A 55585-nucleotide genomic window follows, 5' to 3' on the forward strand; every position below is an offset into this window, starting at 1 on the left:
GAACGTCCGAGCGTGGACTGCGATGTTCTGGTGGTGGGCTCCGGGGCCGGCGGCCTGTCCGCCGCCGTCACGGCCGCCTATCACGGGCTGAAGGTCGTCGTCGTTGAAAAGGCCGAGGTCTGCGGCGGGGCCACCTCCTGGTCCGGCGGCTGGGCCTGGACGCCGGGCAATCCGCTGGCCAAGGCCGACGGCGTCAACGAGGACCGCGACCTTTTCCGCACCTACCTGCGCCACCGCCTGGGCAAGAACTACCACGAGGACAGGGTGGACGCGTTCCTTGAGGCGGTCCCGCACATGGTCGGCTTCTTCCAGGACAAGACCAGCCTCCAGTTCGTTCCCGGGGCCAAGATCAAGGACATCTACGGCAGCACGCCGGGTGCCGGCACTGGGCACCGCTCGGTGGGGCCGAAGCCGTTCAACGCCCGGCGCATCAAGCCGGAGCTGCGCGCCAAGATGCGCCACCAGCTCTACGAGACCTCGTTCCTGGGCATGGGCATCATGGCGGGACCGGATCTCACCAAGTTCCTCTCCGCCTCGCAGGGCAACGTCCAGGGACTGTTCCACGCCGCCTGGCGGGTGGGCTTCCACCTGCTGGATCTGATCACGCACCGGCGCAACATGCAGCTGGTCAACGGGACCGCGCTGACCGGACGGCTGATGAAGTCGGCCGACGACCTGGGGGTGGACATCCGGGTGTCCACGCCCGCCAAACGCCTGGTCACCGACGCGTCCGGACGCGTCACCGGCGCCGTCGTCGACTCCGCCGACGGCAGCTACACGATCCACGCCACCCGCGGCGTCGTCCTGGCCGCCGGCGGCTTCCCGAACGACGCCGCACGCCGCAGGGAGCTGTTCCCCAAGACCCCGACCGGCCGCGAGCACTGGACGCTGGCCCCGAAGGAAACCACCGGCGACGGCATCACCATGGCCCAGGTCGTCGGAGCCCGCTTCGACACCGACGTCGAGTCCCCGGCCGCGTGGTGCCCGGTCTCCCTGGTCCCGTACCGGAACGGGCGCACCGGCACCTTCCCGCACATCATGGACCGGGCCAAGCCCGGCAGCATCGGCGTGCGGGCGGACGGCCAGCGCTTCGTCAACGAGGCCAACGGCTACTACGACTACGTCGACGGACTGCTGAAGGCGACCCCCGACGGCGAGCCCGTCCAGGCCTGGCAGATCGCCGACGCGGCGTTCGTGCGCAAGTTCCCCCTCGGCATGGCCAAGCCGCTGCCCGTCCCGCTCTTTCCCTACCTGCGCTCGGGATACCTGAAGAAGGGCAACACCATCGAAGAGCTGGCCGCGGCCTGCGGCATCGACCCGAAGGCCCTCGCCGAAACCGTCGCGGAGTTCAACCGGAACGCCCGCAACGGCGTGGATCCGGACTTCGGCCGCGGCTCCAGCGAATTCAACCGCTACGGGGGAGATCCCAAGAACACCCCGAATCCGTCGCTGCGGCCGCTGGACAAGGGGCCGTTCTATGCGGTCAGGATCGTCCCCGGGTCCTTCGGGACGTTTGCCGGTTTGGCTTCGGATTCACGCGCGCGGGTCCTGGACGAGGCCGGGCAGCCAATCGGCGGACTCTACGTCGCCGGAAACGACCAGGCGTCCGTCATGGGAGGGCACTACCCGGCCGGCGGCATCAACCTCGGCCCGGCCCTGACGTTCGGCTACATCGCCGGCCGCGACCTCGCCAACGCCACCCGCTACGAGGACGACGGCACCCCGACGCCGGAGGACGCCGCGGGCAAGCAGCCAGCCACGTCTTAACCGGCGCTGGGGGTGCGTCCGCCGCGGACACGGCAAACGCTGCCTGAGTTGTGCACCCTATTCGGCGCTCATGAGGTGCACAACTCAGACAGCGTTTCGGGCCGTCGCCTACAGCCGGACCACCATCTTGCCGGTGTTGCCGCCGGCCAGCATGGACAGGAACGCGTCCACGGTGTGGTCCAGGCCGTCGACCACCGTTTCGTCGAAGACAACGTCCCCCGCGGCCAGCCAGTCGCCCATCTGGGTCGCGAACGCGGGGAAGTGCTGGGCGTAGTTGCCCACGGTGAAGCCCTGCAGCGTGAGGCTGCGGGTAATGAGGTTGGCCATGTTCCGCGGCCCGGCGGCGGGCTCCGTGGCGTTGTACTGGGAGATCGCCCCGCACAGCGCCGCGCGGCCGCCCCTGTTGAACGCGGCCAGCGCGGCCTCAAGGTGTTCCCCGCCCACGTTGTCGAAGTAGACGTCGATGCCCCCGGGAGCCGCCGCGGCCAGCTGGCCCTTTACGTCGCCGTCCTTGTAGTTGAAGGCGGCGTCGAAGCCGTACTTGTCGGTGAGCAGCTGCACCTTCTCCGCGCTGCCGGCCGAACCCACCACGCGCCCGGCGCCCTTGAGCCGGGCAATCTGCCCGACCATGGACCCGACGGCTCCGGCCGCGCCGGAGACGAAGACGGTTTCGCCCTTCTTCAGGTGCGCGATCTCCAGCAGGCCGACCCACGCGGTCAGGGCGGTCATGCCCAGCACACCCAGGTAGGCGGACAGCGGAACTCCCGGCAGTTCAGCGACCTTCCGGAACCCGGCCGCCGGACCCTGGGCGATGTCCCGCCAGCCCAGCTGGTGGACCACCACGTCGCCGGCCGCCAGCCCGTCGGCGGCGGACTCGAGCACCCGCCCGACGGCGCCCCCGGTCATCGCCTCGCCCAGGGCATACGGCGGCACGTAGGACTTCACGTCGTTCATCCGCCCGCGCATGTACGGGTCCACGGAGAGGAACTCGTTGGCGACGCGGACCTCGCCGGGCGCCAGGGGCGGCAGTTCGACGACGGCGGTGCGGAAGTTCTCGGGGACCGGCCAGCCGGCGGGACGGCTGGCGAGCTGGATCTGGGTGCTGGAAGTCATTCGGGCTCCTGTTGGTTTGGACCCACGCGGCGCTTGGGGAGCGGGGGCCGAATCGTTTTGTGAACCGACCGGTACAGTATGATGCTGGAACAGTACAATACTGGAACGTCCGGTACAAAATAAACCGGTCGCTGACCACAACGATGCACGGAGGCCGCATGGGGCGCACCCAGACGTTCGACACCGCCACCGCCGTGGGCGCCGCCCGCGACGTCTTCTGGCGCCTGGGCTACGACGCCACCTCGCTGGGCGACCTGGAGCGCGCCACCGGCCTGGGGCGCTCCAGCCTCTACCACGCCTTCGGCAGCAAGCGCGGACTGTTCGACGCCGCAGTGGAGAGCTATCTGGACGAGATCGTCCGCCCGCGCCTCGCCGCCCTGACCGCGCAGGCGGACGACGGCGGCCGGCTCGCCGCGGGCGGTGCGGCGCCAACGGGTACGGCGGCGGGGGATCCCGCCGCGGCGCGGGAGGCGCTGGCGGGGTACTTCGCCGAGATGGCCGGGGCCGTGGCCGCCGTGGAGCATGACGACGAGCGCGCCGGCTGTCTGCTGCTGGTCAGCACCGCGGGCCTTGCCGGGCACGACGCGACGGTGCGCGCCGCCGTCGACGCCTACCGGGCCGAACTGTCCTCCGCGTTCTCCGCCGCGCTCGGGCGCGCGCTGCCGGGCGCCTCCGCGGCCGACCTCGAGGGCCGGGCCCGGCTGTTCACCTCGCTGGTGGTCGGCGCGCTCACGCTGGCCCGGGTGAACCGGGACGAGGCCGTCGAGACGCTGCGCCTGGGGGAGGGGATGTCGAGGGGCCTGGCCGGCTGAGGGGCTCCGGCGGAAGGAGGCCCGCCGCGGCCAGAGGAGGCGCGGACGCTCCGGCCGCACGCAAAGCCACAATTCGGTATCCCGCAAAGATTGCGCGCGGCAGGAATCCGTTATATTTGGAGCGAAGGGCCAGGACCCCCTGGGCCGGACACGGGAGGTGGCTATGGGCAGGGACCAAGGTTCGGAGCGGGGTCCGGGCGCGTCGATCGAACGGGTCGTCGAATGGGCCGACACCGACGCTTCAGGGCACCACCACAATTCGGCGATCGTGCGCTGGGTCGAGGCCGCCGAGGCGGAACTGGTCCGCCAGTTGGGACTTCAGGACTACTTCCCCGTGGCGCCCCGCGTCCAGCAGATCCTGAACTTCCGGGGGAAGCTCTGGTTCGGCCAGCGGGTCGTCGCAACCGTCTGGGTCGACCGGGTCGGTACGTCCTCGCTCACCCTGGGCTTTGAAGTCATTTCGCAGCCGCACGGGCGATCCGCCGGCGGCCTGGCCGCGGACGGCACCGTGACCACCGTCCACGTCCCTGGCGGGGCTGAGGGTTCCGCGCCCTGGCCCGAGGCCATGCGCAACGCGTTCGCCGGAGTCCTGCGTTGAGCGCCGGGCTTGCAACGGGAACGGCCGGGGCGGCGAGCCCCGTTCCGGCAACCGGCGCCGTGCGCCACCAGCAACTCCTCGTGACGCTCTACGGCCTCTACAGCCGGGAGCCGGGCAGCGCCCTGCCGGTCGCCACCCTGATCGGCCTGCTGGGCGACCTCGGGTACGACGCGCCCGGGGTGCGATCGGCCGTCTCCCGGCTCAAGTCCAAGGGGATCCTGCGCAGCACCAAGCGCGGAGGGGCCGCGGCCTACGAACTGTCCGAGGACCTGCAGCGGGTCTTCGCCGAGGGCGACCAGCGGATCTTTTCCGAGCGCCGCGGGGACGGCGCCAACGAGTGGGTCCTGGCGCTGTTTTCCGTCCCGGAGACGCAACGCCACCTGCGCCACCAGCTGAGGTCGCTGTTGGGGGACCTCGGGTTCGGGACCGTCGCGGCCGGCGTCTGGATCGCCTCCGCCGCCGTCGTCGGGCGGACCCGCGAACTCCTGGCCGAACGCGGGCTGGACGGATTCGTCGAATTCTTCCGCGGCGACTACCTCTTCGCCGATGCCACCGAGATCCGGGCCAAGGTCGCCACCTGGTGGGACCTGGACGCCATCGACGCCCTCATGGCCGAGTTCCTCGCCGACTTCGGCGACGCGGAGGACCTCTGGACCCGCCTGGTGGGGGACGATCCCGCCACCGCGCTGCGCGAGGCGACGCCGGAGATCTGCCGGGACGCGTTCCGGTACTACATCCCCATGCTGACCCTCTGGCGGCGCCTGCCCTACCGCGACCCGAACCTGCCGCTGGAGTACCTCCCCGAGGGGTGGAAGGAGCCGCAGGCCCGGCGCGCGTTCGTGCACACCCACCGCCTGATCGCCCCCCTTGCGGCCCGCCATGCCCAGCGGATCATCGGCGAGCACCGCGTCCCCTAGCGACCTGCGTCCAGAAGTCCCGGCCCGGGCATGCGGCGGCGCATTTCGGCGCAGGTTGATGTCCGCGGAATACGTTTGGGCAAAGGCAGGTGCTGGATTTCGGGGTCGGAACCCGCATCGACCTTTGGCGAAACGCGAAGGGGTCGCGTTTTCCTGCGGCGAAAAGGGTGCGGGCCAGACGCAGGACGCTGGCCGAGCCCGGCACGCAGCGAGGGCGGTCCCGGACCACGTTGGTCCGGGACCGCCCTCGCGTCGCTAATGGAGCCGAAGCGCCTTGGCGGCTGATTTCTCAGCGGCCGCCTTGTCAGCCTTCGGGGATGACGGCGATGCCCTGGATCTCGATCAGGGCCTCCTTCTGCCACAGGCGCGAGACGCCGATGCCCGCCATCGCGGGATAGTCGGTTCCCGCCATGTCCCGCCAAAGGCGGCCGATCTCTCGGCCGTTGGCCATGTAGTCGTCCACGTCCGTGAGGTAGATGGTCACGCTGACCAGGTCCTGCGGGCGGCCGCCGGCCTCCGCGAGGGTGGTGAGGACGTTGGAGAAGGCCTGCCGGAACTGCTCCACGATGCCGCCGGGAACGATGTTCATGTCCTGGTCCAGCGCGGTCTGGCCGCCGAGGTAGACCGTGTTGCCCGCGAGCACGCCATGGGCATAACCGGAGGGCTTGGGCAGCGACTGCGGGTTGACGATCGTGTGGGCCGTGGGGGTGTGAGTGGTCATCTCGTTCTCCTGGTGGAAAGTTTCCGATAGGGGCTTCCGTGCATCGATTTGGTCGTGCTACGTTGATCGTATGTGACGGCCGTAAAAAAGTCGACATAGAACTTTCGAAGGAGAACCGATGAAACTGGCCACTTTGCGGATCGACGGCGGCACCGTCGCCGCGGCCGCCGTCGAGGGCGGATTCGCCCCGCTTCCGGCGACGGACGTGGGGGAACTGATCGCGCAGGACGGCTGGCGGGAAATCGTCGCCGCCACGCTCGCGGGCCGCACCGAAGGGGCCGGTCCGGCGCTTATCGACGAGGCCACCGCCGACTTCGCCCCCGTGGTCCCGCGCCCGGCCAAGGTCGTGTGCTGCGGCCTCAACTACTCGGACCACATCCTGGAAATGGGCCGCGAGCTGCCCGCGCACCCCACGCTCTTCGCGAAGTTCGCCGACACCCTCGCCGGCGCGCAGGACCGCATCGACGTCGTCGGCAGCGAGCGCGTCGACTGGGAGGCCGAGCTGGCCGTCGTCGTGGGCGCGGAACTGCGCAACGCCAGCGAGCAGGAGGCCGCCCGGGCGATCGCCGGATACACCGTCGCCAACGATGTTTCCATGCGCGACTGGCAGCACCGCACGCTGCAGTGGTTCCAGGGCAAGGCCTTCGACGCGAGCACGCCGATCGGCCCGGTCCTGGTCACCGCCGACGAGTTCGGCGCCGCCCCGACCTTCCGGGTCCGCGGCTACGTCAACGGCCAACTCGTCCAGGAGGGGGACACCGCGACGCTGGTCTTCGGGCCCGCGCGCCTGCTCGCGTACGTTTCCGGCTTCACCACCCTTCGCCCCGGCGACGTCGTCCTGACCGGCACTCCGGGAGGCGTCGGCGCCGGCATGAAGCCGCCGCGCTACCTGGCCGACGGCGACGCGCTGGCCACCGAGATCGACGGCATCGGCCGGCTCGAGAACATCATCAACCTGAATTCCGCATCGGTGCCCGCCGCCGCGGTCCACGCATAATTGAGAAGGAGCACACCATGACCACCACCAGCGAGTACCTCCTCGAAGGCGACAACAGCCTGTACGCGTCCGAAGGCGGCAAGGTTGTCCCGGTCGTCACCCGCGGCGGCCAGGAGGACACCAACACCGCCCAGTCCGGCGACTGCATCCGCGTCTCCGGCGTGTCGATCCAGCACACCCCGGCCACCAAGATCTGGTTCGGCCAGGTCTCCAACGTCCCCGGCTACCGGTCCCTGCCGCACCACCACGGCGAGGCCGAGACCGGCGGCTACGTCCTGCGCGGGCACGGGCGCATCTACTTCGGCGAAAACTACTCCGAGTTCATCGACATGAAGGCCGGCGACTGGGTCTTCGTGCCCCCGTTCATGCCCCACGTCGAGGCCAACATGTCCGTCACCGAGGAACTGGTCTGGCTGACCGCCCGCACCCCGGAGAACCTCGTCGTCAACCTCGAAGACGTCGCCGACGAGACCCTCGCCGACTACCGGAGGGCCTAGTCATGGAAGCCACCGCCCTGGATACGGGATCCCCGATCGCCGGGCCGGACACCTCCGGGACGTTCCTCAAGGCCATCGAGCTCACCGAGGTCGACGGACCGGCGGACCGCTCCTTCGAGGCCACGACCCAGTACGTCCCGTGGCCCAAGGCCTACGGCGGGGACATGGTCGCCCAGGCCGCGGCCGCGATGATCCGGTCCACGGGCACCGACCGGGCGCTGCACTCGATGCACAGCTACTTCATGCGTCCGGTCGACATCGGCGCACCGGTCCGTTACGACGTCGAAATCCTGCGCGACGGGCGTGGCTACTCGACCCGCTCGGTGCGCGCGGTCCAGGGCGGCAAGACCGCCTTCGCCGCCATGGCATCCTTCCAGGTCCCGGAGGAGGGGCCGGACTTCCAGCAGCCGGCCCCGGCCGCCGTCGAGCCCGGATCGCTGGAGACGGCCGCGGCGGTCCTGGCCGGAACCGCGGGCCCGGCCGCCGAATACTGGGCGCACGGGCGCAGCTTCGACATGCGCCACGTGCCCGGTCCGGTGTACGTGGAGACCGACGGCGGCGCGGTGCCGGCGCAGGCGGTATGGGTCAAGGCGTTCGACGCCCTGCCGGACGCCGCGGACCCGAAGGCGACGGCGGACCTGCACCGCACCGCGCTGGCCTACGTCTGCGACTACACCATCCTCGAGACGCTGCTGCGCGTGCGCGGCCTGCACTGGTCCAGCCCAAACCTGGCCACCGCCAGCCTGGACCACGCCATGTGGTTCCACCGCGAGGCGCGCGCCGACGAGTGGGTCCTGTACGCGCAGGACGCCGTCTCCGGCCAGTCGAACCGGGGCCTGGCCATGGGACGCTTCTTCGACCGTTCCGGACGCCTGCTCGCCACCGTCGCCCAAGAAGGCATGATCCGCGGCTAGCGCCTACCGGGCTCCCACGCCTCGCTTCGCTCGCCGCGGGTCCCTCGCCCGCTAGACAGCCCCCACCCACCACGAAAGGAACGGCCATGCACCTGACGCCATCGGCCCACGTGGACACGTTCACCCGGGACAACCTTCCGCCCGCCGAGCTGTGGCCGACGCTGGAATTCACCCTCCCGGAGCTGCAGTACCCGGACCGTCTCAACGCCGCCACGGCGCTCATCGACGAGCCCACGGCCCGCCACGGCGCCGACCGCCCCGCCCTGCGCACCCCGGACGGCACCATCTGGACCTACGGGCAGCTGCTCGAGCGCTCCAACCAGGTCGCCCGCGTCCTGACCGAGGACCACGGGATCGTGCCCGGCAACCGGGTGCTGCTGCGCGGCCCGAACAACCCGTGGCTGGTCGCGGCGTGGCTGGGCGTGCTCAAGGCCGGCGGCGTCGTCGTCACCACCATGCCGATGCTCCGCTCCCCGGAGGTCGCCACCCTGATCGGGCTCACCCGGCCCGTCCTGGCGATCACCGACCACCGCTTCGCCGGCGAGATGGACGCCGCCGCGGCCCCCGCTGGCCTGCCGGTGCTGCGCTACGGCTCCGCCGACGCGGCCGACCTGGTGCAGGTGGCCGCCGCGAAGGACGGCACGTTCGAAAACGTCGCGACCGCGGCGGACGACGTCGCACTGCTCGGCCCCACTTCCGGGACCACCGGCGCGCCGAAGGTGACCATGCACTTCCACCGCGACCTGCTCGCCAACGCGGACACCTTCGCCCGGCACATCCTCCAGCCCACCCCCGAGGACGTCTTCGCCGGCTCGCCGCCGCTGGCGTTCACCTTCGGCCTGGGCGGACTGGTGGTCTTCCCGCTCTACTTCGGCGCCTCCGTGCTGCTCACCGAGCGCGCCGCGCCGGTGGAGCTGGCCGAGCTGGCCGCCGAGGCCGGCGTGACGGTGCTCCTCACCGCCCCGACCGCCTACCGCGCCATCATCAAGGAGGGCCGCGCCGACCTGCTCTCGCGGCTGCGGATCGGCGTCTCGGCCGGCGAGCACCTGCCGAAGGACACCTGGGAGGCCATCGAGGCCGCCTCCGGCCTGCGGCTGGTCAACGGCATCGGCGCCACCGAGCTGCTGCACGTGTTCATCTCCGCGTCGGGCGAGGACATCCGGCCCGGCGCCGTCGGCCTCCCGGTCCCCGGGTTCCGCGCCAAGGTGGTGGACGAGGACGGCAACGAGGCGCCCGCGGGGGTGCCGGGCCGCCTGGCCGTGATCGGCCCGACCGGCTGCCGCTACCTCAGCGACGAGCGCCAGCGCAGCTACGTGCAGGACGGGTGGAACCTCACCGGGGACACGTTCCTGCGCGACGAGGACGGCTACTTCGTCTACCAGGCGCGCTCGGACAGCATGATCGTCTCCTCCGGGTACAACATCGGGGCGCCGGAGGTGGAGGCGGCCATCGACCAGCACCCCGACGTGGTGGAGAACGCCGTGGTGGCCCGCCCGGACGAGGAGCGCGGCAGCGTCGTCTGCGCCTTCGTGGTCCTCCGCGAGGGCGTCGTCGGTGACGCGGCCAAGCGCAAGGAGATCCAGGACTTCGTCAAGGCGACCATCGCCCCCTACAAGTACCCGCGGGACGTCCGCTTCGTGACGGAACTGCCCCGCAACCCCAGCGGCAAGCTGCAGCACTTCCAGCTGCGCGAGGCGCTCAAGCAGGACAACGACTCAAATCTCGCCGGCGCGGGCCGGGCCTAGGAAGGAACACAGCCATGAAGATCGCAATTGTTGGCGGCGGCCCCGGCGGGCTCTACTTCGCCGCACTGATGAAGCAGCTGGACCCCGCCCACCAGATCACCCTGTGGGAGCGCAACGCCGCCTCCGACACCTTCGGCTTCGGCGTCGTCTTCTCCGACGAGACGCTCGGCGGGATCGGCAACGCCGACCCGGTGGTCGCCGACTACATGTCCCGCCGCTTCGCCCGCTGGGCGGACATCGACATCCACTTCAAGGGCGAGCAGCTGACCGTCGGCGGCCAGGGCTTCGCGGCCATGAGCCGCAAGGAGCTGCTGGAACTGCTCCAGCGCCGCACCCTGGAACTGGGCGTGGACGTGCGCTTCTCCACCCCGGCCCCGCCGATCGAGGAGCTGGAGGCCGGCTACGACCTGGTCCTCGCCGCGGACGGCGTGAACTCCCAGATCCGCGCCAAGTACGCCGAGGACTTCCGCCCGAACCTGGACGTGCGCTCGAACAAGTACATGTGGCTGGGCACCGACCAGGTGTTCGAGGCGTTCAAGTTCTTCGTCAAGGAGACCGACGCCGGCACCATGCAGATCCACGGGTACCCGTTCTCCGACGCGGGCTCCACCTTCATCGTGGAGATGCATGAGGACGTCTGGCGCCGGGCCGGCTTCGACGCGACCGAAAACACCGCCTTCCCTCCCGGCGTCTCCGACGAGGCGGCGGTGGCGAAGATCCGCGAGATCTTCGCCGCGGAACTGGGCGACTCCGAGCTGCTGACCAACAACTCCAAGTGGCTGAACTTCACCACCGTCCGCAACGGCAGCTGGCGCCGCGGCAACGTGGTGCTGCTCGGCGACGCCGCCCACACCGCGCACTTCTCCATCGGCTCCGGCACCAAGCTGGCCATGGAGGACTCGCTGGCGCTGGCCGCCTGCCTGCACGAGCACGCGGACCTGGACACGGCCCTGGAGGCCTACGAGACCGAACGCCGTCCCGTCGTCGAGTCCACCCAGCGCGCCGCGCAGGCGTCGCTGGAGTGGTTCGAGTCGATCGGGCAGTACAGCGACCAGGACCCGGTCCAGTTCGCGTTCAACCTGCTGACCCGTTCGCGGCGCATCACCCAGGAGAACCTGCGCCTGCGCGACCCCGAGTTCGCCCGCCGCGTCGAGGAGCGCTTCGCGCACAGCCAGGGCCTGGGCGACGTCGTCCCGGCCATGTTCCAGCCGCACGCCATCGGCGGCCTGACGCTGAAGAACCGCATCGTCGTCTCCCCGATGGACATGTACTCCTCGGTCGAGGGCGTGCCCACCGACTTCCACCTGGTCCACCTGGGCTCCAAGGCCATGGGCGGCGCCGGGCTGGTCATGACCGAGATGGTCTGCGTCTCCGAGGAGGGACGGATCACCCCGGGCTGCAGCGGCCTCTACACCGACGAGCAGCGCGACGCCTGGTCCCGGGTGACCGAGTTCGTGCACAGCCGCTCCACCGCCAAGATCGGCGCGCAGATCGGCCACTCCGGGCGCAAGGGCTCCACCCGGCTGATGTGGGAGGGCATCGACCGGCCGCTGGAGGAGGGCAACTGGGAGACCGTCGCCCCGTCGGCCCTGCCCTACGGCGAGGAGAACGCGGTGCCGCGGGAGATCGACCGGGCCGGCATGGACCGCGTGGTCGCCGACTTCGTCGCCGCCACCCGCCGCGCCGAGGACGCCGGCTTCGACCTGCTCGAGGTCCACGCCGCGCACGGGTACCTGCTCTCCTCCTTCCTGTCCCCGGTCACCAACCTGCGCACCGACGAGTACGGCGGCAGCCTTCAGAACCGGCTGCGCTTCCCGCTGGAGATCTTCGACGCGGTGCGCGCCGCCTGGCCGGCGGACAAGCCGCTGACCGTGCGCATCTCGGCGACCGACTGGGTCGAGGGCGGCAACACGGCCGACGACGCCGTGGAGATCGCCCGGGCGTTCGTTGCCCACGGCGCCGACGGCATCGACGTCTCCAGCGGCCAGGTCACCCCGGAGGAGCGGCCGCAGTTCGGCCGCAGCTACCAGACTCCGTTCGCTGACCGGATCCGGCAGGAGGTCGCGGCTCCCGCGGGCGTGACGGTGATCGCGGTGGGCGCGATCTCCTCCTACGACGACGCGAACTCCGTCCTCCTGGCCGGCCGCGCGGACCTGGTGGCCCTGGGCCGCACCCACCTGTACGACCCGCAGTGGACGCTGCACGCGGCGGCGGAGCAGGAGTACCGTGGCGAGGGCGCCGAATGGAGCGAGCAGTTCCGCGCCGGCCGCCGCAAGCCGCCGAGCGCGCGCACCGACGCGGTCCGCCCGCGCCTGTCGCTGCTGCGCGAACCCGACGTCGCGGAGAACCCGCACCTGCGGTGGCGCCCGCAGGTCTCGGCCGGGGTTCTGTAGGCCGGCGTCCTGTAGGACGACGACGGCAGGCCGGCAAGGCTCTCCGGAACGACTGCGGTGGCCCGCACGCGTGCAGCGTGCGGGCCACCGCAGTCTGTGCCGCGCGTGGCGATACCATGGGCGGATGCCCAACGCCGGGCCGCGAGAGGGAGGTTCGATGCAGTCCAAGCCGCTCCACCAGGAACTGGTCGTGACGCTGTACGGGCTGTACGCGCGCGAAACCGGCAGCCTGCCCGTCGCCTCCCTGGTGGCCCTGCTGGCGGACCTGGGGGTGGAGAACGGGGCCGCGCGGTCCACGGTCTCGCGCCTGAAATCCAAGGGTGTGCTCGAACGCCGGGCGGACCCCGGCCCGGCCAGCTACAGCCTCTCGGCGTCCGTGATGGACGTGTTCCGCGCGGACGATGCCCGCATCTTCGCTCCCGAACGCTCCCGGCGCGGGGATCCCTGGGCGCTGGTCGTGTTTTCCGTCCCGGAGGCCGAGCGCAACCGCCGCTACGAACTGCGCAGCGAGCTGGCCAGCCTCGGGTTCGGGTTCGTCGCCGGAGGGGTCGCCATCGCGCCCTCGACCGTGCTGGACCAGGCCATCCAGCGGCTGCGCGAGCGCGGCCTGCTGGGCTACATCGAATACTTCACGGCGCAATATGGTTCCGTGCCGTTCGGCTCGGCGCCGAACGGCGAGGGGGATGCCCTGCGGGAACGCGTCCGGCAGTGGTGGGACCTGGAGGGGCTCGACGCCCAGTATGCGGAGTTCATCGACGACTACGCCGGGGAGCTGGAGCGCTGGAAGGCCCGGCCGGAGCAGGCGGAGACGCAGCAGTCTGGGACACAGCCAGCCGGGACAAAGCAGGCCCGGACAACGGAAGTGGCCCGCCTCGACGAGACGGGCCACAGTGATGCGTTTTCCACCTATGTGCCCCTGCTGACGCGGTGGCGGCGCTTCCCCTACCGCGACCCCAACATCCCGCTGGAGCTGCTGCCGGTCGGCTGGAAGGCGCCGCGCGCCAAGGCGCTGTTCCTCGAGCTGCACGGCATGCTGGCCGCGCCGGCGGAGCATCACGCGCGAAGCGTGCTGGCCTCGCTCGCCTGAACCCGCGCCATCCACTCCAGAACCCCTTGCCAGGCACCGTGTCCGGGGTCGATCGCGTCGCGGTGCCCCAGCCGGTGGAGGAGCACCGCGTCCACGGGGTCGTCGGCCTCCAGCGCGGCGGCCAGGAAGTCGAGCGTGTGCCGCACGGGCACGCGGTCGTCGTCGCTGCCGTGGACCAGTAGGGCGGGCCGCCCCACGGGCAGACGGGCGATCGGCGAGGCGTCGGCGTAGCGCGCCGGATCGACGGCGGGGCCGCCGCCGAAGTACTCCGCGGCGGCGGCCTCCCCGAGCGCTTCGGCGTGGGTCCGTGCCGTGTCGGTGACCGGCGCCAGCGCCACCACCGCGTCGAGCGGACCGCCCGACAGCAGCGCGAGCTGGCCGCCGACCGAATGCCCGATGCCCACCATGGGACCCACGGGTCCCCTCTGCGGATCCCGCCGCGCGGCGTCGGCGAGCGCGCAGGCGGCGCGCACGTCGTCGAGGGGGAGCGGCCACACCGCACCCGGCCCCCGGCGATACTCGACGTTCGCGACCTCCCAACCGGCCGCGGCCAGGCTCCGGGAGAGCGGACGCATGAGCTCCAGGGTGTGGCGTTCCCGCCAGAAGCCGCCATGGACCAGCACGGCCATGCCCCGCCGGGGCCCCTCCGCCGGGACGAACTCCACGAACTGGTCCGGGTGCTCGCCGTAGCGGACGATCTTCTGGGAATCCGCGGCCACGCCTAGGCTCCCGGGACGGCGCCCGGCGGCAGGAAGTCGACGTCGTGCAGCGCCGAGCGGCGAACCACCTCGTCGGGGTCGGCGAGGTTGTGCAGCTGGTCGAAGAGCTGGCTGAGCTTGCCGGAGGGGCTGACCCAGAACAGCGCCTTGCCCGCGCCCCCGGCCCGGTTGTAGTAGGCGTGGGGCAGGCCCATGGGCATGCGGACCGTATCGCCGGGTCCGGCGGTGGTCCACTCGCCGTCGAGGTACAGGGTGTAGACACCCTCAAGCACATGGATGTGCTCGTCCTGGGTGGGGTGCACATGCGGGGGCACGCCGGTCCCGGTGGGATCCAGCGAGAGCCACGCGAAGCTCGTCGAGCTCTCCGCCTTGGCCAGGTAGGTGTGGCCCAGCACGTTCCACGTCTTGTTGCCCATGGCCTCGCTCGCCAGGGTGATGCCCTTGGGCAGGTCGCCCAGAACGATCTCTTGCTCTTGCCTGATTTCCACGACGGATCCTTTCTCGCTTCGGTGGCGGCCCACGCCGCCGGAGACGAGAGCCAGCATGGCAGGAGAAATCCGAATATGCAATGACTATTGCGATCGCCAAATCTAGTACATATGATGGGCGTCACACTCGGGTCGATGCCGATCCGCCGGCCGCACGCCCCGTTCCGGGGCCGCCATTTCCAGCTTTCTCCACAGACTGAAGGGCCACTATGAGCACTCAGCAACAGCACACCGGCATGTCCGTCCACACCCTGGGGACGGGAGGGGGGCCGATTGTTTCCGGCTCGCGGGCCGGCACCAGCACGGCCATCCGCGTCGACGGCGCCACCTACGTGATCGACTGCGGCATGGGCAGCATCAGGAACTACAGGACCTCCAGCGCGTGGGAGGACCTCCGCGCCGTCTTCCTCACCCACCACCACTCGGACCACGTGTACGACCTCGGCGCGTTCCTGGTCACGGGGTGGCAGGTCCCGGGGGAGTCCTTCAGCCGGCCCGTCCGGGTCTACGGCCCCGGCCGGCCGGCGCGGATCCCGGCCGAGAGCCCGGAGCATGCCCGGGAGATCGACGAACGCGTCGCCGGGCGGACGATGGCCGGAACGGCCGAGATGGTCGACGCCCTCCTGGACCGGGTGTTCGCCTCCGACATCGCGATCCGCATGGCCGACGAGGGGCGCGACGAGCCGCACGGCTGGGTCAGCGGGCACGACATCGAGATCCCCGCCTCGGCGCAGGCGGACCCGGTCCTGGCCCGACACCCGCGCATGGAGCCGTTCGAGGTGTACCGCGACGAGCTGGTTACGATCAGCGCCATCCTGGTCGACCACCGTCTCTGCTACCCGGCGTTCGGCTTCCGGGTGGACTCCGCCTACGGGTCCGTGATGGTCTCCGGCGACACCGCGGTGTCCGAGAACTGCATCCGCCTGGCCCAGGGGGCGGACCTGCTGCTGCACGAGGTCATGGACCTGGACGCGATCCTGGCGACCCTGCCCGAAGGGCCCAAGCGCTCCGGGATCGAGGTCCACCTGCGCGAATCCCACACCTCGTTCGACGACGTCGGCAAGGTGGCGCGGGCCGCCGGCGTCGGGCGGCTGGTGCTCCACCACATCGTGCCCAACACGCCGGGCGCGGCCGACACCGCGAAGATGGCCGCGGCGGCGGCCCGCGACTTCGGCGGTTCCGTCACCGTGGCCGAGGACAACGACGTGTTCCTCGTCGGCGAGCGCGGCATGTCTGGCGGCCCGTCCCGCGGGCTGGACCTGACCGGGGCGGTGTCCGCATGACCGCCGCGAAGGACCTGCAGGAGCAGGTTCCCGCGCACACGCTCCGGGCCGCGATCGCGCACGGCCGCATGAACCGGAGGGCGTGGATCGTCACCGGCATGCTGGTGGTGTTCCAGATCATCAACTTCGCGGACAAGGCGGTCCTGGGCCTGGTGGCCGGCCCCGCCATGCGCGAACTCCAGCTCTCGGCCGGCGAGTTCGGATTCATCGGCAGCGCGTTCTTCTTCCTGTTCGCCATCGCGGCCGTCGGCGTCGGATTCCTGGCCGGCCGCGTGCCGACCCGCTGGATCCTGCTCACCATGGGCGTCTCCTGGGCCGTGCTGCAGTTCCCGATGCTGTTCGGTGGCGGCGCCGCGGTCCTGCTGGTCACCCGCATCCTGCTCGGCGGGGCGGAGGGGCCGGCCACCCCCATCACGTTGCAGCACGTCCACGGGTGGTTCCCCGCACGGGAGCGCGGCCTGCCCAGCAGCATGGTGGCCATCGGCTCGACGCTGGGACCGATCATCGCGGCGCCCGTGCTCGCCGGGATCATCGCCCACCCGGAGCTGGGATGGCGCTGGGCGTTCGGCTTCCTGGGCATCGTCGGCTTGGTGTGGTCCGCAGTGTGGTTCCTTGTCGGCCGGGACGGCCCCTACAGCCACAGCCGGGCCCGGACGGGAGCTTCCGGAGCCGCGGGTTTGGGGGCCGCGGATTCCGGTTCCGCGGTTTCCGGGCAGGCGCCTTCCGAGGCCGCGCTGTCCGGGGCCGACGACGGCGCGCCCGGAACCGTCGCGGCGGGGGAGGACCCGGCGTCGTACGCCGGGGGAGAAGGCGCGGAAGCCGACCCGGCCGACCGGGTGCGGAGCACCCTGCGCGGGGGCCGCGGCAGCGTCGCCGACGTCGCCGACCTGCTGGGCGTGGTGCCCATCCTGCGCGTGATCGGGAGCAGGATGTTCGTCATCGCCGTCCTGGCCGGCGCGGGGTGCTTCTGGGCCCAGGGCTTCCTGACCACGTGGGCGCCGCAGTACCTGGCCGCGGCCGTGGAACTGCCGCCGGGGGCCATCGGGCTGGTCTCGACCTTCCCCTGGGTGCTGGGCGCACTGGCCCTGCTCGCCCTCGGCTACGCCTCCCGGTTCCTCATGCGGCGCGGCGTGACGGTCCGCTGGGCCCTGGGCGCGCTGTTCGGGGCCACCCTGCTGGCCTCCGGCGTCTGCTTCCTGGTCCTGCCCGCCGTCGACGGCGTGGTGGCGGTGGGCGTGATGACGGTCGGGGCGGGACTGGCGATGATCTACCCGCTGGCCCCGACGGCCGTGGCCTTCACCGTCTGCTCCCGGCAGCGGGCGGCGGTCATGGCGACCCTGACCGGGCTCGCCTCGATCGGGGGCGTCGTCTCCCCGGCGATGGTCGGCCTGCTCATGGATTCGGCCGGCTACGTCCCGGCCCCCAAGGGCCAGCCCGTCCCGGTGGAGATGGTCATGGCGCTGATCGACGGCATGAACAGCGCCTTCTGGATGATCGGCCTCTACCTGCTGGTGGTCGGCGCCGCCAGCATCCTGATGCTGAACCCGGACCGGACCGCGCACCGCCTGCAGCGCTTCGCGTACAACGGATAGCCTCACGCCACGGGGCCCGCCGTTTTGGCGGGCCCCGTGGCGTGCATGGGCTGTTAGTCCTCCACCCACTCCAGCAGGTCGCCGGGCTGGCACTCCAGGACCCGGCAGATGTTCTCCAGGGTGCTGAAGCGGATGGCCTTGGCGCGGCCGTTCTTCAGCACCGCCACGTTGGCCGGGGTCAGGCCGACCTTTTCGGCGAAATCGCCCACGCTCATCTTCCGCTTGGCGAGTTCGACGTCGATGCGCACCACGATGCCCATCAGATCACCGCTTCCATGTCGCTGCGCAGGGTGGTGGCCTGGCGCAGCAGTTCGCGCAGCACCAGCATCAACAGCACGATGACGGCCCCGCCGACCACGAACACGAAGAGCAGGAGCGGCGCGCCGGGATCGTCCGCCGTGAAGCCGACGACCAGGAACAGCGCGCACAGCAGGGTCCAGGCCACCAGGACCGCCCACACGATCGCGTTCACCCAGGCCGTGGCGGCCCCGCTGAAGATGCGGTCCCGCCTGACCAGCGTGAGGAGCTTCCACGTGCTCACGATGACCACCTGGGCGCAGAGCAGTTCCACCACCGCGAACGCGGTGAGCGGCCACTGCAGGTAGGCCCGCTCGGGCGACTCCTGGGCCATGTGGGCGAACTGCCCAGGGAAGGACATCGTCTGGAGCAACAGGAGGAGGGCGAAGGCGACCACCAGCAGGATGCGCAGGGAGGTGACCGCGAATTGCGTCATTTTCATGCATTGAGTTTCGTTTGAAATCTATCGAAAGTCAATTGATCGCAGGGTGACCTTCGTTTCTTGCGCACTACGGAGCACGACGGCGGGGCAGTAGAGTCCGCTCATGGAAAACGCCTTGGGGGAGTGGACGGATTTCAACCTCGCCATCGCCGGCGCCGGGGCAGCGCTGGCCGGTCTGCTGATTGTGGCCATGTCAGTCAACATCGCCGAGATCCTGAAGACGGCCACGCTGCCCGCCCGTGCCGGCGCCTCGATCGGCGCGCTGACGCTCGGCCTGGCCGCTTCCTGCCTGGGGCTGATCCCGGGCCAGCCGCCGTGGCTGCTGGGTCTGGAGATCCTGGCCGGAGTGGCGCTCCTGTGGCTGCTTGAGGTGTTCGCCGTCCGGGCGATCCTGCGCGAGGAGGGACAGCGAGCCGACACCCGCGTGATGAAGGCAGTGGTGGGGATCCTGCCCCCGGTGGCGTTCACCGTGGGCGCGGTGATGCTGGTGGCGGGTGCGGACACCGGATACGTGTGGGTGGGTATCGGCAGCGTCCTGGCCATCGTGGGCGCGGTGCTGTTTTCCTGGATCGCCTTGGTGGAGATCCTGCGCTGAGCGTGTTGTTAAACCCTTGGTGGGTTTTGCCGACCGGTTGAACGGCTGCTTTGACGCGGTTTTTGTGTCCCTTTGGGCGTTCCGGAGCGGAGTGCGCGGGTTCCGGACATTGCACGCTCGGTAATCGCCGGTGTGATGTAAAGGAGGCCCGCGGCGGCTTCCGCCGCGGGCCTCCTTTCTAGCCTGCGCTGACGTCGGCTCCCTCTGCCCGCGCTTGTCCTGCAATTCTGCGTGCCAGAAGGGCCATCACCACTACGGCCATCACTACGGGAACGCAGGATGCGGCCACAACCGCCTGAGCCGACTGACCTGTCGCAAGCATTAGTCCGCCGGCAGCTGGGCCGACGATGGAGCCCACCCGGCCCAGGGCTGCCGCCCAGCCAACACCTGCTGTCCGTGAAGCTTCTGAATAGGCACTTACCGCAACGGCGGCCTGACCGACCATGCTGCTGGCAAGTCCGGCTCCAACGCCCGTGAACAGAAGAAGCAGGAGCACCGGGCCGGGTGTGATGAATGAGACCAACATGAGGAAGGCAATGGCCAATGCCCCGGCGACAATGAGCATCCGGCTGGTGGGGAATTTGCCAGCAAAAATGATCAGCATTGAAGCACCCAGGATGCCTCCGATACCCAACGAGGCGGCTCCGAGCGGTGCCATTGAGGTACTGAAGCCAAAGTGCAGCAACAGGGTGGGAAGCCAGGAAGAGAAAGCGTAAAAGGTAGTGAAGATCAGGAAGGCGAAAGCCCACAGGAGCAATGTGCTGGGGGTTCTTCCACCGGCGAACAGGCTGGCGACACCCGAATTGGACCGTTGGTCATGATCGGTCGTGACACGGACATTGGGAATCCGGAAGTACATGATTGGCAAGAGCGCGACGGGCAGTATGGCTCCAACCCAAAAGATTGATTGCCATCCGTAAGCGCCGGCCAGCTTGCCGCCGCTCAGCCCGGCAACAAGCGCACCGGCCGACAGGCCCATGGTCACAAGGACGGCGAGACGCTCCCGGGTGCGGGCCGACGATCCGAGGGTCGCCAGCGAAACGGCTGACGGCAGTACGGCACCCAATCCAAAACCGGTAACCAGTCTCGCCACGGCCATCATGGTGATTTCGCTGGAAAGTGCGGTCAACGCTGACCCGACGGCGAAGATGGCTGTACCGCCTATCAGCGTGAGCCGCAGTCCAAGCTGGGCGGAAATCCTCGAACAGGCAATGTAGCCGATGACCACACCGGCATTTGTTGCGATCAGGGGTGTAGTGAAGCTCGCTGGCGCTACCCCCCATGCGGCTGAAAGGGCGGGTATCGACAGACCCATCGAGGCAGTGTCGAATCCATCCAAAACCACAGCAAGAAACGCGAGCACAATGACCGCCCACCGTATGGGCTGCACAGCTTGAAGGTGTGCCGTATCTTCCGTGAGGGAGGTCGGCCGAAGGGGTCGACTATTCATATTTGTTTGGCGCTTTCTCTTCGGGATCGATTTCGCCCAAGCGGGCTGGTCTATGGCGGGGAACTACGCCCCGATTCGGGGGAGCAAGCCGCCGTCGAATTCACCGTGGCTGACACGTCCGTCGACAACTGTCAGGAGCACTTCGATGGCAGCGATGGCTTCGCCGGCAACCGTGCGCGGATCTTTGGACAGGACCACCAGATCCGCCAGCATTCCCGGGGCCAGGGTGCCCAGCCGACGTTCGGCATTCGCGCACCACGCACTGCCAGCCGTATACATGCCCAGGGCCTCCTCCGGCGAGATGGCGGACTCGAGGCCCAGAACCCCGGCTGATCTGGTGGCGCGCGTAACGGAAGCCTCAATTCCCGCCAGCGGCTCGTAGGGGGCAACAGGACTGTCCGAGCCACCACCGACGGGCTGCTCGCAGAGAGCCAAGTAGTCCGCCAGCGGAGCAATTGCAGCGGCTCTTTCCCGGCCCAGATACTCGGCAAAGCCGCCCCCCAAAGCGAAATGAAGCGGCTCCTGGGCGGCGATCCCGGCACCAACGTTGTTGAGGCGATCCCAATGCTCAGGCTGGGGGTAGAGCATATGAATAAGGGTCCATCGTTGACCCTTCAGGGACGTCTCGGCGTCCGCCTTTTCATAGGCGTCCAGAACCATATCTATGCCCGCGTCCCCTACGCAGTGGGCGCCCACGGGTAAGCCGGCACGATTTGCGGCCTTGCAGAGGCGTTCAAGGTCTTCAGGATCAAGGAAGGGTTTGCCTCGGGGGTGGTGAACGTCGTCGACGCGCTGGTACTGGTCGCGGTAGTAGCCGGTTTCCACGCCGCCGTCCACGCAGATTTTGACGCCGATGGTGCGCGCCCAACTGTCCTCGCCGTCGACCCGGACATCTCCGGATTCAATCATGCGTACGGCAGCGGCAACATCAGTCCGCGGTGGCGGGACGCGCCAGAGCATAGAGACTCGAATTTGAAGCTCAGAAGAGTCAGCCAGGTCACGGTACAACTGCATTTCTTCCAGTGTCAGGGCGGGGTCAATTACCGAGGTGATTCCGGCCTGGCTGTAGGAGCGCTGGACCCTTCTGAGAGCTTCGCGATACTGGTCCCGGCTAGGTTTCGGCAGCGCATCGAGCAGATCCGTGACGTGTGCATTTCCGATGATCTGCCCGGTAAGGCGGCCGTCTTGGCGCACATATGTTGCACTTGCCGGGGGGAGGGAATCTTCGTCTATCCCGAAGCGCTCCAACGCCGCGCTGTTCAAGACGATGTTGTGGCCCCCTCTGCGGAGCACAAGAGGGTTTGCAGGGCAAGCCTCATCCAGTTCCACCCGGGAAGGCATGCGTCCCTCCTGAAGCCTGCTCTCATGCCAGTCGCCCGCCGATATCACCCATTCGCCCTGGGGGGTGTCCTCCGCTTGGGCGCCCAAAACCGTCAGCAGCTCTGGGATGTTCCGTGCAGTGGACAAGGTGGGGATCAGCATCCCGAGCCCCGTCATCAACATGTGATTGTGCGAATCATGGAATCCCGGGCAAATGAACCGTCCCTTCGCATCCAGCAGGATCGTCTTAGGTCCAATGAATGGTTCCGCTTGCTTGTCGTCTCCGACAAACACAATCTCGCCGCCCCGCACAGCTAACGCGCTGGCGGAGGTTTGCTCGGGATTCATGGTGAGCACGACTGCACCGCTGATGACAAAGTCGGCTGGTCCGACAGCGGGTAAAGAATCGTTGCTTTTCATGGAGGCCTTCCCAAATCTTCAAGCTGAGGGCCCGGTGCGCTAGCTGTCCGCGGCACGGGACAGGGTCGGTAGTAGCGGATGCCATCAGCGAATGGTTGTGCAGAATTTTTGACTATCGTCACCAAAGTGCGATACCTCTCATAAGGTACCGGGCGTCTAGTGAACATGCAATGGGTCAATCCCCTTTTGGTATTCCACCATCTCCGCGAGGCAGGGAAATTCTGAAGATACTGCGGAATTTGCGGAGCAGGCGCCGGGTAAAAGTAAAGTTGGTATACCATCAACCCAAAGGGGACGATCATGGAAGAAAAATGCCCAAGGCCCCCCGGGCGTCACGGATCCCGTGTGTCATCCAAATCCATCTGGGTCCTCATGGCCTTGATCCTCGTTTCCATCAATCTCCGGCCGGCGATCACCACGGTTGCAGGGGCCGTGGGTCAACTGGAAAAGGGGCTCGGGATGGATGCCCAGCTGATTCCTCTCCTGACGGCGCTTCCAGCACTTGCTTTCGGAGTCTCCGCACCTTGTGGGCCGTGGCTCGCCCGGCGCCTCGGGGCCGGTCGAGCTGTCGCGGTGGCGATGCTGATGCTGGCGGCGGCCCTAACGGCCCGTGTGCTGGCTCCTGTCCTTATGCTCCCCGGGACCCTATTGGCGGGCGTGGCGATAATGGCGGCAAGTGTGCTGTTGCCGCAGATCATCAAAGCCAACCAAGGCACCGGGTGGTGGACTGGGCTTTGCAGCATGAGCTTCGGTCTTGGAGCGGCGCTAGGTGCGGGGCTGATCCAGCCGTTGCAGCACCTCTGGGGAGGAAGCCTGACATGGGCACTTGCAGTGTGGGCTATTCCGGCCCTGCTGGCCGCAGTACTTTTCCTCGGCCATGGCGGCGTCCGGACAGCACCCGTGGATTCAACCGTCTTCTCTCCGGCATCAAACTCCGTCCCCACTGAAGTCATGACTACGGGAGCCCCTGCGCGTTCTTCCGCCTATCGGGGGCTGCGCCAGCAGGCTACTGCCTGGGCGGTGATGGCGTTTTTCGGGCTGCAGGCGATGCTGTACTTCGCCGTCACCTCGTGGCTGGCGGTGTTCCTCGTTTCGAAAGGAATGACAGCCGGCGACGCTGCTGGGTTGCTGGCCTGGTTCAGCGTCGCTGGTCTTCCCGCCAGCCTGATGGCTCCGGTCCTGGCAAGTCGCCCAGCGGTGCTGAAGGTCATGGCGCCCGGGGTGGGCGTGTTGATCGCCGCTGCATTGTTCTGCGTACTGACGGTTGGGGGCGAGCTGCAGTTCCTTATGGTGGGCGTTTTGGGTGTTGTCCAGAGCGCCGCATTCGGGCTTGGCATAGCGCTGGTTGTGGTCCGATCGGCGGGACCTCAGGCCGCGGGGAGGCTTTCGGCCATGAGCCAGGGGCTCGGCTTCGCCCTCGCATCTCTGGGGCCGTTGGGCGCCGCGCTGCTGCATGATCTGACGGGCAGTTGGGACGCTACGTTCTGGGGGCTGGCAGGCATATCTTTGCTGCTGGCGCTGGCAGGGTACTTTGCAGTGACTGGAAAAATTGTGTCCGTCGGTGACAGCGGCGTGCCTGCCCGCGAGACGCAGTCGGCTGACGTCGGCCGCTAGCCATCCAAAAACAATTGCAGGTCCCCAGAGGAGCTGGCTGACCGCCCTGGTCGGGTGTGGATCCTGGCCAGCCGGCTCGCGGCCACGCCTGTCCTGTTTGAGGCCACGCTGCCGCTCATGCCCGCGGACGCCACTGACCGCTGGTTCTCATGCTGGTCAGCATCGTTCAGGTGACCAAGGCCTACGGCCGCCGTCACATCGGCACCCTCATCCCAGAACCCGCTCCCGCCCGGCCTGGCCGCCTCCTGCCTGGGGCTGATCCCGTGCCAGCCGACATTGCTGCTGCTGGCGGGTGTGGACACCGGATACGTGTGGGTGGGCGTCGGTAGCGTCTTGGCGATCGTGGGCGCGGTGCTGTTTTCCTGGATTGCCCTGGTGGAGATCCTGCGTTGACCGACTGCATCCGGGGCGCCACTGTTCGTGCAGCCCGGTGCGCTGCCGGCCGGGCTGCCTGCCGGAGATCAGGCGCTGCCGGGAGTCCTTCCCTACTTTGCCGGTCGGGGCAGCCCCGCCCGCCCCATCGCGTCGGTGTAGGCGTCGACCATATCCACGAACCACCCCTCTTGCTGGGTGCCGTTTCCGATGAAGGAGCGGTCGCCGGTGGAGCGGACCTTGTAGACCTTGATGCCCCGTTCCCTCAGAATGAGGTCCCCGCCGGTCTTGCTGAGTTCGTCGATGAGGTTCTGCGCGTAGCCGCCGTGCGCGACGATGGCCGACACCCGCGGAACTTCGGCAAGGAACCTGCGGAAGGGCCGTACCCCCTGCTTGGTCTGGGCAAGGGTCAGCTTCATGCCTGCCTCCGCCGGCAGTTCCCACGGATAGGCGTTCCATAGGATGCCGTGGCGAGGCTGAAGGCCGGCGGCCTCATAGACCTCGGCAAGCCGTGCGGCGGTGGGGTCGTCGTTCTCCAAGGACAGGAACCCGGAGGACGTGCCCGGGCCGGGCGCGATCTGCAGGGAGATGATCCGCGCGTCGTCGACGTCGTGCACGGGATCCACCAAGGGGACCCTGGAGCCGGGGACGCCGTCCTGCAGCTCTTGGCAGAGCAGGGTCACAGGCTGGATGTTTTCTTCGTGGATGCGGGCTTCCGCGTCCTTCACGTACGACGGCGACGACATGTTGCGCATTCTTGGTCCCTTTTCCAATTCATCTTGTTGCAGATGGGGTTCGACTTCTGGGCCAATTGCGGCACGGTTCTTTGCCGCTTCTTGGATGGCTGTCTCAGTCTTTGTTGACCGTTCGGAGGAGCGACAAGTGTGGTTCGCCGTCCCCAACCCTAGAGGCTCCGGACGACCCTCGCCGGGTTGCCGACCGCGACGGCGTTGGCCGGGATGTCCTTCGTGACGACGGATCCGGCGCCCACCACGGAGTTGTCGCCAATGCTCACCCCGGGCAGCACGATCACGCCGCCACCCAGCCAGACGTTGTCGCCGATGGTGATCGGCTCCGCCGCCTCGAGCTTGTCCCGACGCTGCTGCGGATCCAGCGGATGGGTGGGCGTCAGCAGTTGCACGTTGGGTCCGATCTGGCAGTCCTCTCCGATGGTGATCGGGGCGACATCCAGGGCCGTCAGGTTGAAATTGACGAACGTGCGGGCTCCGATCGAAAGCTGGTTCCCGTAGTCGACGTACAGGGGTGCCCGAACCTCGACGTCGTCGCCCACCTGCCCCAGGAGTTCCTTCAGGACGCTGCGCGCACCGGCAGGGTCCGCGAGAAAGGCGGCCGTGTAGGCGGCGGCCAGCCGGGCGGCCCGGTGGTTTGCCCGCGCCAGTTCGGGGTCATCGGCGATGTAGAGGTCGCCGTCCAGCATCCGTTCGCGCTGGGACCGCGGGTCCGCGCCAAAGTAGTCCGTCATGCTTTCGAGCCTACGCCGGTACCGCGGGGGACCGGGAGCTGCCTGGACCCTTGGACCGCCTCCGTCGCCTGAAGCGTGAGGTAAGGGATTCCCAAGGTCCGCGTACCAAGGCCTACTGGGGAGGCCAGATGTCGTGGAACAGGAAGGAGTCCGGCCATGTACGCAGGCATCGTCGGCCCCGGTGACGATGCCACCGATGGCGAATGCGCCATCGCCTACGAGGCCGGCAAGCTGCTCGCCCAGGCCGGCGCCGTCGTCGTGACCGGCGGACTGGGCGGGGTCATGGCCGCGGCCAGCCAAGGCGCCTTCGAGACTGGCGGAACGACGGTCGGGCTGCTGCCGGGCAGCAGTCGCAAGGCGGCAAATCCCTATCTGACGGTGTCCCTCCCGACCGGGCTGGGGGAGATGCGCAACGCCCTGCTGGTGCGCTCCTGCGACGGCATCATCGCTGTCGGCGGCAGTTGGGGGACCGCCAGCGAAATCGCGCTGGCCTGCCGGAGCGGGGTGCCGGTGTTTTCGATCGGCGGGTGGGAGTTCCCGGCGGAAGGTCCGGTCCGGGTGGCTTCCGCGGAGGAGGCGGTGCGGCGGCTTCTGGAGGTCACCCAGCCGAGGTCATTTAGCCGCAGTGGCCGGCCGGTGCCGGCGCAGCTTCTTCCCGGGTTTGAACACCCCGAGCGCGGTCGCGACCGTGAGTGCGACGACGTCGTAGGCGGCGCCTGCGATCAGGGCGCCTCCGTCCACCTGCGCGCCGCCGACCAGGACGGGGCGCAGCACGGTTGCCCCGACCACGATCACGGAGACGGTCAACGCCAGCTTGGCGATCACCCACGGGTAGCGGAACAGGCCCCAACGGGTGCCGAGGCTGAGCGCGGCGCCGGTGATCAGCGCAAGGAAACTCAGCGGGATGCCGAAGAAGAGGGCGAACATGCCGAGCAGTTCGTGCGAGGCCTCGACGACGGCCGGGTTGTCGGAGGTGGCCCGGCGGATCGCGACGGCGAGGAAACCCGCCGAATCGCCAAGCAGTCCGACCGACACGACGATGTGGGTGGTGAGCAGGGCCAGTCGGGAGCGCCGTCCCAAGCCCGGGCGGCGTACCTGGCGTTCGCGGGTTGCGGGGGAGGTGGCGGTGGAGTCGTTCATGGGGTGCTCCTGGTAGGAATCGCCTTCGCGGGGAGGTGCCTGTCGACACGAAACCCTAGAGTCACTAGAATTTTAGGGTAACCCTAAGAATGAGGGAAGGATGCAGCCGATGGCGGAAACGTCCATCCCGGCGCCGGAAGCGGGACGGCGAGCCCGCAAGAAGCAGCAGACCATGGCGCTGATTGCCGGGACCGCTCTGCAGCTGTTCCTTGAGCACGGGTTCGACGGCGTCACGGTGGCACAGATCGCAGCGGCCGCCGATGTCTCGGAGCAAACGGTGTTTAACCATTTCCGCACCAAGGAGGACCTCGTCTTTCGGGGTCTGGAGGCCTTCGAGGCTGGCCTCCTCGCGGCCATCCGGGAGCGCGGTCCGGGGGAGAGCGTGCTCGCCGCCTTCGGACGGTTTCTGCGCGGCGGCCGGGGCCTGCTGCATGAGGGCGGCGAAGAGGCGCGCGAGCAGTTGGCCGGGGTCGCCCGGCTGATCGCGGAGAGTCCGGCGCTTCAGCGGCGCGAGGAACTCGTCTTCGCCACGCATGCGGCGGCGCTGGCCGGACTGCTCGCCGAGGAGACCGGTACGGAGGAGGGCGACGTCGTCCCTTGGGTTGCCGCCAACGCGATGATGGGGGTGCACCGGTCGCTGGTCGCCGCCACTCGGCGCGGCATCCTGCAGGGAATGGATCTGCCGCGCCTGGCCCGCGAGACCGACAGCCAGGCCGAGCGCGCCCTGAATCTGCTGGCGGATGGCTTGGGCAGCTATGCGCTCAAGGCGGGGCCGGAACCCGGCGTCTAGATGGCCCGGCTCGTCCACCCGCGAAGTGGGCCAGTCATCGTGCCCAAGGGAATGGATGCCAAATCGGCGGGGTGGCCCCATAGTCTGGGCCCATGGAATTCAGCCAAGAGATCATCGTGAATGTGCCCCTGGCCCGCTTTATCGAGCTCTTCGACGCCCCCGAGAACCTGCCGAAGTGGCAGGAGGGGCTGCTGTCCTTCGAGCCGATCTCCGGCACGCCGGGGGAGCCGGGGGCCACTTCGCGCCTGACGTACAAGCAGGGCAAGGGCACGATGGAGATGATCGAGACGGTCACCCTGCGCGAGCTGCCCCACCGCTTCGACGGGACCTATGTCGCCAAGGACGTCCACAACGTCACCCGGAACGAGTTCCACGAGGCCGGCCCGGACGCCACCCGCTGGGTGGCCCGCAACGAGTTCCAATTCAGCGGATTCATGAAGGTCATTGGTCTGCTGATGCGCCCGGCGTTTCCGAAGCAGTGCTACAAGTTCATGGAGTCGTTCAAGGCGTTCGCCGAAGCGCAGCCCGCGTAGGACCAGGTATCGGCACGAGGGGCTTCACAAACACTCGGATCCTTGGAAGTGTGATGCCGGGCATAAAACGTTACGTGCCCGGGGGCACGTAGTTCCAGGGGAGGACTATTTGGTGAGTTCGGCAGCGCTGACGGTCCGTCCGACCTTTTCCAGCTTCGAGTACGCCGTCGAGGACCGCATTCACATGTGGGAGAACCACAGCGCCGGAACGTTCGCCGGAATCCGCGCCTCCACGCACGACGATTCCGGCTTGGCCCTCAATCTCTGGAACCGGCCAGCGGAGGGCTTCCAGTTCATCGCCGTCTCCGGCTGCTCCCGACTGGTGGATCGCACCCCCGACCTCATCCGCCGCCAGCCGTTGCATACGGTGGCGCTGGCTGTCGTGACTCACGGCGAGGCCTTCTTCCACGACCGTTCCGGCACCCAGATCCTGCGGCGTGGGGATCTGGTCCTCTACGACGTTGATTCGCCGTTCTTGCTCGGCTGCTCCTCCAACATGTCGGAGCTCATGATGGAGATGCCGCGGGCGAGGGCCGAAGTCGCGCTCGGTGCGTCCCTGGACCGCGCGCACGTCGTCCGGACACGCGAAGGCGACGCTCGGCATGCCCAGAAGGTGGCGCTCACGGCTGCCATCCAGCAGGCAACGATGCAGCCGGGGGCGCCGGTGCGGCAGGCCGGGGAGGACCTCCTAGCGCTGGTGGACCTGATCTGCGGCGCCAGAGGCACGGCAAGCGGGGAAGCCTACTTGCTCACCGCCCGGCGGTACGTCGCGGCCCGCCTGGGCGACGCTGGCCTGACGCCCGCGGCGATCGCCGCGGGCGTGGGCATCAGCGAACGCCACTTGGCGCGGCTTTTCGCCGAGCAGGGCACGACGACGGTGCGCTACGTCCGCGAGCAGCGCGTGGAGGCCGCGGCGCAGGCGCTCGCCGCGGGCCCAGCGGATGCCTCGGTGGGCTCGTTGGCCCGCCGGTTCGGCTTCCCGTCACAGGCGCACTTCACGCGCGTGTTCAAGGAGCGGTTCGGTCAGACCCCGGATCGGTGGCGTCGGGACCGGATGGGCGCTTCATTGTTGTGACCACCCGGACCGGGTTGGCCAGCGTGTCCCGGATCGGTGATGCCTGCTCCGTGGCGCGGACCAGTTCCTCCAGCTCGGCGGCGCTGGCCGTTGGGCTGTCCAGCGAGACGTCGATGCCGATGCCGGCGGCCCCCGGCCGGACCGACGCGTCCAGGCCCAGGAAGCCGGCCAGGTCGAGGTCGAAGGTCAGGTCCAGGTCGATCCGCGAGAGTTCGATGCCCTTCAGGGCCGCCAGTTGCGTCAGTGTCACGGTGTAGCACCCGGCCAGCGCGCCAAGCAGGTATTCGGCGGGGTTGGCGCCGGTGTCGGTGCCCAGCAGCGCCGCCGGCTCGTCGATCCCCCACTCGAAGCGGCCCAGACGATTGGATTCCTTAGTGCCTCCCTGCACCAGCGGTCCACTCAGGCAGCGCGTTGCGACGCCGCCCGCGGCGACGGAGGTGGTGCTGAACCGGACCTTGCCCAAGGACCTGTCCTCGCGCACCGCGGCGATGGTTCCGCGCAGCGATTCCGCGTCTGCGTGCGGTGAGTCTTCTTGGAGGGTGCCGTTGGTGATGGCGATGGGGTTCATGATGCCTGCTTCCTTGAGAATCGGGTGGCGTACTGGATGGTGGTCTGGCGGCATTCCTCGTCGAGCGAGGCGAGGACGATCCCCTCGACGTCGCGGTCCGCGGCAGCGACGAGCGATCGGGCGGCGTCGCGCAGTTCCCGGGCCGTCTGGGCCAACACCAGGGCGGGGCGGGAGGCGATGACGTCGGCCATCCGCACGGCCTCGGCACGATGGTCCTCCAGCGGCCCCACGTTGCTCAGGAACCCGTGGCCGAGGGCCTCCTCGGCGCCGAAGCGGCGTCCGGAGAGCACCAGCTCGGCCGCCCGGGCAAGGCCCAGGTGGCGTACCAGCCGGGCCACCCCGCCCATGCCGAACGGGTAGCCGAGGCTGAGCTCGGGGATAGAGAACACCGCGTCTGACGCCGCGTATCTCAGGTCGCAGGCGGCGGCTAGCGACCACCCGGCCCCGACGGCGTAGCCCTCTATGACGGCGATCTTGACCACGGGAAGTTCCGCGAACTCGACCATCAGGTCGGCGAAGCGCCGGTGCGTGACGACCAGTTGGGCCGGGCCCTGCTCGAAGTCGTCGGCCTGGTCGCTGAGGTCGCGGCCGGCGCAGAACGAGCCGCCGTCCCCATCAAGCATCAGGGCCCGGATGTCCTGGGCGGCCTGGTGCCGGCGCACGCCGCTGACCAGTTGCTCGAGCATCGCATCGGACAGGGCGTTGCGGCGCCCTGGCAGGGACAGGGTGGCACGCAGGATGCGTCCCTCGACGGTGAAACGGACCAAGGTGTCGTTAGCGGACACGGATGGCCTCCTTCCGTGCTGCTGGCGCGGATTTCACGCTGGTGGCCCCGCTGTCGGGCCGCTCCGGCCGACCGCTCAGCGGACCGAACACCTCGGCGTTGTGCTGCCCCGGCGTGGCGAACCGCGCCGCCTCGGGACCGGTGTGGATGCCCAACGGGTTGCCGGCGAGCCGGAAGGGAACCCCGTTGGCCTCGTAGCCGACGACCATGTCCCGGGCCTTGGCCTGCTCGTCGGAGAGCAGGTTTTCCGGGCGCTGCAGCGGAGCCACGGGCACGGCGGCGCGGCCAAGGAGGTCCACGGCATCGGCAACATCCATCCCGGACAGCCACGCGTCGAGGCGGGGGGAGATCCGCCCGTGGAACACCGAGGCCCGGTCGACTCCGCGGGCCAGCGACGCGTCCGCAGCCAGATCGTTCCATCCGGCCACCTGGCAGAGCTGGCGCCAGTGTTCGTCGGTGCCCACGCAGAGCGCCAGCCATCCGTCTCGGGCCTTGAAGAAGCCGTACGGGGCGAACCAGTCGTGGACCGGGCGGGCGGGGTTGAAGTCGTGCCCGACCATCGACTTGAGCGCGATCGACATCTCGTTCATGGAGAGCATGACGTCGTACATCGCGACATCCACCCTCCGGCCCAAGCCGGTCCGGTGCCGCTCCAGCAGGGCCTGCTGGATTCCCATGACGGCGAACAGCGAGCTGACGCTGTCCCCGAACGGCAGGCCGAGGGCCCGCGGGGGGCTGTCCGGGCCGGGGTTTTCGCTGACGGTGCCGGCCATGGCCTCGGCGATGAGGTTAAAGGCCGCCATGTCGCGCAGCGGGCCGTCGGTGTGGCCGAAGCCGCTGATCGACGCGTAGATCAGGCCGGGGTTCAGCGCGCGCAGGGTCTCCCAGCCCAGGCCGAGCTTTTCCAGCGCGCCGGGGCGGAAGTTTTCCACCAGGACGTCCGCGGAACGGATCAGTTCCTCGAGTACCGGGCGGTCCGCGGGGCTGCGCGGATCCAGTTCCACCGATTTCTTGCCGCGGTTGAAGCGCAGGAAGTAGGAGCTGACCTGCTCGGCGTCACCGGGCCGGAGCATGGGTTCCTGGAACCGGGTGAGTTCGCCGCCGTGCGGTTCGACTTTGATCACCTCGGCCCCGGCGTCGGCCAGGAGCATGGTGGCGAACGGGCCGGAAACGTAGCGGGTGAAGTCCAGGACGCGGATGCCGGAGAGCGGTCCAGGCGCTGTGCCGGAGGTTGGGGGGTGCATGGGTACTCCTTGCGGGTAGGGGCGTGTTCTGGGGGCGGTCAGCGCCGCTGGAAGCCGCGGCCGTACTTCTTCTCCAGCCGGGACTGGCCCACCATCGACAGGACGGTGAGGGTGAGGTACCAGATGCACGCCACGGTCAGCAGCGGGATGGTCTGGTAGGTGCGGCCGTAGATGCCCTGCACCACGGTCAGCAGTTCGGCATACCCGATCACGGAGACCAGGGACGTGTTCTTGAAAAGGGTGATCAGTTCGTTGGCGAAGGAGGGGATGCTGACCCGGATGGCCTGCGGGAGGATGACCTTCCGGTAGGCGGTGAAGCGTCCCAGGGAGAGCGCCTTGGAGGCCTCAAGCTGACCCGGGGGCACAGCGGAGATGCCGCCGCGGATGATCTCTCCGCAGTGCGCCGCCATGAGCATGGTCAGGCCCAGCCAAGCCGCCCCGAACTTGGTGATGAGCGAGTTGGTCGGCACCTCCACCAGCGGGGGCAGGAACGGGATCCCGAACTCCAGCGTCGGAAAGAGCGCGGAGATGAAGTACAGCAGGAGGATCAGCACCAGCGCGGGGATCGCCCGGATGAAGCCGATGTAGGCGGTCGCGACGGTCTGAAGGACCCGGCTGGAAGAGAGCTTCATCAGGGCCACCACCAGCCCCAGGAGCAGGCCGCAGAGGCCCGAGACCAGGGTCAGGAAGATGGTGGAGCCGACTCCTCGGAGGACCAAGGGGTCGAAGAGGAACTGGCCCACCACGTCCCAGCGCCACCGGGGATTGGTGAGCATGTTGGCGAGGAATCCGGCCGCGGCCAAGGCCAGGAGGGCCCAGCCCACCAGTTCGCCGTACTTCCGCCGGACCCGTACCGCCGGAACGGTGGAGGCCGCGTTTTCGGCGGTGCCCGGGGCGGGGCGGGTTGGGGTGGGGGCGCTCAAGGTCCTGCTCATTTCTGGATGTCGGAGTTCACGAGCGCGGCGGGGATCCCAAGCTCCTGCTGGCCCCAGTGCTCCAGGATGGCTCCGTAGGTTCCGTCGTCGATGAGGGACTGCAGGGTGTCCTTGAGCAGGTCGCGGGCCTCCGTGTTGCCCTTGGCGACGCCGAAGGCGAGGTAGGCGTTGAAGGTAGGCTCGACGGGCATGACGTAGACCCCCGGCTGGTCCTTCTCGAATCCGTAGAAGGTGGAGGTGTTGTCCCAGATCACGTCCACGCGCCCGGCCTGCAGGGGCACGCTCAGCAGCGTGTTGCTGAAGCTCTGCAGTTCGGGGGCGGGCAGGCCCTTGGTGGTGCACTCCTCGGCGAACTTCTCGGCGGCGACCTCCTGGCTGGCCCCCTTGAGGGTGCCGATGGACAGGCCGCACATGTCGTCGAACTTCTCGATGCCCTTCGGGTTGTCCGCCATGGTGATGTAGGCAAAACCGGACTTGAGATAGTCCACCATTTCCAGGACGTCTCGTCTGGCGGGGAAGTCGCCGGTGAACGTGGACATCGTGTAGCGGCCACTCATCACGCCCGGAACCTGGGCGTCGAAGCTGCCCAGTTCGGTCTCCGTCTTCAGGCCGAGCCGGGCGCCCATGGCCTTGACGAGGTCGGGAACGACGCCGGCGTCCTTGCCGTCCTGGTCCGTGAGGCCGATGGGGTCCATGAGCATGTTGGGTGCGCGCAGCACGCCGTCGGCGGCGAAGTCCGCCGGGATGCGGGCGGCCAGTGCGGGGTCCGCCTGGACGGTCTTGCCGTAGATCTCCACGGGCTGGGACGAGGCCGCCTCCTGCTTGCCAGTGCCGCCCGCAGCGCAGGCGCCAAGCAGCAGGGCGAGCGGGAGGGTAACGGCGAGTGCCTGGATCTTATTCATCGGTGCTCCTGTGTGAATGGGGAGGGGAATGGGGGAAGGCGGGTGCGCGCTGGGTAAGGAGGGAGGAGGGGTGCTGTGTTTGCCGTTTGGCCCGGTGCCTGTACGCCTAGAGGACCCGGGAGAGGAAGGTTCGGGTCCGCTCCTCGCGGGGGCCGGCCAGGACCTGTGCGGCGGGACCGTCCTCAACGATGCGGCCGTCCTCCATGAAGACGATCCGGTCGCAGATCTGGCCGGCGAAGGCGATCTCGTGAGTGACCACGATCATGGTCATGCCCGTTTCGGCGAGCTGCTTCAGGACCTCGAGGACCTCGCCGACCAGTTCGGGGTCCAGCGCGGAGGTCGGCTCGTCGAAGAGCATCACCTGCGGCTTCATCGCCAGCGCCCGGGCGATGGCAACGCGCTGCTGCTGGCCGCCCGAGAGTTCGCCGGGGTAGCTCCTCGCCTTCTCGCCCAGCCCGACCTTGTCGAGGAGCCGGTGTGCCTCGGCCGCGACCTCCGCCTTGCTGCTCACCCTGTGCTTCAGCGGGGCCAGCGTGATGTTCTCGAGGACCGTCAGGTGCGGAAACAGGTTGAAGCTCTGGAACACCATGCCCGTGGCGCGGCGCTGCTTCGCGGTCAGGCGTTCGGGCAGCTCGAAGAGGTCGCCGCCGCTGCGGCGGTAGCCGATCAGTTCGTCCGCGACCACAACGGTGCCGCTGTCGATCTGCTCCAGGTGATTAATGCACCGCAGCAGGGTGGACTTGCCGGAGCCGGAAGGGCCGATGATGGCCACCACTTCCCCCGGCATGACCCGGAAGTCGACCCCGTGCAGGACCTCCACGTTGCCGTAGGACTTGCTCACCGAGGAGATCTCGACGATGGGCGGAAGCGGCGCGACGCCGGACGCGGCGGCCGCCTGCACCGAAGTTTGCTGGGTCATGTCTTCCTCGCTTTGCTGGGGCCCGAGTGGCCTGACTCGACCATTGGAGTCCGCAGCGGCAGGAAGTGTCATGGGTCACGGCAGGACGTGTCCGCGGTGGGCAAAAGCGTGTCCGGCGGGGGCAAAAGAAGTGCCGAACCGGGCGGCCACAAGACATCACACGCAGGTAGAATCTCGGGCAGCGAGTGGCTTTGTCGCCTCTTCCAAGTTGGCCTAAGCGGCCAATGCGTCTTTGGTGGCCTCAGGTCGGTGGCGTAGCCAAAGGCAGCAGGGGAGAGTGTTTCGAACCCACCGGCCCTTTGCGAAGCGGGGCGGTCCGGAGGCGCGAGGAACCGGTGCCATTCCGGCCAATGCACGCAGCCTCGACGCAGTGGGGAAGCGGCCGTCTGTCCTCGATCGCGGCGGCGATCCCTGCCCCTGGGGCACGTCCCTACTTGGGGATTGCTGCGACAATCTTTGTGGCAGGTTCATGCCTAAGATCAGTCCCGTGAGCTGCCGGGTGCATCGAAGTCATCGTCGCCACTGCTACCCTCTGGCCGCGATGGTTCGTCGAGCAGGCCGGCTGCGCCTCTGACAGGAGTTCCTTGCCGGCGACGCAGTCGGTTGTTATCTAGGAATTAGCGCTGGAGGAATTGGGATTGAAGTCTTTGAACCAAACCCTCATCAGCGCATCACGAACCTCGTCAGCCAGTTCGAAAGATCCTGATTCGAGATCCAATTCCGCCATTAAGATATTGCTCTCTCGGAGGTGTCTGGCAATGGTCGAAGCCACACGGCTTCGCTCACCGGATTTTCGCAGCAGGCGCTGGCCATAGCGAGTCTTTCGTCGCCCGGATTTCGCCTCACGGACGTGACTATCGACGAGTACGGGGGCTTGAAAAGTTGCGCCATCGTGGAAGATCACAATAGACCCGAGCGGGAAAGAGTCGTCGGGGCCACCAATCTGGCACATGTCCGATGTGTATCCCGTTTCCCGGCGTGCCCCTAACATGATCTGATCACGTTCTTCGTCGGTCAGATCTGATTCTTCGGCGAAGGACAAATAGAAACCCTTGAGCGGGTCGGGAAAGAGACCCTTCCTGCTGGGGGCACCGGTGACGCCTGGAACCGTGTACTTGGGATGGCTTTCCTCGAAGATCTTCTTGAGTTCGGTGAGCTCCTCGCCCAAAATTTCTAGGCTCTCATTGATCTCTTCCAGCACGAAGTCTTGGACTTGCTTGATGACGGTCTTGTTGTCCGTCACGACAATAGCCTCGGAGGAATCCTCGGAATGCTGCGAAGCGTTCGCTGATCCGATGATGGCGTGTTTATCGGTGGCGATCACCTTGGCATGGAGCATTGGTGAGGAGTAAACCGCCACGCCACGCTGGATGAACTTCTCGATGGAGAAGGGATTCGTCGCATGGGAGGCGACCGCGCGCTTGTCAGCGTTGACTACCAAGACGTCGCCAGACTTCAACGGAAGTCGATCCGGTGCATCTTGGCCGAGAAAGGCAATGGCTGCATGGATCTCGCCGGCTCCGGCTACCAGATCCTTTATCTCCGACCACACCTGGCCGCCATGGAATGTGAGGGACATGTTCCACATCCAACCAGTTACTTTCCTCCAGCTGGGGAAACCGGGCAGTGTCGCAGGCACGGCATCTGCGGGTCCCCTATCCCATTCCCTGGCCCGCACCCCGGATTTACACTCCTGAAACCCCCGCGGTGCGCCGGCCGTAACCGGCTGCCCCGAGACTGGACGGACCGGGACCCGCCAGGGGAGCCGGATGTGGCCCCGGAGTCGGGGAGAGAGGGGCGGTGCGCCATGAAGACCTTGCTGCGAAACCTTTGGGAGGCGCTGAGCGAACCGGCGCCGATCGGAATGGGTGCCGTGTTGGGAGGCGCGTGCGACCCGGGCGAGCTGGCCCGTTTCCAGGAGGAGCTGAGGCGGAACAGGACGGACGCCTAGGCCCGAACGGCGGTCCGGAACCCGCCGCCCGAATGGCCCGCGGGCCCGCGTCAGCGGGGAACGGCCGGGAATGAACTCCGGCCGGCGGCAGTTGCCACGGATGACTTGCCTTCCGATCCGTGAGGACCCCGCATGACCATCGATGCCACCGAAGCCCAGACCGCCCTCGAAGATCAGCTTTCCGTGGACCGCGAGGCGGCCGACCTGCTGTTCCTTGAGGCCCGCACCGCGAACACCTTCTCTGCCGAGCCGGTTTCCGAGGAGACCCTGGCCGCCATCTACGAGCTCACCAAGATGGGCCCGACGGCGATGAACAACCAGCCGCTGCGCATCACCTGGGTGCAGTCGCCCCAGGCCCGCGAGCGCCTCGTTGCCCAGATGGCCGAGGGCAACCGGGAGAAGACCCGCACCGCCCCCGCCGTTGCGGTGCTCTCCTACGACACCGACTGGCACGAGCACTTCCCGACCTTCTTCCCGCACGCGCCCGAGCGCAAGGCCATGTTCGACGGCAACGCCGAGCGCCGCGCCGAGGTCGCCAAGAACAACGCCTGGATGCAGGCCGGCTACTTCACCATGGCCGTGCGCGCCGTGGGCCTGCACGCTGGCCAGATGGGCGGATTCAACGCCGCGGGGGTGGACGAGGAATTCAACGCCGGCACCGGATGGCGAGCGTTCCTGGTGGTCAACGTCGGCACGCCGGGGGAGAACCCCTGGTTTGGCCGCCTGCCGCGCCTGGACGCAGAGGTCGCCACCCGCGTCCTCTGACGGCAGGCCGCGGGCACCAGCACGACGGCGGGGGCCGGGTTTCGTCGTAACGGAACCCGACCCCCGCCGTCGTCGTGCAAGGGCGGTGCGGCGTCAGGCGAGGGGCCACCAGCCGGGCAGCAGGGCCCGCAGGTCCTCGGCCACCTCCGCTGCCTGTTCTGGTTCATCCTCCAGGACCCAGGCCTCGATCGCCCCGACCACCCCGTAGGCGATGAAGCGGGCCGCCATCGCCGCCGGAACCGGGCGGCCGGCGCGCCGCGGGACCCTGACCCGGCGCGATTCGAAGACCAGCCGTGCGGAGGCCTCGAAGTGGCTGCCGAGCATCGCCTGCAGGCCGGGCGCCTCCCCGGAGCCGGCCAGGCCCCGCCGGTAGACGTCCCAGTGTTCCTGGACGTGCTCCATGACGGCCAGCGTCACCTTCCCCAGGGCCGCCCGGATGTCCCCGTCCGCCGCGGCCAGGTGCCGCTCGCGGATGGCGTCCAGTTCGGTGGAGAGCACCGTGCACAGCAGCGCGGCGGGGGAGGGGGCGTGCTGGTAGAACGTGGACCGGTTGACGCCGGCCTCCGCGGAGATCTCGGCGACGGTCAGCGTGGGGACGTCGCGCTCGGCGGCCAGCCGCAGCACGGCCTCGGCCAGCTTCGCGCGGCTGCGTGACATGCGTGGATCCATGTCTCCTATTCTTCCGCGAAAACCGCCTCGCCTTTTTCCGCGGACGGGAGTAGGGTCAATCTATCCAACATATGTTGGATAGATTGAGTCGGGTTGTCGGCGGGTTTCCACTGGGCGACCCGGCCCGCAGCCCCGGCAGGACGCAGTAAATCACAGGACAAAGGAGTACCCATGGCCCGCTTTGACGGACGAGTCGGCATCATCACTGGCGGAGCGAGCGGGATCGGCCGCGCCACGGCCACCTGCTTCGCGGCCGAGGGCGGGACGGCGATCATCGCCGACCTGCAGGATGCCAAGGCGGCCGAAACCGTGCAGGAGATCGAAGCCGCCGGCGGCACCGCCCGCGCCTACCACCTGGACGTCACCAGCGAGGCCGGCTGGGCGGGCATCGTCGCCTTCGCCCTGTCCGAGTTCGGCCGCCTGGACGTGCTGGTCAACAACGCCGGCATCGGGGACAGCGAGGCGATCGAGGTGACCAGCCTCGAGACCTACCAGAAGGTCGTCGCGGTCACGCAGACCAGCGTGTTCCTGGGCGAGAAGGCCGCCGCCGAGGCGCTGAAGGCCTCCGGCCACGGCGCCGTCGTCAACGTGTCCTCCATGTTCGGGATCGTCGGCGGGTTCGGCACCTCTCCGGCCTACGCCGCGGCCAAGGGCGCGGTCCGCACGCTGACCAAGAACACCGCGCTGGGCTGGGCGACCGAGGGCGTGCGCGTGAACTCCGTGCACCCGGGCTTCGTGGACACCCCGATCCTGGGCGAAACCGACCGCGAACTCCTGGTTGCCACCACCCCGGTGGGCCGCATCGGCCGCCCGGAGGAGATCGCCGCCGTGATCCTCTTCGCCGCCAGCGACGACGCCTCCTTCATGACCGGCTCCGAACTGGTGGTCGACGGCGGCTACACCGCCCGCTGACCGCTACACGTCCGGTACTGCACGTCCCGATACTGCGCAGCTGCCTTAGGTTCAGCACCACGGAACCTAAGGCAGCTCCATGTCAGTGGCCGGCCGACCAGGCCCGCCACAGCCGGGCGTAGCTTCCGCCGCCCTCCACAAGCTCCTCGTGGGTCCCGTCCTCGACGATCCGGCCGCGCTCCATCACCAGGATCCGGTCCGCGTGGCGGGCCTGGCTGAGCCTGTGGGCGACGACGACGGCGGTGCGGCCCTCCGCGACCCGGTCCGCCGCGCGGGCCAGCGCCTCCGCCGAGGCGGAGCCGGCCTCGGCGGTCGCCTCGTCCAGCACCACGAGGGGTGCGTTGCTGAGCAGGGCCCGCGCCAGGGCCAGGTGCTGGGCCTGCTCGCCGGTGAGGGCGTGCCCGCCCTGCCCCACCGGGGTGTCCAACCCCTGCGGCAGCCCGTGGACCCAGCCGGCCCCGGCCTCGTCCACGGCCCGCAGCAGTTCCGCCTCGCCCACGGCTCCCGGCCCCAGCCTCAGGTTGTCCGCCACGGTCCCGGAGAAGACGTGCACCTCCTGGCTGACCAGCAGCGCCGTCGAACCCAGGACGCAGGCGCCGCCGCTCCACCGCACCGACCCGTGCTGCGGGTCCAGGCTGCCGGCGATGACCCGGGCCAGCGTGGTCTTCCCGGCACCGCTGGCCCCCACCAGCGCGACCGTGTGCCCGGCCTCGATGCGCAGGTCGAATCCGTCCAGGACCGGCCGCTGCGGGTCGTAGCCGGCGCGCACGTCCTCCAGAACCAGTCCGCCGGCACCATCGCCGGCAGCCGGCGCGGAGGTCCGCACCGGCGTCGTGCCCCGCCCGTCGTGCCCGCCGGAGCGGGCGACGCCGACCAGGCGGGCCAGCCCCGCCCCGGCCATCTGCAGCTCGTCCACGTTGGCCAGCAGCGCCCCGATCGGCCCGAAAAGCCGGTGGAAGAACAGCGCCGCCGCCGTCGCCGCCCCGACGCTCGCCTCGCCCGCGGAGACCAGGACGAAGCCCGTGGCCAGGATGGCGGACAGCCCCAGCAGTTCGGCCACGTTGAGCCGTCCGAAGAACCGGCTGCGCACCACCACGGCGCTCAGGGATAGGCTGACGGCGTGCAGCGAGGCTTCGGCGATGCGCCCCAGCGAAGACTCCACGGTGCCCAGCGAACGCACCGTCGCCGCTCCCGCGGCTGCCTCCAGGACGTGCTGCCCGCGTTCGGACTCGGCCACCCGCATCCGCCGGTACAGCGGTCCCGAGACCCTCAGGAAGCGTTGCAGCGCGAACCACTGCACCGGCACGCACAGCAGCGTGGCCAGGGCGAAGCGCGGATCGATCAGCGCCATGCCCGCCAGGGTCATCCCCACGGTGAACAGCGCGCCGAGGAAGGTCGGCAGGATCCCGCCGATGGCCTCGTTCACCGCCTCCACGTCCTGGGAGACGCGCGAGACCAGGTCTCCGGTGCCGGCGCGTTCGACCGTCTCCGGCGGCTGCGCGACGGCGGCCTCGAAGACCTCCTCGCGCAGGTCAGCGAGCGCGTGCTGGCCCACTACTGCCAGCAGGATGTCGCCGCCGGCGGTCAGTCCGGCGCCGAGCAGCGCCGCGCCCGCGAGCACCGCGGCGCCGAGGGCCAGCGGGGTGGCGGCATCGGACGCGTCGGTCGCGGCCACGACGTCCACCATCCAGCCGAGCGCCGCCGGCACCGCCAGCCCCGCGGCGGCCGCCGCGACCAGCACGACGCCGGCCGCGGCCACCAGCCACGGGCGCCGGCCAAAGAGCCGCACGGCGTAGCGCCACGTGGTCCGGCCGTCGGCGATCGGCAGCCGGTAGGGCGCGTGGTCCGAGGCGGCCGGGGTTGGTTTAGGAGCGAAGGTGGATTCCGGCGCGGGCGTGGTCTCAAGGGCGGACATGGGTGTCTCCGTCGGCGGTGGATTCAGTAGCGAGGGAGTCGGCGGCCGGCGCGTCGGACGCGGCCGGAGCGTGAGATGAGGCGGAAGGGCCGGACGGGCCGGGCGCGTGGAACCCTGCCGGCGGGTGCAGGACGGCGTCGCAGGCGCCCAGCAGCAGCGGGCTGGTGGTGATCAGCAGCAGTCCCGACGGACGGACGGACCGCAGGGCGGCGGCGATCCGCGCCTCCGTCACCGGATCGACGGCGCTGGCGGGCTCGTGCAGCACCAGCACCGGCTGCGGCTGGTGCAGCGCCCGGGCCAGCAGCAGGCGCTGGCGCTGGCCGCCGGAGAGCAGGCGGCCCTGTTCGCCGACCTCGGCCTCCAGCCCGCCCTGCAGGTGTTGCAGGACCTCGTCCGCGGCCGCGGCTTCGAGCAGTTCGGACCGGACCTCGCCGGCGCCGAGGTTGTGCCGGACGGAGCCGCTGAACACCGCCGCACCGTGTTCGGCGACAAACACGCGCCGGCGCAGTTCCTCCGGCGCCAGGGTGGTGGCATCGGAACCGAGGACATCCAGTTCACCGGGCACAGCCGGCAGTTCGCCGGAGAGCAGTCCGGCCAGGCGCTGCGCGGCGGCCCCGTCCACGGCGAGCCCGGTGATCCGGCCGGGGTGCAGGACGATCTCCCAAAGGGGGGCGGGTGCGGCCTCGGGCGCTGGTGCGGCGTCGATCCGCACGGCGAGCAGTGCCCCCTCGGTCCGGGCGTTGGGGTATGCGGAGGCTCCGGTGGCCACGCCGCCGTCCCCGGCCGGGGCGCCGACGGCCTCGGCCACCCGGCGTGCCGCGGCCCGCTTCTCGGCGAGGTCGGCCGCGAAGAACGCCATCCAGGACATGGGGTCCCGCACGAACTGGGCCAGTCCGACCACGGCCACGAGTTCGCCGACCGTGATGGTCCCGGCGAGCGCCTGGGTGGCCGCAACCCAGGCGATCCCGGCCAGGAACAGGCCGGAGAGGGACACCGTCACCGCGTTGAACAGCGCGTTCGAGCGTGCCCGCGTCATGGCTGCCGCCAGCGACCCGCGGCTTGCGTCCCGGTACCGCTGCGCCGCCACGCCGACGGCGCCGGCACCCTGCAGCACGCGCAACCCGGTCACCAGGTCCGTGGCCATCTGGGTGGCTTCCGCGGCGGCGGCCTGCTGCCGGTAGGTCCGCCGCTCCAGGGGGCGGGTGACAAGGTGCATGGCCGCCAGGAACAGGGCCGTGGCCGCGAGCACGCCCAGCCCCAGCGGCCAGGAGATCAACAGCAGCGCCACCGCAGAGGTGGCCAGGGCGGAGAATGCGGCCAACTGCCGCGCGACCGTCCAGGACAGCCCGGCCGTCATCGAGGTGTCGGAGGAGGCGATGCTCAGGATCCGTCCCGGCCCATGGGTGCGGGCCGGGCCGGGGGTGCGGACCACCCGGTCCAGGACCGCCTGCCGCAGGGAGTGCTCGCCGAAGCCGAAGACGCGCGTGTTCAGCCGGAATCCCATGCGCCAACTGGCCGTCAGCACCACGAACACCGCGGCGAGCCCGGCCAGGGACCATGCCATCGCCACCGGATTGCCGGGGGCGATCGCCCGGTCCACGGCCACACCGATCATCACCGGAACCAGTGCTTCGCACACCTGGTGCAGCATCAGGAGCGCGCCCGCGGCGGCCAGGCGCAGCCCGCGGCCCTCGCCGGTCAGGGCATGGCGCAGCGCCTGCCCCGCCGTCGCGATTGGGGGAACGGCAAGGGAGTCCGGGCCCGGCGCGGCGGTGCCGGCATCCGGGGCACGGGGGAAGGAAGGAAGCGTAAGGGGCACCTAACGACCGTACCCGGAGTCCGGGGGCGGCCTGCACCGGATCGGGTGGAAAACCGTCAGGCGCGGGCCGTCAGGAACTTCGCGACGGCCCCGGCCAGCGAGGCGCCGTCCTCCTCGGGAGAGCGCTTGGAGCGGGCGACGTGGAAGGAATGGTCCCCGCCCTCGAACCATTCGATGGCGGCGTTGTGGCCGATGCGTTCGGCGACCGGCTCCAGCTCCCCGGGCTGCGCGAAGGGATCGCGGGTGCCCTGCAGGAACAGCATCGGCAGGGTGAGCCCGTAGAGGTGTTCGTCGCGGAGCTTCTCCGGCTTGCCGGGGGCGTGCAGCGGATAGCCGAGGAACACCAGGCCGGCCGCGGGCATGCCCTCGGCCACGGCCATGGACGCCATGCGTCCGCCGAAGGACTTTCCGGCCGCCCACACCGGCCCGCCCTGGGCCAGCTCCCGGGCCGTCTCCATCGCGGCCCGCCAGGCGGCGATCGCCACCGGCGGGCGGTCGGGAAACTTCTTGCCGGCGGCCATGTAGGGGAAGTCGAAGCGCAGGGTGGCGGCGCCGGCGTCGTTCAGGGCCCGGGCGAAACCGGCCATAAAGGGGTGGTCCATGCCGGCCCCGGCCCCGTGGGCGAGGACGATCGTGGCGACCGGCTCCGCCGGGCGGGCGTAGCGGGCCGGGACCGTGGCCTCGCCGGTGTCGATGGGCAGCTCTGTCTCGGTGGTGGGCATGTCCCCAATCTAGGCCACGGCCGCCCCCGTCCCGGCTGCCCGCGCGCCCCGAAACGGCAGCGCAAGCAGGTCCAGGGCGAAATCGCCGGGGGCGGCTTCTACGGGTGGCGGACGCCCTGCCCGGCGAGCATGGCCCGGTACCCCTCGCGGTAGGTCGGGTATGCCAGCTCGAACCCGGTGCCGCGCAGCCGCGCGTTGGAGAGCCGGCGGTCCCCGCCGCGCCCGGGAGTCCCGGACGGGGAGGCGGTCCCGGAAGCGGGCGCCCCGCCGTCGTGCTCAACAGGCGCCGGTTCCGGCCCACCGGGCGCAGGCAAACCCAACTCAGCGGCCAGGAAGCCGAGCACGTCGCCGAGCTCCGCGGGTTCGTCGTCGGTACCGATGTAGACGGGGACGGGCGGGAGCTGCGCGTCCGCAACGGCGGTGGTCAGATGCACGATCGCCGCCGCGGCATCGTCCCGGTGGATCCGGTTGGTCGGCTGCGGGCGCCCCGGAAGCGCCGTGTTCCCGGCCCGGACCTGGTCGATCAGCCGGGTCCGGCCCGGCCCGTAGATCCCGGACAGGCGCAGCGCGATCCCGTCCGGCCGCCGCGCCCGCAGCAGTTCCTCGGCCTCGAGCAGGATCGTCCCGGTCGCGCTCGCCGGACGGGCGGGAGTGTCCTCGTCGACCCAGCCGCCGCCGGCATCCCCGTAGACCGCGGTGGAGGAGACGAAGAGGATCCGGCGCGGACGGACGCCGTCGCGCTCCAGCGCGTCCAGGACGTTCGCGACCCCGCCGACGTAGGTGGCCCGGTAGGCCTGCTCGGTGCGGTTGGGCGCCGCGGGGGTGATGACGACGACGTCGGTGTCCGCCGGCACGGCGGGCAGCTCACCAGTGAGGTCGGCGGCGACGCCGCGGATGGGGGCGGGAAGCTTTTCGGGGGAGCGGCGCCACCCGGTCACGGTGTGGCCCGCGGCGGCGAAGCGCAGCCCGGCCTCGGTGCCGAGGTCGCCGCAGCCTGCAATAAGGACGTGCATGGCACCACTCTATGGTGACGACCGTGTCCTTGATGCGCGGCACCTTCCCAGCCCCTTGGCGGCGGCTTTGCGGCGCTCTCCCAGTGGCTTTCCAGCAGTTTTTCAGCCCATTTTCGAGGCCTGCTGCGGAACGTGAGGGCGGCTGGCTTCCGTTCGGGGTATTTTTCGCAGCGAGTCAATTTCATAGCAGATGTGTTGGATTGCATTACCACGGATCCGCCTAACGTTGCTAGAATTGTGGAGGGAGTGCGGTGTCGGTGGCTCCCACCTGCCTGTGCGCCCGATGGTCAGCCTTCCGGCGCGCCCGATGCCAGAAAGCCGAACATGCCTCTGCTGCGTTCCCGCTTCCTTTCCGCGACCGCTTCCCTTGCCGCGGCTGCCCTGCTGGGCGCCACCGTGGCCGCCCCGGCGTCCGCCGCCTCCGCCGGTGACGGCAGCGGTGCCCAGGACATCGGAGTCCAGGACTCCCCGTTCTCTGCCGCCGCTCCCGCAGCCACCGCCGAAGCCGGCACGCCGGAGCCCGCCGCCGTCGACCGCTTCATCGTGAAGTTCACGGACGACGCCGGCCACAAGGCCGCCGACCGTGCCGACACCTACGAACAGCCCGCCGAGGAACTCGACACCGAGGTCCAAGAGGTGAGCGCCACCGCCAGCGGGGCGCGCGTCGTCACCACGGACCGGGAACTGGATGCCGCCGAAGCCGCGGACCTGGTCGCCGAACTGGAGGCCGACCCGGCAATCGAGTACGCCGAACCGGACCTGATCCTGAAGCCGGCGGCAACCGCGCCGAACGACACGCACTACGGGTACCAGTGGGACTTCTCCGATCCCGAGGCCGGCTCCGAGGCATTCGCCGGCATCAACGTGCCCGCCGCTTGGGACGTCTCCCGCGGCGACGGTGTGGTGGTGGCCGTGGTGGACAGCGGCATCACCGACCACGGCGACCTGGATGCCAACGTGCTGCCGGGCTACGACATGATCAGCCAGTCCGGAGTGCCCGCCTACGATTCCGTCGACCCGCGCGACGGAGACGGCCGCGACGCCGACCCGTCGGACGAGGGCGACTGGACCGGGGAGGAGCAGTGCGGTGAGGACGCCGAAGGCTCCGCCTCCTCCTGGCACGGCACCCACGTGGCAGGAACCATTGCCGCGGTGACGGGCAACGGAAAGGGCATTGCCGGCGTCGCACCGGAGGCCAAGATCCTCCCGGTGCGCGCACTGGGGTCCTGCGGCGGCTACGCGTCGGACATCAGCGACGCCATCATCTGGGCCTCCGGCGGCACCGTCCGTGACGAAGAGGGCGCCCCGATTGCGGCCCCCTCCACCCCTGCGGACGTGATCAACCTGTCCCTGGGTGGCTATGCGGAGTGCTCGGCCACCCTGCAGGGTGCCGTGGATGCCGCGGTCGCCGCCGGTTCCGTGGTGGTGGCCGCGGCCGGCAACGAAAGCATGGACGCCCGGTTGTCCTCTCCCGCGAACTGCGACCACGTCATCACGGTGGCCGCCAGCGGCCCCGATGGATCCCTGACCGGATACTCCAACTACGGGGAGGCGATCGACGTCACCGCACCCGGCGGCTCTTTCGATGCCGGCGATGAAGGCGGGATCCTTTCCACGACCAACTACGGAATGACGGATCCCGAGTACGGGGCTGACGGAGACGCCTACAGCTTCGCGGAGGGCACGTCCTCGGCCGCCCCGCACGTGTCCGGGGTGGTGGCCCTGCTCCTGGCCGCGCAGCCGTCGATGACCCCCGCGCAGGTGGAGGCGCGCCTGAAGGAAACGGTGCGTCCCCTCCCCGGAACCTGTGCCCTAGGGTGCGGTGCCGGGCTGGTGGATGCGGCCGCTGCCGTGGGCGTTGTGCCCGGCGAGGAGCCGGAGCCGACCGTGGTGGCCGGGACGCCGACCGTCAGCGACACCACGCCGGTGGTTGGCCAGAAGCTCACCGCACAGGCGGGAAATGGCTGGTCCCCGTCCGGCCTGTCCTTCACCTACCAGTGGAAGCGCGACGGCGCCCCGATCACGAATGCCACGGGTGCCGCCTACACCGCCGCCTCGGGTGACCTCGGCAAGAAATTGAGCGTGACGGTGACCGGCCGGATGGCCGGAGAACCGGCGGTCTTCGACTCCGCGACCTCGGCGGCCACCGCCGCCGTCGCCAAGGGCACGCTGACGGGCGCCATCCCCACGATCAGCGGCACCGCGAAGGTCGGCTCCACGCTCACGGCCAACGCCGGCACGTGGACCAGCGGCACCACCCTGGCGTACCAGTGGTACCGCTCGGGCCAACCGGTCAGCGGCGCCACCAAGTCCACCTACGGCCTTGCCGCGGCGGACGCCGGCCACGCCATCACGGTGAAGGTCACCGGGACCAAGAGCGGCTACACCACCCTGTCCCGCACCTCGGCGGCCACCGCCGCCATCGCCAAGGGCACGCTGACGGGCGCCGTCCCCACGATCAGTGGCACCGCGAAGGTCGGTTACACCCTCACGGCCAAGGCCGGTACCTGGACCACGGGCACCACCCTGGCGTACCAGTGGTACCGCGCCGGAAAGCCGATCACCGGTGCCACCAAGTCCACCTACAGCCTCGCCGCGGCGGACGCCGGCCAGCGGATCACGGTCAAGGTCACCGGGACCAAGAGCGGGTACACCACCCTTTCCCGCACCTCGGCATCCACCGCCGCCATCGCCAAGGGCACGCTGGGGACGGGGACCGTCACCGTCAGCGGCACCACCAAGGTCGGCTCCAAGCTCACGGCCAAGGCCGGTACCTGGACCACGGGCACCAAGCTGACGTACCAGTGGTACCGGTCGGGAACCAAGATCAAGGGCGCCACCAAGTCCACCTACAGCCTGGTGGCCACCGACCGGAAGGACACCATCAAGGTCCGGGTCACCGGCACCAAGACCGGCTACACCACGGTCAGCAAGTACTCCAAGGCCACCGCCAGCATCCGGTAGGTGACTCCGGGGCCCGCTCGCATCCCGGCGGTGCGGGCACCGGAACGGCCAAATTGCTCCCACCCTCACCGCTAACCAAGATGGGGACCATGGAAATCCTCTCCAGCCGCGTGCTGCTGCACCCCGTCGACCACCAGGCCACCCTTGCGTTCTACCGCGACATGCTGGGCCTGGGCATCGCCCGCGAGTTCGGCAACGACGACCACCCCGGCACGGTCTTCTTCCTCGGCACCGGACTGCTGGAGGTTTCCGGCAGCCGCCCGGCGGGGGAGCCCTCGTCGCTGATCCTGTGGCTGCAGGTCCGCGACGTCCACGCGGAACTGGAGCGCCTCGCCGACTTCGGCGTGACGGCCACCCGTGAGGCCCGTACCGAGCCGTGGGGCCTGATCGAGGGCTGGATCGAGGACCCTGACGGGACCCGGATCGTGCTGGTCCAGGTTCCCGCGGACCACCCGCTGCGCAGGGACCTGCGCTAGCCGGCAGGAGGGGCATCGCCGGCCGTCCCGCACGCGTTGGGGTTCATCCGCGCGCCGGTTGCCTGTCCACTGCGGTACCTTGGGGCTGGACCTATTGAGAAGGCACGAGAGGATCGAGAAGGCGCGGCCCGCTGCCGAAGCCTGACGACTCGCCCAGCCTGACGATTCGCGCCGGCCCGACGACGTGCCCGGGCCCGCCGCCCTGCCAGAGGAGAGAACCATGTCCTGCTGCGGAACCCCACCGCGTCCGGAATCCCACCCGGATGCCGCAGCGGCCGCCGCGCTGCCAGTCAGCGAAAATGCCCCCGGCGGAAATTTCGCAGGCGGGAACGCCGAAGCTCCTGCCCACGACGACGTGTTCCTGCCCGCGGCCCGTTTCCGGATGGGCGACCGGTTCGACGAGGGGTACGCGAAGGACGGGGAAACGCCCGTGCACGAGGTCCGCTTGGACCCCTTCCGTGTGGACGCCACCTCCGTGACCAACGCGCAGTTCGCCCGGTTCGTGGCCGCCACCGGCTACCGCACCGAATCCGAACTCTACGGTTCCTCGGCCGTCTTCCACCTGCAGGTGCAGGCGGGGCCGGAGGAGGTCCTGGGCCCGGTGCCCGGCACGCCCTGGTGGACGAACGTCCGCGGCGCCGATTGGGCCCACCCAGCCGGGCCGCTCTCCAGTTGGGAGCGGATCCCGGACCATCCGGTGGTCCAGGTGTCCTGGAACGATGCCCAGGCCTACTGCGGCTGGGCCGGGCGGCGGTTGCCCACCGAGGCCGAGTGGGAGTACGCCGCCCGTGGTGGCTTGGAGGGGAACCGGTACGCCTGGGGGAACGACCTGTACGGGCCCGCGGGGGAGCACCTGTGCAACATCTGGCAGGGCGAATTCCCCCGCGCCAACACAGTCGAGGACGGATACCTGGCCACGGCCCCGGTGCGCAGCTTCCCGGCGAACGGGTTCGGGTTGTACGAGGTTAGCGGCAACGTGTGGGAATGGTGCAGCGACTGGTTCCTGCCGAAGTACTACCGCAACGCGCCCGCGGACAACCCGCAGGGGCCGACCATCGGTCGCGGCCGCGTGATGCGCGGCGGGTCCTTCCTCTGCCACGACTCCTACTGCAACCGTTACCGGGTGGCCGCCCGCAGCTCCAACAGCCCGGAGTCGGCCAGCAGCAACTGCGGCTTCCGAACGGTCGTATAGCGCGGTCGCGTAGTCGGCAGGCTCGGGTAGCAGGCACGACGGCGGCGGCGTGGCCGACGCCGGTCCCTCGCCGGGGCGGCGGGGCCGGGTTGGCGAGGGCTCAGCTGGCCTGGGCGTCCGCGGAGTAGGTAAACGATCCGGCGACGGCCGAGGCCAGCATCTCCACCAGGGCCGCGGAACGCGCCGGGTCCGGATCGGCCAGGTGCTGCATACTGATGCCGTCGATCCCGGAAATGAACAGGCGCGCGGCCAGCTCCAGGTTGGCCGGAACCTCTTCGCCGGCGCCGACGGCCGCCGATTCGAAGAGCGCGCAGGTGGACTTCACCCAGCCCTCGTACATGGACCGGTTCATGGCCAGGGCCTTCGGCTGCTCGTCCGCATCCACCCGGAACCTGCGCAGCAGCAGCTCGAACGTCGTCACCTGCTCGTGCGGCTCGGCGAGCATACGCTCCCAGACGCGCCGGGCATGGGCGAGGACGACGGCCTTCAGCCCGGCGTCCGATGCCGCCACAGGCGGGAGGGACTGGGCGTAGTCGCGGCTGAGGTAGTAGTAGACCTCCTGCAGCAGCTCGTCCTTGCTGCGGAAGCAGTAGTGCAGGGAGGCGAGCGGGGCCTCGGCCTCGGCCGCGATCCGTCGCGTCGTCGCGGCGGCCAGCCCGTCCTGGGCAATCACCCGCGCCGCCGACCGAACGAACTGCAGCCGGCGCTCGGCTGTGGGTACTCGGGCCAATGCATTCACCTCCGTTGATCCCACTCATCCTAGTCGCGGACCCTGTTGAGCGCCGGTTTCCGGGGGTTTCCGGAGGGGCGCGGAGCGTGGAGACGGTGGGTAATAAGAATTTTACAGAAAAAAGATGGTCAGATGACCAAGTCATCCGACATACTTAGTCGAGCCAGTAATCCACATCACACCGAAGGGGCGTTCCATGAGCATCGGCAACCGCACCGCAACCACCGCCGACCTGGTCGTCGCGAACGGCACGCTGCCGGATGCCGTCGGCGCGGAGGCAGGGCGCGTGAACGTCGCCGTCGCCGCCGGTCGGATCCTGGCCGTGGGAGGGGAGGCCGTCCTGGCCTTGGCGGGCCCCGGCACCCGCGTCATCGACGCCGACGGCGGCGCCGTGCTGCCGGGCATCAACGACGCCCACCTGCACTTCATCGCCTCCTCCATGGTGCGGTTCGGCTACCTGCCCATCGGAACCGGCTCGGCTGGAAGTTGGGCCGAGGTCACCGGGACCATTGAGCGGACCCCCGCCGCGGCGGACGGGTGGATCCGGGCGCACGGCTGGGACGAGCTGGTGCTGGGCCCGGGCGGAGCGGAGGCCCTGCTCGACTGCCGCCCCGGGACCCCCGTGGTCGCTTTCGACCAGACCGGCCACCAGCTGCTGGCGAACCGCACGGCCCTGGACCTCGCCGGCATCACCGCCGCCACCCCGGACCCGGCCGGCGGCATCATCGAACGCCTGGCCGACGGTTCCCCCACGGGACGCCTGGTCGACGGGGCCATGGAACTCATCACGCGGGTGCTGCCCGACGTGCCGGCCGCCGTCCTGCGCGACGCCGCGCTGCGCTTCCAGGGCGTGCTGCACTCCCAGGGCATCACCTCGCTCACAGAGCCGGGGCTCGGCCCCGGCGCCGGCGGCCTGCTGGACGGCTCCTGCACCAGCGCCGCCTTGGAGATGCTCGGCGACATGGCCGCGGCGGGGGAGCTGACCCTGCGCATCAACGCCCTGCTCCTGTTCGCCGGCACCGGCGGCATCAGCGCGGACACCGTCCGCCGCGGGCTCGAATCCGGGCTGCACCGGACCTTTCGGGACCGCGGCATCGACGAGCACCTGCTGCGCATCGCGGGCGTAAAGGTCTTCGCGGACGGCACTCCGCGCAGCGGGACCGCCTGGATGACCAAGCCGTACGGCCACGCCTGCACCCACGGCTCGCTGGTGGTCGCCGGGGACACCGACGCCGAACGCGTGGCGGAACTGGACGAAATCATCCGCCTTGTCCACGACGCCGGCCTTCAGGCCGGGATCCACGCCACCGGCGACGCCGCCACCGAAGCCGCCGTCGGCGCCGTCGCCCGCGCCCAGGCGGCGCGGCCCGGACGGAACCGGCACTACATCATCCACGGGTCCTTCCCGTCCAACGACTTCCTCGGACAGCTGGCCGCCCACGACGTCGGCTACAGCACCAACCCGATGATCCGCTACGGCGGCGGCGACGCCCTGACCCGGATCCTGGGCCCGGAACGGTTCCGCCGGCACCAGCCGCTGCGCTCCGCGGCCCGCGCCGGGGTCCACTTCAACATCGCCTCGGACTCCCCGGTGACCACCACCGACTGGCGCCGGCCGGTTCTGGCCTCCGTCGCCCGCCACACCGCGGACCACCACGGGCCCGTCGACGACGGCGAAGGCCTGGACCTGCTGCAGGCCCTCGGCGCGATGACGTCGCAGCCGGCCTGGCAGGACCACGCCGAAACCTTCAAGGGCGCCGTGCGGCCCGGAATGGCCGCTGACCTCTGCGTCCTGGACGGCCCCTGGCCGGACGGGCGGGAGCCCGAGGCCCTGCTGGACCGCAATGTCGCCTGGACCGTCAGCGGCGGGCGGATCGTCCACGAGCCCGCGTCCGTCCCGGCCCCCAAGTTTTTCCCCTAATTACCGGCACTTCCCCCACACCCCACACAGCTCAAGGAGAGACCATGCGATTCCGACTTCCCATTGCCCTCGCCGCGGCCCTCGCGCTCGGCCTGACCGCCTGCAGTTCCAATGCACCCGCTCCGGCCTCCGGCACCGACGGCACCGCCACGCTGAAGGTGGGGACCATCGGCATCGCCTCCGATGCCGCCCTCCAGATGGCCATCGACAAGGGCTACTTCAAGGAAGAGGGCCTGAACGTCGAAACCAGCGTGGTGGCCAACCCGCCCGCCGGCGTCGCCGCGGCCCAGAGCGGTCAGTTGGACCTGACCTACAGCCCGTCGATCCCGATGCTGAACGCGATGAGCCAGAACGTGCCGCTGAAGGTCATCGCCGGGGCCGACGGCTACGCCGACGACGCCCGGGACCAGAAGGACCTGGGCAAGGTCGACGACACCGGCCTGTTCATCCCCAAGGGCAGCACCATCACCAACCCGAAGGACCTGGAGGGCAAGTCCGTCTCGGTGCCGGCCCGGAAGGCACAGATGGAGGTGACCGTCTCCAAGGTGGTCAAGGATGCTGGCGGCGATCCGTCCAAGATCAACTGGATGGTGCTGGACCCGGCCTCGGCGCTGCAGTCCCTGAACTCCCAGCGCGTGGACGCGGCGACGCTCATCGCCCCGTTCACGGCCCAGGCCGAGAGCCAGGGCAACGCCCGGCTGGCCTCGCCGGGCATCGAGTTCTTCGAGCAGGGGGCGGTGGGCCTGTGGGTGGCCGGCGCCAAGACCGCGGACGGCAAGAAGGATCAGATGGCCGCGTTCGCCCGGGCCATCAACAAGGCCAACGACTATGCCAACAAGCATCTCGGCGAAGCCCAGCAGGTCTCTTCCGAGCTGACCGGGGTGCCGCTGGAGACCATCCAGGGCGGCGCCATGACCTACTGGCCCACCGAGGTGCGGCTGGAGGACATCCAGCGGGTCAACAAGCAGTTGGTGGAACTGGGCTTCCTGGCCAAGGAAGTGCCGCTGGACCAGAGCCTGATCCTCACCGGGGAATAGCCCGTGTTCGATCCAGTGGGAGCTGAACCATGAAAAGAAATCTGAGGCAGATGCTGGCAAGTGCCGGCGGCATTGCCGCCGCCCTGGCCCTGTGGCAGGTCGTGGCCATCGGGCCGATGGCCGGCGGGCCGCTGCCCCCGGTCTCGCTGGTGCTCGCGCAGCTGGCCGGCCTGCTGGCTGGCGGGACGTTCTGGGCCGCGCTGGCCGAAACCCTGCTCATCGCGCTGGCCGGCCTGGCCGCGGCGGCCGTCGCCGGCGTCGTCCTCGGGGTGCTGATCGGCAGTTTCGAGCCGTTCCGGTACGCCACCCTGGCGGTGCTGGAGTTCCTCAAGCCGATTCCGCCGATCGTCATCCTGCCGCTGGTGGTGCTGGTCCTCGGCCCGACCACGCAGATGTCCTGGTTCCTGGTGTTCTTCGGCTGCGTGCTGCCGATCATCATGCAGACGGTGGCCGGGGTGCACGACGCCGATCCGGTCACCCTGGACACGGCCCGCTCCTACGGGCTGGGGCGGGTGGAAATCCTGGGCCGGGTCACCCTGCCCTCGGCCATGCCGTTCATCGGCACCGCCATGCGGGTCGCCGCGCCCGGCGCCCTGGTCATCACCGTGGTGGCCGGGCTGCTCGGCGGGGGCCCGGGCCTGGGCCTGAGCATCTACCAGGCCCAGGCCGGCGGCGACTATCCCACCCTGTACGCCTACGTCGTCGTCCTGGGCTTGCTCGGCCTGGCCTTCCAAGGTGCCAGCCGGCTGGCCGAGGGCCGCCTGCTCCACTGGCACGCGTCCTACCGTGAGGTGCTTCCTGCATGAACCGCAAACTGGCCAACTGGATCCTCGGAGTTGGAACGCCCCTGCTGGTCGTGGCCATCTGGTGGGTGGCCTCGGAGAACTCCACCAGCGCCTTCTTCCCGCCGCTGGACGCGATCCTGGAGCGTTTCCAGGCGCTGTGGCTGTTCGACCACTTCGGTTCGGACGTGATGCTCAGCCTGCGGAACCTGGTGATCGGCTACGCGCTGGCGACGGTGATCGGCGTCGTACTGGGCTTCGTCACCGCCCTGGTGCCGGTGGTCCGCTGGGCGCTGGACCCGCTGATCCATTTCTTCCGCGGCATCCCGCCGGTGGCGCTGGTGCCCATCTTCATCTCGCTGATCGGGTTCGGGATCGAAATGCGCCTGGTCAGCATCACGCTGGCGGCCGTGTTCCCCACCCTGATCGCCACCGTGGACGGCATCCGCAGCGTCGACTCCACGCTGAAGGATGTCAGCCAGGTGTACCGGCTGACGCGCGCCGAGAAGCTGGCGCAGGTCTACCTGCCCGCCGCCGGTCCGCAGATCGCCTCCGGCATGCAGGTCAGCCTCCAGGTGGCGTTCATCGTGATGATCGCCTCCGAGATGCTCGGTTCCTCGCAGGGCATCGGGGCCATGACCCTGCTGGCCCAGCAGAGCTTCATGACCGCGGACATGTGGGCCGGGATCCTGCTGCTGGGGGTCATCGGCTTCGGCGCCAACCTGGCCTTCGAAGCCATCAAGAACAACGTCCTGGCCTGGTACGTGGGCTCGAAGCGGCTGGCCCGCTCATGAACCACGTCCTGGCCCCGCACCGCCACCCCGGCATGGAGAACCCAATGGAACTGCAGAACAACCCGGCGACCCTCGACGCGCCCGCGGCCCAGTCGCGGCTGGAAGTCAGCGGACTGTCCAAGACCTACGGCAGCGGCCCGAACGCCAAGTGCGTGATCGAGGACCTCACCTTCACCGTCAACAAGCGCGAGGTGGTGTGCATCGTCGGCCCATCCGGCGTCGGCAAGACCACGCTGCTCAAGTGCCTGGCCGGCCTGCAGCCGGCCACCTCCGGAACCGCGGCCATCGACGGGCGAACCATCGACGGGCCGCCGCCGGAAATGGCCCTGGTGTTCCAGGACTACAGCCGCTCTCTCATGCCGTGGCTGACCGTCCGGAAGAACGTCAGGCTGCCGCTGCGCCACCTGCGCCTTCCCGCGCAGGAGATGAACGAGCGCATCGACACGGCGCTGGCCGCCGTCGGACTCTCCCACGCGGCCAGCCAGTACCCCTGGCAGCTCTCCGGCGGCATGCAGCAGCGCGTGGCGATCGCCCGTGCGCTGGCCTACCGGCCGGAAATCCTGATCATGGACGAGCCCTTCGCCTCCGTGGACGCGCAGACCCGCTTCGAGCTCGAGGACCTGTGCCTGAAGATCCGCGACGACTTCGGCATGACCATCCTGGTGGTCACCCACGACATCGATGAGGCCGTCTACCTCTCCGACCGCGTGGTGGTCCTGGGCGCCAAGCCCGCCCGCGTGCTGGACGTCGTCGACATCGAACTGCCCGCGCCCCGGGACCAGATCTCCACGCGTTCGCTGCCCGAGTTCGCCGAGCAGCGCACCTCCGTGCTGTCCATGATCAGGAAGCCCGCATGAGCGCCGCAAAGCCGAAGAACGTACTGGTCTTCATCGCGGACCAGCTGCGGGCCGACCACCTGGGGTTCGCCGGCAACACCGTGGTGCGGACCCCCCACCTGGACCGGCTGGCCGCCGAAAGCATGGTCTTCACCGACGCCACCGTCACCAACCCGACCTGCATGCCCAACCGGGCCAGCCTGCTGACCGGCCGGTGGCCCTCCGCCCACGGCACCCGGTGCAACGGCATCACCATGGACCCGGACGCCAGCAACCTGGTCCGGACGCTCTCCTGCGGCGGCTACCTGACGACGGCGGTGGGCAAGCTGCACCACCAGAACATGGGGTGGGGGTTCGAGCCGGTCCAGCTGGCCGAGATCGAGGCGACCGACCCGCTGCTGGTGGACGCGCGGGCCTCCGACGCCCGCGCACGGCCGCGCACCCCGGGGTGGGACAAGTGGGAGGACAAGGCCGCCCACGACGAGCAATTCATTCCGCTGCCCCGGGACTACTACGGCTACGGCCACGTGGACCTGGTGATCGGCCACGGGGACCGCCCCG

General features: G+C 69.4%; 53 protein-coding genes and 1 pseudogene (2 of these 54 only partly in view). 29 read left to right on the forward strand and 25 right to left on the reverse strand.

Going from position 1 to position 55585, the window contains the following annotated elements; all coding sequences use genetic code 11:
* On the forward strand, nt 1–1767 hold the 3' portion of the coding sequence (locus ABD912_RS07365; RefSeq protein ID WP_345149674.1) for an FAD-dependent oxidoreductase. 42 nt of this gene lie to the left of the window's left edge; the window shows 1767 of its 1809 coding nt (coding positions 43–1809); its start codon lies beyond the left edge, outside the window; the stop codon is at nt 1765–1767.
* A 108-nt stretch (nt 1768–1875) separates the two neighbouring features.
* Here the strand turns inward: ABD912_RS07365 and ABD912_RS07370 are convergent, their stop codons facing one another.
* The gene (locus ABD912_RS07370; RefSeq protein WP_345149676.1) at nt 1876–2880 is read right to left on the reverse strand and encodes an NADP-dependent oxidoreductase; all 1005 of its coding nucleotides are present in this window, start codon (nt 2878–2880) and stop codon (nt 1876–1878) included.
* 158 nt (nt 2881–3038) lie between these two features.
* Here ABD912_RS07370 and ABD912_RS07375 point away from each other — a divergent pair, with 158 nt between their 5' ends.
* The 3 genes from ABD912_RS07375 (at nt 3039) to ABD912_RS07385 (ending at nt 5207) form a co-directional block, all read left to right on the forward strand.
* Nucleotides 3039–3692 carry a TetR/AcrR family transcriptional regulator gene (locus ABD912_RS07375; protein WP_345149678.1) on the forward strand — a complete coding sequence of 218 codons (654 nt, stop codon included), beginning with the start codon at nt 3039–3041 and terminating at the stop codon, nt 3690–3692.
* Between the two features lie 163 nt (nt 3693–3855).
* A complete protein-coding gene (locus ABD912_RS07380; RefSeq protein WP_345149679.1) occupies nt 3856–4290 on the forward strand; it encodes an acyl-CoA thioesterase in 435 nt (144 codons plus the stop codon).
* A gap of 80 nt (nt 4291–4370) precedes the next feature.
* The gene (locus ABD912_RS07385) at nt 4371–5207 is read left to right on the forward strand and encodes a PaaX family transcriptional regulator (RefSeq protein ID WP_345149682.1); all 837 of its coding nucleotides are present in this window, start codon (nt 4371–4373) and stop codon (nt 5205–5207) included.
* 304 nt (nt 5208–5511) lie between these two features.
* On the opposite strand, the gene ABD912_RS07390 is transcribed toward ABD912_RS07385, so the two are convergent.
* Nucleotides 5512–5928: a RidA family protein gene (locus ABD912_RS07390; protein WP_345149684.1), complete on the reverse strand. Its 417-nt coding sequence runs from the start codon at nt 5926–5928 to the stop codon at nt 5512–5514.
* A gap of 118 nt (nt 5929–6046) precedes the next feature.
* Between ABD912_RS07390 and ABD912_RS07395 the strand changes: the two genes are divergently transcribed.
* The 6 genes from ABD912_RS07395 (at nt 6047) to ABD912_RS07420 (ending at nt 13561) form a co-directional block, all read left to right on the forward strand.
* The gene (locus ABD912_RS07395) at nt 6047–6925 is read left to right on the forward strand and encodes a fumarylacetoacetate hydrolase family protein (protein WP_345149686.1); all 879 of its coding nucleotides are present in this window, start codon (nt 6047–6049) and stop codon (nt 6923–6925) included.
* Nucleotides 6926–6942: 17 nt separating this feature from the next.
* Nucleotides 6943–7422 (forward strand): cupin domain-containing protein, encoded by a 480-nt coding sequence (locus ABD912_RS07400; protein WP_345149688.1) that lies wholly within the window; start codon nt 6943–6945, stop codon nt 7420–7422.
* 2 nt (nt 7423–7424) lie between these two features.
* Nucleotides 7425–8336, forward strand: a complete 912-nt coding sequence (locus ABD912_RS07405; protein ID WP_345149691.1) for an acyl-CoA thioesterase — start codon at nt 7425–7427, stop codon at nt 8334–8336.
* 86 nt (nt 8337–8422) lie between these two features.
* Complete coding sequence (locus ABD912_RS07410; protein WP_345149692.1) at nt 8423–10081, forward strand: AMP-binding protein; 1659 nt, start codon at nt 8423–8425, stop codon at nt 10079–10081.
* A gap of 14 nt (nt 10082–10095) precedes the next feature.
* Complete coding sequence (locus ABD912_RS07415; protein ID WP_345149693.1) at nt 10096–12474, forward strand: bifunctional salicylyl-CoA 5-hydroxylase/oxidoreductase; 2379 nt, start codon at nt 10096–10098, stop codon at nt 12472–12474.
* A 157-nt stretch (nt 12475–12631) separates the two neighbouring features.
* Nucleotides 12632–13561, forward strand: coding sequence for a PaaX family transcriptional regulator (locus ABD912_RS07420; protein ID WP_345149695.1), 930 nt, complete (start codon nt 12632–12634; stop codon nt 13559–13561).
* On the opposite strand, the gene ABD912_RS07425 is transcribed toward ABD912_RS07420, so the two are convergent.
* Nucleotides 13528–14280: an alpha/beta hydrolase family protein gene (locus ABD912_RS07425; protein WP_345149697.1), complete on the reverse strand. Its 753-nt coding sequence runs from the start codon at nt 14278–14280 to the stop codon at nt 13528–13530. The two genes, ABD912_RS07420 and ABD912_RS07425, sit on opposite strands and share 34 nt — an antisense overlap.
* 2 nt (nt 14281–14282) lie before the next feature.
* Complete coding sequence (locus tag ABD912_RS07430) at nt 14283–14768, reverse strand: cupin domain-containing protein (protein ID WP_345149699.1); 486 nt, start codon at nt 14766–14768, stop codon at nt 14283–14285.
* Between the two features lie 209 nt (nt 14769–14977).
* On the opposite strand from ABD912_RS07430, the gene ABD912_RS07435 reads away from it, so the two are divergent.
* On the forward strand, nt 14978–16051 hold the full coding sequence (locus ABD912_RS07435) for an MBL fold metallo-hydrolase (RefSeq protein WP_345149701.1): 1074 nt from the start codon (nt 14978–14980) through the stop codon (nt 16049–16051).
* On the forward strand, nt 16048–17643 hold the full coding sequence (locus ABD912_RS07440; RefSeq protein ID WP_345149702.1) for an MFS transporter: 1596 nt from the start codon (nt 16048–16050) through the stop codon (nt 17641–17643). The genes ABD912_RS07435 and ABD912_RS07440 overlap by 4 nt, the downstream gene beginning before the upstream one ends.
* Nucleotides 17644–17696: 53 nt before the next feature.
* Here ABD912_RS07440 and ABD912_RS07445 read toward each other — a convergent pair whose 3' ends face one another.
* A complete protein-coding gene (locus ABD912_RS07445; RefSeq protein WP_345149703.1) occupies nt 17697–17903 on the reverse strand; it encodes a helix-turn-helix domain-containing protein in 207 nt (68 codons plus the stop codon).
* Nucleotides 17903–18382 (reverse strand): DUF2975 domain-containing protein, encoded by a 480-nt coding sequence (locus ABD912_RS07450; protein ID WP_345149704.1) that lies wholly within the window; start codon nt 18380–18382, stop codon nt 17903–17905. Before ABD912_RS07450 ends, ABD912_RS07445 begins: the two co-directional genes overlap by 1 nt.
* Before the next feature lie 103 nt (nt 18383–18485).
* Between ABD912_RS07450 and ABD912_RS07455 the strand changes: the two genes are divergently transcribed.
* Nucleotides 18486–18977 carry a hypothetical protein gene (locus tag ABD912_RS07455; RefSeq protein WP_345149706.1) on the forward strand — a complete coding sequence of 164 codons (492 nt, stop codon included), beginning with the start codon at nt 18486–18488 and terminating at the stop codon, nt 18975–18977.
* 178 nt (nt 18978–19155) lie between these two features.
* On the opposite strand, the gene ABD912_RS07460 is transcribed toward ABD912_RS07455, so the two are convergent.
* Together ABD912_RS07460 and ABD912_RS07465 are read right to left on the reverse strand one after the other, a co-directional pair.
* On the reverse strand, nt 19156–20427 hold the full coding sequence (locus ABD912_RS07460; RefSeq protein ID WP_345149708.1) for an MFS transporter: 1272 nt from the start codon (nt 20425–20427) through the stop codon (nt 19156–19158).
* A gap of 63 nt (nt 20428–20490) precedes the next feature.
* Complete coding sequence (locus ABD912_RS07465; protein WP_345149710.1) at nt 20491–22167, reverse strand: amidohydrolase; 1677 nt, start codon at nt 22165–22167, stop codon at nt 20491–20493.
* A gap of 345 nt (nt 22168–22512) precedes the next feature.
* Between ABD912_RS07465 and ABD912_RS07470 the strand changes: the two genes are divergently transcribed.
* Nucleotides 22513–23781 carry an MFS transporter gene (locus tag ABD912_RS07470; RefSeq protein ID WP_345149712.1) on the forward strand — a complete coding sequence of 423 codons (1269 nt, stop codon included), beginning with the start codon at nt 22513–22515 and terminating at the stop codon, nt 23779–23781.
* Between the two features lie 485 nt (nt 23782–24266).
* Here the strand turns inward: ABD912_RS07470 and ABD912_RS07475 are convergent, their stop codons facing one another.
* Nucleotides 24267–24899 (reverse strand): uracil-DNA glycosylase family protein, encoded by a 633-nt coding sequence (locus ABD912_RS07475; RefSeq protein ID WP_345149714.1) that lies wholly within the window; start codon nt 24897–24899, stop codon nt 24267–24269.
* 158 nt (nt 24900–25057) lie between these two features.
* The gene (locus ABD912_RS07480) at nt 25058–25636 is read right to left on the reverse strand and encodes a sugar O-acetyltransferase (protein ID WP_345149716.1); all 579 of its coding nucleotides are present in this window, start codon (nt 25634–25636) and stop codon (nt 25058–25060) included.
* Nucleotides 25637–25792: 156 nt separating this feature from the next.
* Here ABD912_RS07480 and ABD912_RS07485 point away from each other — a divergent pair.
* A pseudogene (locus ABD912_RS07485) lies at nt 25793–26119 on the forward strand (TIGR00725 family protein); the annotation flags it as partial.
* Here the strand turns inward: ABD912_RS07485 and ABD912_RS07490 are convergent.
* A complete protein-coding gene (locus tag ABD912_RS07490; protein WP_345149991.1) occupies nt 26005–26238 on the reverse strand; it encodes a hypothetical protein in 234 nt (77 codons plus the stop codon). The pseudogene ABD912_RS07485 and the gene ABD912_RS07490 sit on opposite strands and share 115 nt — an antisense overlap.
* Nucleotides 26239–26248: 10 nt before the next feature.
* The gene (locus ABD912_RS07495; RefSeq protein ID WP_345149992.1) at nt 26249–26776 is read right to left on the reverse strand and encodes a hypothetical protein; all 528 of its coding nucleotides are present in this window, start codon (nt 26774–26776) and stop codon (nt 26249–26251) included.
* Between the two features lie 109 nt (nt 26777–26885).
* Between ABD912_RS07495 and ABD912_RS07500 the strand changes: the two genes are divergently transcribed.
* The 3 genes from ABD912_RS07500 to ABD912_RS07510 all read left to right on the forward strand — a co-directional run bounded on the left by ABD912_RS07500 (nt 26886) and on the right by ABD912_RS07510 (nt 29174).
* On the forward strand, nt 26886–27566 hold the full coding sequence (locus ABD912_RS07500) for a TetR/AcrR family transcriptional regulator (protein ID WP_345149718.1): 681 nt from the start codon (nt 26886–26888) through the stop codon (nt 27564–27566).
* A gap of 92 nt (nt 27567–27658) precedes the next feature.
* Complete coding sequence (locus ABD912_RS07505; RefSeq protein ID WP_345149720.1) at nt 27659–28099, forward strand: SRPBCC family protein; 441 nt, start codon at nt 27659–27661, stop codon at nt 28097–28099.
* A 112-nt stretch (nt 28100–28211) separates the two neighbouring features.
* Complete coding sequence (locus ABD912_RS07510; RefSeq protein WP_345149722.1) at nt 28212–29174, forward strand: helix-turn-helix domain-containing protein; 963 nt, start codon at nt 28212–28214, stop codon at nt 29172–29174.
* Here ABD912_RS07510 and ABD912_RS07515 read toward each other — a convergent pair.
* The 7 genes from ABD912_RS07515 to ABD912_RS07545 all read right to left on the reverse strand — a co-directional run bounded on the left by ABD912_RS07515 (nt 29107) and on the right by ABD912_RS07545 (nt 36105).
* The gene (locus ABD912_RS07515; protein WP_345149723.1) at nt 29107–29742 is read right to left on the reverse strand and encodes an OsmC family protein; all 636 of its coding nucleotides are present in this window, start codon (nt 29740–29742) and stop codon (nt 29107–29109) included. The two genes, ABD912_RS07510 and ABD912_RS07515, sit on opposite strands and share 68 nt — an antisense overlap.
* Nucleotides 29739–30527: an enoyl-CoA hydratase/isomerase family protein gene (locus tag ABD912_RS07520; RefSeq protein WP_345149724.1), complete on the reverse strand. Its 789-nt coding sequence runs from the start codon at nt 30525–30527 to the stop codon at nt 29739–29741. Before ABD912_RS07520 ends, ABD912_RS07515 begins: the two co-directional genes overlap by 4 nt.
* A complete protein-coding gene (locus tag ABD912_RS07525; protein WP_345149726.1) occupies nt 30517–31770 on the reverse strand; it encodes a CaiB/BaiF CoA transferase family protein in 1254 nt (417 codons plus the stop codon). The genes ABD912_RS07520 and ABD912_RS07525 overlap by 11 nt, the downstream gene beginning before the upstream one ends.
* Nucleotides 31771–31808: 38 nt before the next feature.
* The gene (locus ABD912_RS07530) at nt 31809–32693 is read right to left on the reverse strand and encodes an amino acid ABC transporter permease (protein ID WP_345149728.1); all 885 of its coding nucleotides are present in this window, start codon (nt 32691–32693) and stop codon (nt 31809–31811) included.
* Nucleotides 32694–32701: 8 nt separating this feature from the next.
* Complete coding sequence (locus tag ABD912_RS07535; protein ID WP_345149729.1) at nt 32702–33607, reverse strand: transporter substrate-binding domain-containing protein; 906 nt, start codon at nt 33605–33607, stop codon at nt 32702–32704.
* Between the two features lie 106 nt (nt 33608–33713).
* The gene (locus ABD912_RS07540; RefSeq protein WP_345149731.1) at nt 33714–34526 is read right to left on the reverse strand and encodes an amino acid ABC transporter ATP-binding protein; all 813 of its coding nucleotides are present in this window, start codon (nt 34524–34526) and stop codon (nt 33714–33716) included.
* Between the two features lie 610 nt (nt 34527–35136).
* Nucleotides 35137–36105, reverse strand: coding sequence for a phospholipase D family protein (locus ABD912_RS07545; RefSeq protein WP_345149732.1), 969 nt, complete (start codon nt 36103–36105; stop codon nt 35137–35139).
* A gap of 504 nt (nt 36106–36609) precedes the next feature.
* Here ABD912_RS07545 and ABD912_RS07550 point away from each other — a divergent pair.
* Complete coding sequence (locus ABD912_RS07550) at nt 36610–37242, forward strand: malonic semialdehyde reductase (RefSeq protein WP_345149733.1); 633 nt, start codon at nt 36610–36612, stop codon at nt 37240–37242.
* A 93-nt stretch (nt 37243–37335) separates the two neighbouring features.
* Here the strand turns inward: ABD912_RS07550 and ABD912_RS07555 are convergent, their stop codons facing one another.
* Complete coding sequence (locus tag ABD912_RS07555) at nt 37336–37899, reverse strand: TetR/AcrR family transcriptional regulator (protein WP_345149735.1); 564 nt, start codon at nt 37897–37899, stop codon at nt 37336–37338.
* Between the two features lie 183 nt (nt 37900–38082).
* On the opposite strand from ABD912_RS07555, the gene ABD912_RS07560 reads away from it, so the two are divergent.
* A complete protein-coding gene (locus tag ABD912_RS07560) occupies nt 38083–38823 on the forward strand; it encodes an SDR family NAD(P)-dependent oxidoreductase (RefSeq protein ID WP_345149737.1) in 741 nt (246 codons plus the stop codon).
* An 82-nt stretch (nt 38824–38905) separates the two neighbouring features.
* On the opposite strand, the gene ABD912_RS07565 is transcribed toward ABD912_RS07560, so the two are convergent.
* The 4 genes from ABD912_RS07565 to ABD912_RS07580 all read right to left on the reverse strand — a co-directional run bounded on the left by ABD912_RS07565 (nt 38906) and on the right by ABD912_RS07580 (nt 44292).
* Nucleotides 38906–40738: an ABC transporter ATP-binding protein gene (locus ABD912_RS07565; protein WP_345149739.1), complete on the reverse strand. Its 1833-nt coding sequence runs from the start codon at nt 40736–40738 to the stop codon at nt 38906–38908.
* The gene (locus ABD912_RS07570; protein WP_345149741.1) at nt 40725–42557 is read right to left on the reverse strand and encodes an ABC transporter ATP-binding protein; all 1833 of its coding nucleotides are present in this window, start codon (nt 42555–42557) and stop codon (nt 40725–40727) included. The genes ABD912_RS07565 and ABD912_RS07570 overlap by 14 nt, the downstream gene beginning before the upstream one ends.
* A gap of 56 nt (nt 42558–42613) precedes the next feature.
* Nucleotides 42614–43279, reverse strand: a complete 666-nt coding sequence (locus ABD912_RS07575) for an alpha/beta hydrolase family protein (RefSeq protein ID WP_345149743.1) — start codon at nt 43277–43279, stop codon at nt 42614–42616.
* A 98-nt stretch (nt 43280–43377) separates the two neighbouring features.
* Entirely contained in the window at nt 43378–44292 is a 915-nt protein-coding gene (locus ABD912_RS07580) for an NAD-dependent epimerase/dehydratase family protein (protein ID WP_345149745.1), read from the reverse strand.
* Nucleotides 44293–44616: 324 nt separating this feature from the next.
* Here ABD912_RS07580 and ABD912_RS07585 point away from each other — a divergent pair, with 324 nt between their 5' ends.
* From ABD912_RS07585 to ABD912_RS07595, 3 genes are all read left to right on the forward strand, one after another.
* Nucleotides 44617–47256, forward strand: coding sequence for a S8 family serine peptidase (locus tag ABD912_RS07585; protein ID WP_345149747.1), 2640 nt, complete (start codon nt 44617–44619; stop codon nt 47254–47256).
* An 89-nt stretch (nt 47257–47345) separates the two neighbouring features.
* A complete protein-coding gene (locus ABD912_RS07590) occupies nt 47346–47732 on the forward strand; it encodes a VOC family protein (protein ID WP_345149749.1) in 387 nt (128 codons plus the stop codon).
* A gap of 220 nt (nt 47733–47952) precedes the next feature.
* Nucleotides 47953–48924 carry a formylglycine-generating enzyme family protein gene (locus tag ABD912_RS07595; RefSeq protein WP_345149750.1) on the forward strand — a complete coding sequence of 324 codons (972 nt, stop codon included), beginning with the start codon at nt 47953–47955 and terminating at the stop codon, nt 48922–48924.
* A gap of 100 nt (nt 48925–49024) precedes the next feature.
* Here the strand turns inward: ABD912_RS07595 and ABD912_RS07600 are convergent, their stop codons facing one another.
* Complete coding sequence (locus ABD912_RS07600) at nt 49025–49654, reverse strand: TetR/AcrR family transcriptional regulator (RefSeq protein ID WP_345149751.1); 630 nt, start codon at nt 49652–49654, stop codon at nt 49025–49027.
* A 196-nt stretch (nt 49655–49850) separates the two neighbouring features.
* Between ABD912_RS07600 and ABD912_RS07605 the strand changes: the two genes are divergently transcribed.
* The 6 genes in view from ABD912_RS07605 to ABD912_RS07630 are tightly spaced (at most 44 nt apart) and all read left to right on the forward strand, a layout consistent with a single transcriptional unit that may run on beyond the window.
* On the forward strand, nt 49851–51575 hold the full coding sequence (locus ABD912_RS07605; protein WP_345149753.1) for an amidohydrolase: 1725 nt from the start codon (nt 49851–49853) through the stop codon (nt 51573–51575).
* Between the two features lie 44 nt (nt 51576–51619).
* On the forward strand, nt 51620–52612 hold the full coding sequence (locus tag ABD912_RS07610; RefSeq protein WP_345149754.1) for an ABC transporter substrate-binding protein: 993 nt from the start codon (nt 51620–51622) through the stop codon (nt 52610–52612).
* A gap of 29 nt (nt 52613–52641) precedes the next feature.
* Nucleotides 52642–53418, forward strand: a complete 777-nt coding sequence (locus tag ABD912_RS07615; protein ID WP_345149755.1) for an ABC transporter permease — start codon at nt 52642–52644, stop codon at nt 53416–53418.
* Nucleotides 53415–54188, forward strand: coding sequence for an ABC transporter permease (locus ABD912_RS07620; protein ID WP_345149756.1), 774 nt, complete (start codon nt 53415–53417; stop codon nt 54186–54188). Before ABD912_RS07615 ends, ABD912_RS07620 begins: the two co-directional genes overlap by 4 nt.
* Before the next feature lie 44 nt (nt 54189–54232).
* Nucleotides 54233–55045 carry an ABC transporter ATP-binding protein gene (locus ABD912_RS07625; RefSeq protein WP_345149757.1) on the forward strand — a complete coding sequence of 271 codons (813 nt, stop codon included), beginning with the start codon at nt 54233–54235 and terminating at the stop codon, nt 55043–55045.
* Nucleotides 55042–55585: the 5' end (the start) of a sulfatase family protein gene (locus tag ABD912_RS07630; RefSeq protein ID WP_345149758.1), read on the forward strand. 1049 nt of this gene lie beyond the right edge of the window; the window shows 544 of its 1593 coding nt (coding positions 1–544); the start codon lies at nt 55042–55044; the stop codon falls past the right edge of the window. The genes ABD912_RS07625 and ABD912_RS07630 overlap by 4 nt, the downstream gene beginning before the upstream one ends.

The sequence above is a fragment of the Arthrobacter ginkgonis genome (assembly GCF_039540195.1).
Taxonomy (GTDB): domain Bacteria; phylum Actinomycetota; class Actinomycetes; order Actinomycetales; family Micrococcaceae; genus Zafaria; species Zafaria ginkgonis.

Excerpts from the sequence above, each read along its gene's own strand:
- ABD912_RS07370 (WP_345149676.1), bottom strand. The coding sequence starts at position 2,880 with ATGACTTCCAGCACCCAGATCCAGCTCGCCAGCCGTCCCGCCGGCTGG.
- ABD912_RS07375 (WP_345149678.1), top strand. The coding sequence starts at position 3,039 with ATGGGGCGCACCCAGACGTTCGACACCGCCACCGCCGTGGGCGCCGCC.
- ABD912_RS07380 (WP_345149679.1), top strand. The coding sequence starts at position 3,856 with ATGGGCAGGGACCAAGGTTCGGAGCGGGGTCCGGGCGCGTCGATCGAA.
- ABD912_RS07390 (WP_345149684.1), bottom strand. The coding sequence starts at position 5,928 with ATGACCACTCACACCCCCACGGCCCACACGATCGTCAACCCGCAGTCG.
- ABD912_RS07395 (WP_345149686.1), top strand. The coding sequence starts at position 6,047 with ATGAAACTGGCCACTTTGCGGATCGACGGCGGCACCGTCGCCGCGGCC.
- ABD912_RS07400 (WP_345149688.1), top strand. The coding sequence starts at position 6,943 with ATGACCACCACCAGCGAGTACCTCCTCGAAGGCGACAACAGCCTGTAC.
- ABD912_RS07405 (WP_345149691.1), top strand. The coding sequence starts at position 7,425 with ATGGAAGCCACCGCCCTGGATACGGGATCCCCGATCGCCGGGCCGGAC.
- ABD912_RS07410 (WP_345149692.1), top strand. The coding sequence starts at position 8,423 with ATGCACCTGACGCCATCGGCCCACGTGGACACGTTCACCCGGGACAAC.
- ABD912_RS07415 (WP_345149693.1), top strand. The coding sequence starts at position 10,096 with ATGAAGATCGCAATTGTTGGCGGCGGCCCCGGCGGGCTCTACTTCGCC.
- ABD912_RS07420 (WP_345149695.1), top strand. The coding sequence starts at position 12,632 with ATGCAGTCCAAGCCGCTCCACCAGGAACTGGTCGTGACGCTGTACGGG.
- ABD912_RS07435 (WP_345149701.1), top strand. The coding sequence starts at position 14,978 with ATGAGCACTCAGCAACAGCACACCGGCATGTCCGTCCACACCCTGGGG.
- ABD912_RS07440 (WP_345149702.1), top strand. The coding sequence starts at position 16,048 with ATGACCGCCGCGAAGGACCTGCAGGAGCAGGTTCCCGCGCACACGCTC.
- ABD912_RS07445 (WP_345149703.1), bottom strand. The coding sequence starts at position 17,903 with ATGGGCATCGTGGTGCGCATCGACGTCGAACTCGCCAAGCGGAAGATG.
- ABD912_RS07450 (WP_345149704.1), bottom strand. The coding sequence starts at position 18,382 with ATGAAAATGACGCAATTCGCGGTCACCTCCCTGCGCATCCTGCTGGTG.
- ABD912_RS07455 (WP_345149706.1), top strand. The coding sequence starts at position 18,486 with ATGGAAAACGCCTTGGGGGAGTGGACGGATTTCAACCTCGCCATCGCC.
- ABD912_RS07460 (WP_345149708.1), bottom strand. The coding sequence starts at position 20,427 with ATGAATAGTCGACCCCTTCGGCCGACCTCCCTCACGGAAGATACGGCA.
- ABD912_RS07465 (WP_345149710.1), bottom strand. The coding sequence starts at position 22,167 with ATGAAAAGCAACGATTCTTTACCCGCTGTCGGACCAGCCGACTTTGTC.
- ABD912_RS07475 (WP_345149714.1), bottom strand. The coding sequence starts at position 24,899 with ATGTCGTCGCCGTCGTACGTGAAGGACGCGGAAGCCCGCATCCACGAA.
- ABD912_RS07480 (WP_345149716.1), bottom strand. The coding sequence starts at position 25,636 with ATGACGGACTACTTTGGCGCGGACCCGCGGTCCCAGCGCGAACGGATG.
- ABD912_RS07495 (WP_345149992.1), bottom strand. The coding sequence starts at position 26,776 with ATGAACGACTCCACCGCCACCTCCCCCGCAACCCGCGAACGCCAGGTA.
- ABD912_RS07500 (WP_345149718.1), top strand. The coding sequence starts at position 26,886 with ATGGCGGAAACGTCCATCCCGGCGCCGGAAGCGGGACGGCGAGCCCGC.
- ABD912_RS07505 (WP_345149720.1), top strand. The coding sequence starts at position 27,659 with ATGGAATTCAGCCAAGAGATCATCGTGAATGTGCCCCTGGCCCGCTTT.
- ABD912_RS07515 (WP_345149723.1), bottom strand. The coding sequence starts at position 29,742 with ATGAACCCCATCGCCATCACCAACGGCACCCTCCAAGAAGACTCACCG.
- ABD912_RS07525 (WP_345149726.1), bottom strand. The coding sequence starts at position 31,770 with ATGCACCCCCCAACCTCCGGCACAGCGCCTGGACCGCTCTCCGGCATC.
- ABD912_RS07535 (WP_345149729.1), bottom strand. The coding sequence starts at position 33,607 with ATGAATAAGATCCAGGCACTCGCCGTTACCCTCCCGCTCGCCCTGCTG.
- ABD912_RS07540 (WP_345149731.1), bottom strand. The coding sequence starts at position 34,526 with ATGACCCAGCAAACTTCGGTGCAGGCGGCCGCCGCGTCCGGCGTCGCG.
- ABD912_RS07545 (WP_345149732.1), bottom strand. The coding sequence starts at position 36,105 with ATGTCCCTCACATTCCATGGCGGCCAGGTGTGGTCGGAGATAAAGGAT.
- ABD912_RS07550 (WP_345149733.1), top strand. The coding sequence starts at position 36,610 with ATGACCATCGATGCCACCGAAGCCCAGACCGCCCTCGAAGATCAGCTT.
- ABD912_RS07555 (WP_345149735.1), bottom strand. The coding sequence starts at position 37,899 with ATGTCACGCAGCCGCGCGAAGCTGGCCGAGGCCGTGCTGCGGCTGGCC.
- ABD912_RS07560 (WP_345149737.1), top strand. The coding sequence starts at position 38,083 with ATGGCCCGCTTTGACGGACGAGTCGGCATCATCACTGGCGGAGCGAGC.
- ABD912_RS07565 (WP_345149739.1), bottom strand. The coding sequence starts at position 40,738 with ATGTCCGCCCTTGAGACCACGCCCGCGCCGGAATCCACCTTCGCTCCT.
- ABD912_RS07575 (WP_345149743.1), bottom strand. The coding sequence starts at position 43,279 with ATGCCCACCACCGAGACAGAGCTGCCCATCGACACCGGCGAGGCCACG.
- ABD912_RS07580 (WP_345149745.1), bottom strand. The coding sequence starts at position 44,292 with ATGCACGTCCTTATTGCAGGCTGCGGCGACCTCGGCACCGAGGCCGGG.
- ABD912_RS07585 (WP_345149747.1), top strand. The coding sequence starts at position 44,617 with ATGCCTCTGCTGCGTTCCCGCTTCCTTTCCGCGACCGCTTCCCTTGCC.
- ABD912_RS07590 (WP_345149749.1), top strand. The coding sequence starts at position 47,346 with ATGGAAATCCTCTCCAGCCGCGTGCTGCTGCACCCCGTCGACCACCAG.
- ABD912_RS07595 (WP_345149750.1), top strand. The coding sequence starts at position 47,953 with ATGTCCTGCTGCGGAACCCCACCGCGTCCGGAATCCCACCCGGATGCC.
- ABD912_RS07605 (WP_345149753.1), top strand. The coding sequence starts at position 49,851 with ATGAGCATCGGCAACCGCACCGCAACCACCGCCGACCTGGTCGTCGCG.
- ABD912_RS07610 (WP_345149754.1), top strand. The coding sequence starts at position 51,620 with ATGCGATTCCGACTTCCCATTGCCCTCGCCGCGGCCCTCGCGCTCGGC.
- ABD912_RS07615 (WP_345149755.1), top strand. The coding sequence starts at position 52,642 with ATGAAAAGAAATCTGAGGCAGATGCTGGCAAGTGCCGGCGGCATTGCC.
- ABD912_RS07620 (WP_345149756.1), top strand. The coding sequence starts at position 53,415 with ATGAACCGCAAACTGGCCAACTGGATCCTCGGAGTTGGAACGCCCCTG.
- ABD912_RS07625 (WP_345149757.1), top strand. The coding sequence starts at position 54,233 with ATGGAACTGCAGAACAACCCGGCGACCCTCGACGCGCCCGCGGCCCAG.